The 57671-nt window shown below is 45.9% G+C and carries 42 protein-coding genes (2 of these 42 running past the window's edge); 39 read left to right on the top strand and 3 right to left on the bottom strand.

Annotated features, from left to right (window positions below; genetic code table 11):
- The 14 genes from ACM1ND_RS19020 to ACM1ND_RS18955 form a co-directional block, all read left to right on the top strand.
- A protein-coding gene (locus tag ACM1ND_RS19020; RefSeq protein ID WP_023989679.1) for an ABC transporter permease crosses the window boundary here: on the top strand, positions 1 to 661 show its 3' portion. The gene continues 248 nt to the left of window position 1, outside the view; only the last 661 of its 909 coding nucleotides appear in the window; the start codon falls outside the window, past its left edge; its stop codon occupies positions 659 to 661.
- Positions 662 to 696: 35 nt separating this feature from the next.
- Positions 697 to 2289: an ABC transporter substrate-binding protein gene (locus ACM1ND_RS19015; protein ID WP_264454721.1), complete on the top strand. Its 1593-nt coding sequence runs from the start codon at positions 697 to 699 to the stop codon at positions 2287 to 2289.
- A 134-nt stretch (positions 2290 to 2423) separates the two neighbouring features.
- The gene (locus ACM1ND_RS19010) at positions 2424 to 3695 is read left to right on the top strand and encodes a M20 family metallopeptidase (protein ID WP_023989677.1); all 1272 of its coding nucleotides are present in this window, start codon (positions 2424 to 2426) and stop codon (positions 3693 to 3695) included.
- A gap of 13 nt (positions 3696 to 3708) precedes the next feature.
- Entirely contained in the window at positions 3709 to 4644 is a 936-nt protein-coding gene (locus ACM1ND_RS19005) for a DUF1177 domain-containing protein (protein ID WP_254347570.1), read from the top strand.
- A gap of 64 nt (positions 4645 to 4708) precedes the next feature.
- On the top strand, positions 4709 to 5698 hold the full coding sequence (locus tag ACM1ND_RS19000; RefSeq protein WP_023989675.1) for an ABC transporter ATP-binding protein: 990 nt from the start codon (positions 4709 to 4711) through the stop codon (positions 5696 to 5698).
- On the top strand, positions 5682 to 6683 hold the full coding sequence (locus ACM1ND_RS18995) for an ABC transporter ATP-binding protein (protein ID WP_209943164.1): 1002 nt from the start codon (positions 5682 to 5684) through the stop codon (positions 6681 to 6683). The genes ACM1ND_RS19000 and ACM1ND_RS18995 overlap by 17 nt, the downstream gene beginning before the upstream one ends.
- Before the next feature lie 267 nt (positions 6684 to 6950).
- Positions 6951 to 9692 carry a family 78 glycoside hydrolase catalytic domain gene (locus ACM1ND_RS18990; RefSeq protein WP_418026489.1) on the top strand — a complete coding sequence of 914 codons (2742 nt, stop codon included), beginning with the start codon at positions 6951 to 6953 and terminating at the stop codon, positions 9690 to 9692.
- Positions 9693 to 9726: 34 nt separating this feature from the next.
- On the top strand, positions 9727 to 10923 hold the full coding sequence (locus ACM1ND_RS18985) for an MFS transporter (protein WP_023989672.1): 1197 nt from the start codon (positions 9727 to 9729) through the stop codon (positions 10921 to 10923).
- 84 nt (positions 10924 to 11007) lie between these two features.
- Positions 11008 to 12006: an AraC family transcriptional regulator gene (locus tag ACM1ND_RS18980; protein WP_034095071.1), complete on the top strand. Its 999-nt coding sequence runs from the start codon at positions 11008 to 11010 to the stop codon at positions 12004 to 12006.
- Between the two features lie 93 nt (positions 12007 to 12099).
- Positions 12100 to 13107 (top strand): phosphotransferase enzyme family protein, encoded by a 1008-nt coding sequence (locus ACM1ND_RS18975; RefSeq protein WP_338532698.1) that lies wholly within the window; start codon positions 12100 to 12102, stop codon positions 13105 to 13107.
- An 84-nt stretch (positions 13108 to 13191) separates the two neighbouring features.
- Complete coding sequence (locus ACM1ND_RS18970) at positions 13192 to 14343, top strand: immunity 26/phosphotriesterase HocA family protein (protein ID WP_418026488.1); 1152 nt, start codon at positions 13192 to 13194, stop codon at positions 14341 to 14343.
- Between the two features lie 35 nt (positions 14344 to 14378).
- Positions 14379 to 14897: a hypothetical protein gene (locus ACM1ND_RS18965; protein WP_028542298.1), complete on the top strand. Its 519-nt coding sequence runs from the start codon at positions 14379 to 14381 to the stop codon at positions 14895 to 14897.
- Between the two features lie 36 nt (positions 14898 to 14933).
- Positions 14934 to 15593, top strand: coding sequence for a DUF2625 domain-containing protein (locus tag ACM1ND_RS18960; protein ID WP_418026487.1), 660 nt, complete (start codon positions 14934 to 14936; stop codon positions 15591 to 15593).
- Positions 15594 to 15649: 56 nt separating this feature from the next.
- Positions 15650 to 16186 (top strand): SMI1/KNR4 family protein, encoded by a 537-nt coding sequence (locus ACM1ND_RS18955; protein ID WP_023989666.1) that lies wholly within the window; start codon positions 15650 to 15652, stop codon positions 16184 to 16186.
- 135 nt (positions 16187 to 16321) lie between these two features.
- Here ACM1ND_RS18955 and ACM1ND_RS18950 read toward each other — a convergent pair whose 3' ends face one another.
- Positions 16322 to 19069 carry an endo-beta-N-acetylglucosaminidase gene (locus ACM1ND_RS18950; RefSeq protein WP_418026486.1) on the bottom strand — a complete coding sequence of 916 codons (2748 nt, stop codon included), beginning with the start codon at positions 19067 to 19069 and terminating at the stop codon, positions 16322 to 16324.
- Positions 19070 to 19258: 189 nt separating this feature from the next.
- On the opposite strand from ACM1ND_RS18950, the gene ACM1ND_RS18945 reads away from it, so the two are divergent.
- The 11 genes from ACM1ND_RS18945 (at position 19259) to ACM1ND_RS18895 (ending at position 41165) form a co-directional block, all read left to right on the top strand.
- A complete protein-coding gene (locus tag ACM1ND_RS18945) occupies positions 19259 to 21103 on the top strand; it encodes a sensor histidine kinase (protein ID WP_418026485.1) in 1845 nt (614 codons plus the stop codon).
- Entirely contained in the window at positions 21096 to 22619 is a 1524-nt protein-coding gene (locus ACM1ND_RS18940; protein ID WP_418026484.1) for a response regulator, read from the top strand. The genes ACM1ND_RS18945 and ACM1ND_RS18940 overlap by 8 nt, the downstream gene beginning before the upstream one ends.
- A gap of 187 nt (positions 22620 to 22806) precedes the next feature.
- A complete protein-coding gene (locus ACM1ND_RS18935) occupies positions 22807 to 24285 on the top strand; it encodes an ABC transporter substrate-binding protein (RefSeq protein WP_418026483.1) in 1479 nt (492 codons plus the stop codon).
- A gap of 109 nt (positions 24286 to 24394) precedes the next feature.
- Positions 24395 to 25324 (top strand): ABC transporter permease, encoded by a 930-nt coding sequence (locus ACM1ND_RS18930; RefSeq protein WP_076157362.1) that lies wholly within the window; start codon positions 24395 to 24397, stop codon positions 25322 to 25324.
- A gap of 23 nt (positions 25325 to 25347) precedes the next feature.
- A complete protein-coding gene (locus tag ACM1ND_RS18925; RefSeq protein WP_028542304.1) occupies positions 25348 to 26268 on the top strand; it encodes a carbohydrate ABC transporter permease in 921 nt (306 codons plus the stop codon).
- 22 nt (positions 26269 to 26290) lie between these two features.
- Positions 26291 to 28594 (top strand): glycoside hydrolase family 3 N-terminal domain-containing protein, encoded by a 2304-nt coding sequence (locus ACM1ND_RS18920; protein WP_418028039.1) that lies wholly within the window; start codon positions 26291 to 26293, stop codon positions 28592 to 28594.
- The gene (locus ACM1ND_RS18915; protein ID WP_418026482.1) at positions 28594 to 31707 is read left to right on the top strand and encodes an alpha-mannosidase; all 3114 of its coding nucleotides are present in this window, start codon (positions 28594 to 28596) and stop codon (positions 31705 to 31707) included. Before ACM1ND_RS18920 ends, ACM1ND_RS18915 begins: the two co-directional genes overlap by 1 nt.
- 26 nt (positions 31708 to 31733) lie before the next feature.
- Positions 31734 to 33053 carry a glycoside hydrolase family 125 protein gene (locus ACM1ND_RS18910; RefSeq protein WP_338532689.1) on the top strand — a complete coding sequence of 440 codons (1320 nt, stop codon included), beginning with the start codon at positions 31734 to 31736 and terminating at the stop codon, positions 33051 to 33053.
- On the top strand, positions 33050 to 36205 hold the full coding sequence (locus ACM1ND_RS18905; RefSeq protein ID WP_418026481.1) for a beta-galactosidase: 3156 nt from the start codon (positions 33050 to 33052) through the stop codon (positions 36203 to 36205). Before ACM1ND_RS18910 ends, ACM1ND_RS18905 begins: the two co-directional genes overlap by 4 nt.
- 38 nt (positions 36206 to 36243) lie before the next feature.
- Complete coding sequence (locus ACM1ND_RS18900; protein WP_418026480.1) at positions 36244 to 39036, top strand: alpha-mannosidase; 2793 nt, start codon at positions 36244 to 36246, stop codon at positions 39034 to 39036.
- A gap of 383 nt (positions 39037 to 39419) precedes the next feature.
- Complete coding sequence (locus ACM1ND_RS18895; protein WP_053325855.1) at positions 39420 to 41165, top strand: methyl-accepting chemotaxis protein; 1746 nt, start codon at positions 39420 to 39422, stop codon at positions 41163 to 41165.
- Between the two features lie 112 nt (positions 41166 to 41277).
- Here ACM1ND_RS18895 and ACM1ND_RS18890 read toward each other — a convergent pair whose 3' ends face one another.
- Both ACM1ND_RS18890 and ACM1ND_RS18885 read right to left on the bottom strand, forming a co-directional pair.
- Positions 41278 to 41847 carry a DUF1697 domain-containing protein gene (locus ACM1ND_RS18890; RefSeq protein WP_418026479.1) on the bottom strand — a complete coding sequence of 190 codons (570 nt, stop codon included), beginning with the start codon at positions 41845 to 41847 and terminating at the stop codon, positions 41278 to 41280.
- A 32-nt stretch (positions 41848 to 41879) separates the two neighbouring features.
- Positions 41880 to 42530 carry a hypothetical protein gene (locus tag ACM1ND_RS18885; RefSeq protein ID WP_418026478.1) on the bottom strand — a complete coding sequence of 217 codons (651 nt, stop codon included), beginning with the start codon at positions 42528 to 42530 and terminating at the stop codon, positions 41880 to 41882.
- A 212-nt stretch (positions 42531 to 42742) separates the two neighbouring features.
- On the opposite strand from ACM1ND_RS18885, the gene ACM1ND_RS18880 reads away from it, so the two are divergent.
- The 14 genes from ACM1ND_RS18880 to ACM1ND_RS18815 all read left to right on the top strand — a co-directional run.
- Positions 42743 to 43735: a hypothetical protein gene (locus ACM1ND_RS18880; RefSeq protein WP_339200599.1), complete on the top strand. Its 993-nt coding sequence runs from the start codon at positions 42743 to 42745 to the stop codon at positions 43733 to 43735.
- A gap of 2 nt (positions 43736 to 43737) precedes the next feature.
- Positions 43738 to 44823 (top strand): hypothetical protein, encoded by a 1086-nt coding sequence (locus tag ACM1ND_RS18875; protein WP_339200597.1) that lies wholly within the window; start codon positions 43738 to 43740, stop codon positions 44821 to 44823.
- An 81-nt stretch (positions 44824 to 44904) separates the two neighbouring features.
- Entirely contained in the window at positions 44905 to 45858 is a 954-nt protein-coding gene (locus tag ACM1ND_RS18870; protein ID WP_075155074.1) for an ADP-ribosylglycohydrolase family protein, read from the top strand.
- Between the two features lie 161 nt (positions 45859 to 46019).
- Positions 46020 to 46940: a hypothetical protein gene (locus ACM1ND_RS18865; RefSeq protein ID WP_034095069.1), complete on the top strand. Its 921-nt coding sequence runs from the start codon at positions 46020 to 46022 to the stop codon at positions 46938 to 46940.
- Between the two features lie 221 nt (positions 46941 to 47161).
- A complete protein-coding gene (locus tag ACM1ND_RS18860) occupies positions 47162 to 49549 on the top strand; it encodes a polyprenyl synthetase family protein (RefSeq protein ID WP_418026477.1) in 2388 nt (795 codons plus the stop codon).
- Positions 49550 to 49695: 146 nt separating this feature from the next.
- Positions 49696 to 50235, top strand: a complete 540-nt coding sequence (locus tag ACM1ND_RS18855; RefSeq protein ID WP_076264731.1) for a CueP family metal-binding protein — start codon at positions 49696 to 49698, stop codon at positions 50233 to 50235.
- A 284-nt stretch (positions 50236 to 50519) separates the two neighbouring features.
- Complete coding sequence (locus tag ACM1ND_RS18850) at positions 50520 to 52583, top strand: methyl-accepting chemotaxis protein (RefSeq protein ID WP_418026476.1); 2064 nt, start codon at positions 50520 to 50522, stop codon at positions 52581 to 52583.
- A gap of 159 nt (positions 52584 to 52742) precedes the next feature.
- Positions 52743 to 53123, top strand: a complete 381-nt coding sequence (locus tag ACM1ND_RS18845) for an immunity 22 family protein (RefSeq protein ID WP_418026475.1) — start codon at positions 52743 to 52745, stop codon at positions 53121 to 53123.
- A gap of 192 nt (positions 53124 to 53315) precedes the next feature.
- Positions 53316 to 54455 (top strand): site-specific tyrosine recombinase/integron integrase, encoded by a 1140-nt coding sequence (gene xerA, locus ACM1ND_RS18840; RefSeq protein WP_418026474.1) that lies wholly within the window; start codon positions 53316 to 53318, stop codon positions 54453 to 54455.
- A 137-nt stretch (positions 54456 to 54592) separates the two neighbouring features.
- Positions 54593 to 54964, top strand: coding sequence for a hypothetical protein (locus tag ACM1ND_RS18835; RefSeq protein WP_023989607.1), 372 nt, complete (start codon positions 54593 to 54595; stop codon positions 54962 to 54964).
- A gap of 189 nt (positions 54965 to 55153) precedes the next feature.
- Entirely contained in the window at positions 55154 to 55714 is a 561-nt protein-coding gene (locus ACM1ND_RS18830) for an AAA family ATPase (protein ID WP_220025694.1), read from the top strand.
- A gap of 356 nt (positions 55715 to 56070) precedes the next feature.
- Complete coding sequence (locus tag ACM1ND_RS18825; RefSeq protein ID WP_418026473.1) at positions 56071 to 56694, top strand: hypothetical protein; 624 nt, start codon at positions 56071 to 56073, stop codon at positions 56692 to 56694.
- Between the two features lie 144 nt (positions 56695 to 56838).
- Positions 56839 to 57414 carry a hypothetical protein gene (locus ACM1ND_RS18820; RefSeq protein ID WP_418026472.1) on the top strand — a complete coding sequence of 192 codons (576 nt, stop codon included), beginning with the start codon at positions 56839 to 56841 and terminating at the stop codon, positions 57412 to 57414.
- Between the two features lie 186 nt (positions 57415 to 57600).
- Positions 57601 to 57671 carry the beginning of a TRADD-N-associated membrane domain-containing protein gene (locus ACM1ND_RS18815; protein ID WP_418026471.1) on the top strand. Its footprint extends 538 nt past the window's final position, so only the first 71 of its 609 coding nucleotides appear in the window; it begins with the start codon at positions 57601 to 57603; its stop codon lies off the right edge, out of view.

Raw genomic sequence — 57671 nt, 5'->3', positions numbered from 1 at the left:
TAATTACGGACGTGACATTCTCAGCCGTGTCATTTACGGAGCCAGAATCAGCATATGGACCGGGATGATTGCCGTGTCGATCTCATTTATCATCGGCGTACCGCTTGGAGCCATCGCAGGTTTCTATGGCGGTCGAATGGGCAGCATTATTATGCGCTGTATGGATATTCTGTTGGCTTTCCCGTCGCTGGTACTCGCCATGGCCATTGCTGCAGCGATGGGACCAGGACTGATGAGTGCACTCATCGCTGTGGGCATTGTAGGCATACCCGAATTCGCCAGACTGATTCACGGACAAACCATCTCTCTCCGGGAAAAGGAGTTTGTTGAGGCCAGCCGGGCGATTGGTGTAACGAACGGAACGATCCTGTTTCGCCACATCTTGCCTAATGCACTTGCCCCACTGCTTGTGAATGCAACGCTCGGAATGGGCTTCGCCATCCTCACCTCAGCCAGTCTCAGCTTCCTGGGACTCGGTGTGAAACCCCCGATTGCTGAATGGGGCGCAATGATTTCAGAAGGGCGAGCGTATATCATTTCCGGTGAGTGGTGGATTGTAACCTTCCCGGGTCTTGGAATTGCGACAGCTATTTTGGGCTTCAATTTGCTTGGAGACGGTTTGCGGGATGTTCTTGATCCTAGACTGCGCTCTAGCAAATAAAAATAAATAGATCATTAAAGGGGAGAACGTAAGCCATGTTGAAAAAAAGTCTTTCTTTAATTGTCGTCTTGTCTACGTTGCTATGGACGGCAGGCTGTGCGAGCAATGCTAACAGCCCGTCCGCTTCATCTGGAGAGAAAGGCGCAGATGCCCCATCCCCACCAAAGACGATTACACTTGCTTACTCTGAAGGAGGGTCAACCATGGACCCTGCTGAAGCAAGTGATCTTACATCGGACACCCTTGTGCTTGCGCTCTATGATCAGCTTGTGACCTACGGCAAAAAGTCTACGGATAGCGGTGAAGTGGCAGATACGGAAGCAATTAAGCCCATGCTGGCTGAAAAATGGGATGTGTCCGCTGATAACATGACTTACACGCTCCATCTGCGTAAAGACGTTAAATTCCAAAGCGGCAACCCGCTGACCGCCAATTCTGTGTTGTATTCCTTTGAGCGGCTTAAAAATTCCGATTCCGGTAGCTTCCTGTATGGTATGAGCTCCATTAAAACCGCTACAGCGCCTGATGAGCACACCGTTGTCGTTACATTGTCCCAACCCAATCATATGTTTCTGCAAATCCTGTCATTGTACAACTTCTCCATTGTGGATGATGTGCTTGTCAAAGAAAATGGCGATGGCGACTATTTGAAAACACATGCGGCAGGTTCAGGTCCGTTCAAGCTTGAAAAATGGGACCCTGCGACAGAAGCTGTCTTTAATGCTAATGCCAGCTACTGGCAAGGAGAGCCAAATCTGAGCAAAGTAACGATGAAGTTTACCAAGGAAGCTTCCAACCGTGTACTTCTGCTAGATAAAGGCGATGTGGACATGGCGATTGAAATTCCTGCAAAGGACGTTTCGAAGCTGGAAACCAACGCTGATCTGAAGGTTCAATCCAATGCAAGTAACCGGATTCTGTATTTCGCCATGAATAACAAAGTCAAACCTTTTAATGATCCAAAAGTGCGTCAAGCCATTGCTTATGCTATTCCTTACGACCAATTAATCGACGATGTCATGTACGGTCAAGCAAAGCAAATGAAGAGTTCTGTAGCGAGTAACACGCCTGGCTACACCGATGCGGGCTACAGCTACAAGCACGACTTGGACAAAGCAAAACAGCTGCTTACAGAAGCGGGTTATCCTAATGGGTTTAATTTTGATCTGACACTGGGTTCCGGCTTCCAGGACTGGGCAGATGATGCTGTATTGATTCAAGCTGAACTTGCCAAGATTGGCGTAAAGATGAATGTTGTCAATGTTGCCCGTGCACAGTTCCTTGAACAGCAACGAGAAGGCAACCTGACAGCATACATTTCCAAATGGACTTCCTTCGTCAACGACCCTGGTTACCATCTCGGGTTCCTGATGTACAGCGGCGGTTCTTCGAATTATATGCATTATGCTAATGCAGAAGTGGATAAGCTTTGGGAACAAGCAGGCAAAGAGCAAGATGAAAATAAACGTAAAGAGCTGTATGGCAAAGCACAAGAGCTTATAAATCAAGATTCGCCATGGGCGTACCTGTATGAATACAATCGGGTTGTTGGCATGAGCAAAGACGTCACTGGATATGTTTACTACCCAGATGAGGTTATCCGATTCTATTCATTGAATAAAGAGTAAGTTGTGATCTTACCTTATGCCTTCGGTTTTTACAGCCGAAGGCTATCATTTTACACCTGAAGTATGAAGCTGATCCCGATGGATCGTAAAAAATTTAGTTGGCTAAATGAAAAACGTGAAGGGACTGAATGGAAATGACAGATTGGAAAACGTTAGTTCTTGATGAAATAGATAAACGGCAGGACGAATTGCTTGAGCTATGCTCGCGGTTGATTCAGTTTCCTTCGGAAAATCCTCCAGGTGATTCACGCGAAATTAGTCAGTTCATTATGGACTATCTTAAAGAAGCAGGTATAGAAACAACGGTGCATGAATCCGGGCCGAATATGTGGAATCTCATTTCTGATTATGGCGCTGAAACGGCGGACGGAAAAAAACTGATTTTCTGTGGGCATACAGACGTTGTGCCGGCAGGGGACCGTACTCGTTGGGATTTTGATCCGTTTTGTGGTGAGATACGTGATGGCTACCTCCTGGGTCGCGGTGCTTCGGACATGAAAGCAGGACTGGGCGGATTAATATTTACCGTTGCGCTTTTCTCCAAACTAGGCGTACCACTCGAAGGTGCGTTGTCGTTGCTTGTAGTTCCAGACGAGGAAACCGGGGGACATCTTGGAGTACCTTGGGTGCTGGAAAGAAAGCTGATTGAAGGAACAGCTGCTGTGATCGCAGAGCCTTCAGGCCCGCAAAACCCGACCATCGGGCAAAAAGGAAGCTGCTGGTTTGAATTTACCGTTGAAGGCACACCGGGTCATGGCAGTTTGCAGCCGATAGCAGGTGAAAGTGCTATTTTGAAGGCAGCAAAAGGGATTGAAGCGCTGCAACAACTGTGGGACATCAAGCCGGACATCCCGGAAGAAGTCAAAGAGATCATTGAAATTTCCAAGCGTTATGCAAGTGAACGGGAGAACCCAAGCTATGGACAAGCGTTTGATCATGTAACAGTGAACATTGGTACGATCCAGGGAGGCACCAAAGTCAATGTGGTTGCGGACCGTTGCACAGTGCAAGTGGATTCCCGTGTTCCATTTGGCGTAGACCACCGGGATGTACTGGCCAAAGCCAAAGAACTGCTTGCAAGTGTTGGCATTGACGCGGAACCCAAACAATTCGGATTTTATGGTAATGCCAACTGGACCCCTCCAACCGAGCCGATTGTACAGGAGCTTGTGGAATCTATCGCTGAGGTCAGCGGTAAAGAGGCCTATGGCGTACTGCAATGGGCAACCAGCGATGCACGTGCATTCCGCAAATACAATATCCCGGTATTGCAATACGGGCCTGCCGAACTGTCGACCATTCACAATTTTAATGAAAAAGCTCCGGTATGGCAGATCATTCAATCTGCGAAAGTATACGCCTTGACGGCGCTTAAATATCTGAAAACAACACAAAAAGAAGCATAAGGGGATCTGCCGTATGATGAAACAAGTTTTTGAAGTCTATGACCTTTTGGATAGTCCGTTTGCCAGCGGGGCAGAAGTCAAAGCTTATTTGGAACAACTGGGTCAAGCGGAGATTACGGTCTCCACCGTGAAAGGTGAAAAGGGCTCTACGGATTTTATTAAAATTGTCATTGCCGGTAAAACGGGTCGCATTCAGGGGGGCGATTCTCCAACCTTGGGTGTAGTAGGGCGACTTGGTGGACTTGGAGCACGACCGGAAATGATCGGATTTGTATCCGATGGTGACGGTGCGGCAGCGGCAATTTCGGCGGCGGCTAAACTTCTGAGCATGCAGTCCAAAGGAGATGTGCTTGACGGAGATGTGATCATCTGTACACATATTTGTCCAGATGCACCCACTCAGCCCCATGATCCGGTTCCATTTATGGATTCACCCGTAGATATTTTGACGATGAACAAATATGAAGTGACACCCGAAATGGAAGCGATCCTATCCATTGATACGACCAAAGGGAATCGGGTCATTAACCATAAAGGTATTGCCATTTCCCCGACGGTACGTCAAGGCTATGTGCTACGAATTAGTGAAGACCTCGTCGATATTGTTCAGACCGTTACTGGCGAACCGTGTGTCACGTTTGCTGTAACTACGCAGGACATCACACCTTATGGTAACGACCTGTATCACATCAACAGCATTTTGCAACCAGCGGTGGCAACTTCCGCTCCAGTGGTTGGTGTAGCCATCACGGCCGCTGCTCCTGTCCCAGGCAGTGCAACGGGGGCCAGCCACGAAAGCGATATTGCGCTGGCGGCTAAATTGGCTGTAGAAACAGCCAAAGCTTATGGACGTGGGCAATGCTCTTTTCATTCGGAAAAGGAGTTTCAACATATTACTAAACTGTACGGTACCATGAAGCATCTGCAAACGATGGGCAAGTCTGAATAAGCTTTATTCCCTAAGTTAAAAAGAACATGAAGGTTCAATGATGGACAAGGAGGAGGAAGAGGGCATGGCACAACTGCTTGAAGTAACCAACCTCCGGACGGAGTTCAAGACTGCGGCTGGCACCATCCGGGCTGTGGACGGCGTCGATCTATCGGTTGGCAAAGGCGAAACACTCGGAATCGTTGGCGAATCCGGGTGCGGCAAGAGCATTACCTCCCTTTCCATTATGCAGCTCCTCCCCAAGGGACTTGGGAAAGTAGCCGCTGGTGAAGTACGGTTTAACGGTGAAAACATGCTGGATTTTTCGGAGCGGAAAATGCGCTCGATTCGTGGCAACGAGATGGCCATGATTTTTCAGGAGCCGATGACTTCGCTAAATCCTGTGTTCAAAATCGGCAAGCAAATTGCGGAGTCTGCCCGATACCACCACGGTGTAAGCAAACACAAAGCGAAAGACATGGCTGTGGACATGCTGACGAAAGTGGGAATTCCACGTCCAGAAAAAGTAGCCGCTTCTTATCCGCATGAACTCTCGGGCGGGATGCGCCAACGGGTGATGATTGCGATGGCGATGGTGTGCAATCCGAAGCTGCTGATCGCCGATGAACCGACAACGGCACTAGACGTAACCATTCAAGCACAGATTCTTGACTTGATGCGTGAGCTGCAGAAGTCCGAAGGAACTTCCATTCTGATGATTACTCATGACCTTGGTGTCGTTGCTGAAATGTGCGATCGGGTCGTGATTATGTACGCCGGACAAGTGGTAGAAGAAACCGATGTAAAAACGCTTTTTAAAGAGCCCAAGCATCCATATACACAAAGTTTGCTAGCTTCACTGCCACAATTAAACAGTGATCAGGAGCGTCTGGCTTCCATTCCGGGCCAGGTTCCCAACCCACTTGATATGCCACATGGCTGCCGCTTTGCACCACGTTGTCAGTTTGCCAAGGAAATTTGCCGTGCAGAGGCCCCGGAGCTTACAGAAGTGGAACCCGGACACAAAAGCCGTTGCTTGCTACAGCAGGAGGGATATCATGAGTACACTGCTTGAAATACGTAATTTGAAAAAACACTACCCGATCAAAAAAGGACTTTTTTCCAAACAAGTGGGAGCAGTCAAAGCGGTGGATGGTATTAACCTGACTGTACAGCAGGGTGAAACCCTGGCAATCGTGGGAGAATCCGGCTGCGGCAAATCCACAACTGGACGGGCAATTCTCAGATTGATCGAACCGACGGATGGAGAGATTCTGTTTAACGGCACGGATATACGTAAGCTAAACACAGAGCAGCTGCGCAAATTCAGAACGGATATGCAGATGGTGTTTCAAGATCCGTTTGCTTCGCTTGATCCCAGATGGACGGTACAGCAGGTGCTGGAAGAACCGCTCATCACGCATGAAAAGCTAAGCAAAACGCAGCTCAAAGAGCGGGTGGAAGAGCTGCTCGAAGTGGTCGGATTGTCTCCTTATCACGCACATCGTTATCCGCACGAGTTCTCGGGTGGTCAACGCCAGCGGATCGGGATCGCACGTGCACTGGCGCTTCATCCCAAATTTATCGTGTGTGACGAGCCAGTCTCGGCCCTCGATGTGTCGATTCAGGCGCAAGTGCTCAATCTGATGAAGGACCTGCAAAAACAATATGACCTGACGTATATGTTCATTTCTCATGATCTGTCGGTCGTAAAATTTATCAGCGACCGCGTGGGTGTGATGTACCTGGGCAAGCTGGTCGAACTCGCACCGACCCAAGAAGTGTTCAAAGAGCCGCTGCATCCGTATACAAAGGCGCTAATGTCTGCGGTACCTGTAGCTGATCCGGAAGCGGAGCGTGATCGGATTGTACTTAAAGGGGATGTGCCCAGTCCAGAAAATCCGCCAAGTGGTTGTGCGTTTCATAATCGCTGCCCGGCAGCCATGGAGATATGCAGCAAAGTACAGCCCATCTTTGCCGAAGCTGCACCAGGGCGACAGGTAGCCTGTCACTTGTATCCAGCTTCCACGCCGGAACAAGCGATAGCCGGACGAGCATAAGCCAACTGAAAAAGAATAGATAGACCTTCTAGCAAGAATCAAGCCTGAATCCTTCTCTAACGGATTCGGGCTTTTTTAAGTGTAGCTGCTCTGCAAACGCACATATTTTTCTAATAAATCCATTTTAAGATTCAATATAAGGGGTGGAATTTCAACACCTGTAAATCAAGCATATAACATGCAGGGATACAACATTGCGCACAATCAATGGAAGCGTTTTAATTTGAATATAGAAATACAAAAGAAGACCTCAGGGAGGACATAAGAATGCTAAAAGTGAAAGCGCTTAGATGCGAGCATTTAAATAATCCGATTGGATTGGGTTGTCTAAAACCGCGGTTAAGTTGGCAGATCGAATCTGAAAAAATGTATGTTTCTCAAAAACGTTTCCAATTGCAAGTATCCGTTCATCCCACTTTTGAACCGCTGATTTGGAATCATTTTACCTATTCGGATCAATCCATTTTGTTTCCCTATGAAGGCCCCCCGCTGGAATCAGGACAAAGATATTATTATCGAGTAAAAGTATGGGCTCAGGGAGCAGGTGACACAGAACCGGAAGAATCGGAATGGAGTGAGTCCGGCTTTTGGGAGATGGGGCTGCTCCATGAGCAGGACTGGAAAGCACAATGGATCACAGTGAAGGAGCGGAGCATCCATGAACAGTTTCAGACAAGAGCTCCTTTTGCCGCTTCCAAATATTTTTCGGTTGAGGGAAAAGTGAAAAAAGCAGTCATTTATGCTACAAGTCTTGGGCTGTATGAACTGGAGTTCAATGGACAAAGGGTGGGCGATGCCTACTTTACCCCGGGATGGACGGATTATAACGATCGTGTCCAGGTGCAAGCATATGACGTGACTTCTACCATTCGAGAACAACATAATCGAATCACAGCCACGGTGGGAGAAGGCTGGTACAGCGGTTATTTGGGCTGGCAAAAGCGCAAGGACACCTACGGGAACACGAATGCATTGTTATTTCAAATGAAGATTAGTTATGAAGATGGCCGTTCTGAAGTCATTTGCTCTGATTCTTCCTGGGAGGAAACAAGCTGTGCCATTTTAATGTCGGATATTTATAACGGCGAAATCTATGATGCCCGACTTGAGCAGCAGGTAGCCGAACATAGCTCCTTAACCGAACGGAAAATGATGCAGGTCGTCTCGTTCCCGTTAAGTCATCTGATTGCTCAGGAGAACGAACCTGTCCGTGTGATGAACCGATTGAAGCCTGTTGAACTCATTCGAACTCCTAAAGGTGAGCTGGTGCTTAACTTGGGTCAAAATATGGTAGGTTGGCTGGAATTTAAAGTGGAAGCCCCCGAAGGTACGGTTCTGAATCTGGTTCATGGTGAAGTGCTGGATCAGCAAGGGAACTTTTACAGAGATAATATTCGGGATGCAGCGCAGCAGATTACGTACATTTGTAGCGGGAAGGGGACGGAGATATTTAGGCCGCATTTCACTTTTCAAGGCTTTCAATATGTGAAGCTTGAGGGCTTTCCTGATGGCGTTACGATTGAAGATTTTACGGGTGTTGTTCTGCATTCGGACATGGAGACGATCGGGGTGTTTGAGACATCTGATCCAAAGCTGAATCAACTTCAACACAATATTGTGTGGGGGCAAAAGGGGAACTTCCTGGATGTGCCAACCGATTGTCCGCAGCGTGATGAGCGATTAGGCTGGACCGGCGATGCACAGATTTTTGCTAGAACTGCCAGCTTCAATATGAATGCGGCTTCCTTCTTCCGAAAGTGGCTTAGGGATTTGGCTTACAACCAGCTGGAAAATGGGGCAGTGCCTTTTGTAGTGCCGGATGTCCTCAAAGGAACCTTTGCCGATAATATGGACAAAACGACGGCAGCATGGGGAGACGCGGCGGTTATATGTCCGTGGACCCTATATCAATGCTATGGGGATAAGCAAATCTTAGTGCAGCAGTATGACAGTATGAAAGCATGGGTGGATTATATTCGCGCCCAAGGGGACGAAGAATGTCTTTGGGATACCGGTTTGCAGCTGGGAGACTGGCTTGCGCTGGATAGCGAGGAAGGAAGCTATTTTGGGGCGACGGACGGAACGCTAGTGGCCACTGCTTATTTTGCGTATTCGACTCATATTTTGGCACAGACGGCCAAACTGCTGAATCGTTATACCGATTACAACACATATAAAAACTTACATGAGGGGATTAAAATGGCTTTTGCGAACCGCTACTTCGATGACGCGGGCAAATTGACCTCCAATACCCAGACTGCACAGGTTGTGGCTTTGCACTTCGGATTGGTGCCAGAAAAGTATAAAACGCAAGTGATCCAGGAGCTCGTACGGCTCATCGAAAAAAATGATATGCATCTGGATACCGGCTTTGTGGGCACCCCCTATCTATGTCTGGTTTTATCCGACCATGGCTATACGGATGTCGCTTATAACATTTTATTTCAAAATGATTATCCTTCATGGCTCTATCAGGTTGAACGGGGAGCAACGACCATGTGGGAGCATTGGGACAGCATCAAAGTGGATGGCTCGTTCTGGAGCACCGATATGAACTCGTTCAATCACTATTCGTACGGTTCAGTAGGAGACTTTATGTACCAAAATATTGCCGGAATCGATGTGCTTGAAGCGGGCTATAAAAAATCACGTTTAGCTCCTAAACCGCCTGCCAATCTTACTTCGGCCCATGGCAAGCTGGAGACGCCATATGGCACGCTTGAAGTCCAATGGGAAATCGTGAATAAAGAAATGAAGATGACGGTTCACGTACCACATAATACGACGGCTGAGATTACACTTCCGGGCGTTATGGAGCCGGATGCACTACAGCAAATCATTGTTATGCAATATCCGTCGATTCAGTATCCGCCTGGTGATGTTCCACAGGAGCTGGCTGGGAAATTAGGTTCTACAGGGAAACAGGCGATTTTCCAAAGGAGCGGAGATCATGAAATGACGTTTACGGTCGGTTCTGGACAGTATACGTTCCAGTACAGATGCAACTAGAGGCTAAATAACATAGACTAGAGGTGAGAGCTTAATGAATATAAAGAACAAAGTTTTGTTTAAAACGGCGTTGCTATCCATTTCCTTAGTCCTGACGTCAGCGAGTGCCATTTCGGCTGTCATACCAATGATGCTGAACCAATTATCAGGCGTCTCCAGTTCGCTGATTGAAAGCGTAGTCACGATTCCATCCTTCTCGATGATGCTGTTTGTGCTATTGAGTGGCCCGATTTCTTCTCGATTGGGTAAAAAAAATACAGTCCTGCTAGGGCTTTTGCTCGTAGTCATCGGCGGAATACTTCCCATGTTCACGACGAATATTACATGGATTCTTGCGCTGCGTTTGGTACTAGGTGCAGGTCTCGGGATGTTCAATTCACTGGCCGTCAGTTTAATTAGTGATTTTTTTGAAGGGGATGAACGTGCTCAATTAGTAGGCTTTCAAAGCGCCGTTCAAGGACTCGGAAGCAGTTTGGCTACCTTTGTGGCAGGGCAGCTCGCCCTAATTGACTGGCAGTTCGCTTTTTTATGCTATGGAATCACCATTCCTATTGCGCTATTATTCTTTCTGATCATTCCCGAACCAGAGCGCGGGGAGCCTACAGTAGAGAACTCGACAGAAAAGGGTCACAAGAGCGGGGGAATATCCATACCTGTACTTGGATTAGGGGCTGCACTTTTTCTGTTTATGACTTTTATCATGATTGTATATACCAAAACAGGCATTATGATTGCTGAAAAGAGCATGCCCAATGCTGGTTTTTTAGGAACTGCGTTAACGCTGTTTTCCTTGTCCACCATGATTGCGGGCTTCCTGTTTGGTAGAATCTATAAATGGTTTAGAAATTACGCTCCCTTTATCTCCAGTCTATTAACAGCAACTGGTTTTGTACTACTATGGTTTGCTCAGAATGTTACCATGGTTACCGTTGCCATGCTGATCATTGGCTTTAGTTTTGCGCTGTTTATTCCTTATATTTTTACCATACTAACTAAAATCGTACCTAAAGGCAGTGAGACTTTATCCATTTCCATTGCGATGGTAGGGTCCAATTTGGGAGCGTTTGCTTCGCCTTATGTGATCAAGTTAGTTGGCGTGTTGTCTGGAAATGAAACGGCTTCATTTTCCTTCCTTGTTTCTGCGATTGTATTTACGATTGCGGCACTCCTTTGTCTGGGAATCGCTATTAGAGGAAAGGGAAGCAAAACTCAAGCGGCAGTCCACAGTTAATGGGATGTATCCGATATAGTAATTTTTTCAACGGGCGGAGAACCGCCCGTTTTCCATCATATAGTGAAGGAGGAGTCAGTGTTTATGAACCTTCATGAGTTGGATCAGTTGCTGAGAAACAAAACGGAAATTGAACTTTTACAACAGCAAAACAATCAGGTGATTAATGATCTCTCCAAAGAATCGGAGAATGAGCGTTTTTTTGATATAAATCAGAATATATACCGTATGCCCGCTTTATTTTTCTTTGGAGAACATGATATTTATATTAGCAAGCACAATAGATTTGCTCCGATGCTGGAGCACATGCATGAATTTATCGAATTAAACTATGTTTACTCAGGTAAGTGCAATCAAATCATAGCAGGCAAAGAAATTCAGCTTTGTGAAGGCCAAGTATGTGTCCTGGATAAGGATGTGCCGCACAGCATCGCTCCTTTGGGAGAAGACGATATACTGATTAATATCTTGCTACAAAGAGAAACAATTTCATCCCTATTTCTGCAGCGGCTATCTAAGAAAAAAAGCCTGATTGGCGAATTTCTAGCCAACTCTGTCCTCCAGCATCAGCACCATAATCACTTTATTATTTTTGAGTCGCAGCATAATGAGAACCTTCAATATATATTGCGTAGAATCTTAATCGAATATTATTCCAGGCAAGAGGATTCGATGGAATTGGTGAAGGCTTATTTGCAAATTGTATTTGGAGAATTGGTCCGTGTATTGGAAAGCGAGCATAATATTCACTTAAACCAGCAGGAAAATAATATTACCTCTATTCTGAATTACATGGAAGAGCACTATCAGCATTTAAGCCTACAGCAATTATCTAACCATTTTAATTACAATAGCACGTATTTAAGTAATAAGTTAAAAAAAGTAACCGGTCTTACTTACACTCAGCTTATTGCCAACATTAAACTCAATGCAGCCTATTCTTTGGTAGTGAATACCAATCTGCCGTTCGAAATGATATTTAAGCAGGTGGGATATAACAGCATGAGTTTTTTCTATAAAAAGTTTAAAACAGCGTATGGTGCCACCCCGCAAAATATCCGAAACAAACAGTTGAGGAAATGAAGGATTACAAGGACGTCCAATTCTAATGGGCGTCTATATTTGTTATAATATCTGCAAATTCATAAGCTGGTGTTTATAAGGGAGGATACATCCTTGGAAGCAATACTAAGACGTCACTGGCCGGAGTGGAACGGAACGCTGCAGAAACGAACCGGGGGTTGGAATAATACGACGTATTTTGTTAAGAGTGGTGGGCGAAACGGAGTGCTGCGCGTCTACGATACACACAAGGATCGGGACAAAATTGAATTTGAGCATGCAGTTTTGCAGGAGCTGAGTAAGCATTCACTATCGTTCAGGACACCCACGCCTATTCCGACGGTCACGGGAGAGACGCTTGCTCAACTGGAGACGGAAAGCGGTAAATATGTGTGTCTGTTCGAATACATAGAAGGCATATCACCCCTGGAGCAGGATTCAAGCTTTGCCTATACTTTGGGCGAGACTACGGGGGAATTATCGGCTGTGCTTGCGACATTCAATCTTGATATGACTCCAGTCTATCGACCGTATTATGCTTTGCAGCAATCCTATCCGTTGTGTAACCGGGAAACGGTTCAGGGCTTTTGTTTACATCCGCCTGAGCCTCTAAAGGATTTGCATGAAGAACTGCGATTAATAGGGGAAGCTTATGAAGAGATTACAGATTCGCTTCATGCATTGGAAGAGTTGCCGCATCAGCTTGTACATGGAGACTTGAACGCTTCCAATTTGTTAGTAAAGGATTCTGATCATAGTCTAGTAACTGCACTGCTTGATTTCGAATTTTGTACGCTAGACGTTCGGGTCATGGAGCCGGCGGTCATCTTATCAGGATTTTTGGGACAACCAGAGGAGACGACAGCAGTTCGGGATTTTTGCCGGGGCTTCAGCCGCCAGGTTCATTTAAGCCACACCGAGATTGATGCTGTGCCTATATTGATGCTGCTTAGGAAGGTAGACGTATTTCTTCATTTTTTGAGTCGCTTTCTGGAAGGAACGGATCAGTCACACGTATTGCAAGAGCAGGTCAAACAGATCTCTGCCGACTTGCGCCAGCTTTCCACCAGCAGTAGCTGGATTCAGGAAGAGTTGGTCCAAGCTGGAACAGTGTATGAATAAACGAGCTACATGCTGCGTTATGTTATAATCTTTGGGAAAATTGAGCCTGGGTGCATTGAAATGTACTCGAAACTGGAGGAACAGATGAATAGTTGGCTAACGAACGCATTACGGCCGTACTTCGGGCTGGAGGCGCTGGAAGAGCATTTGGATGTGGTAGAAATTAAAGAAGGATACTTTATTTGTGTGGATGGAGACGTTATTCGCAAGCGAATTTCTTCCACTGAGGATACTTATGGAGAAACCGATGTAGAGATTTTTACGCGTGACCGGGCATTTGTTTTGCCTAAAACGGCTCGTGGCAAAGAGAAAAAGCTGAATTACACAAGTGTTTCGAGCATCAAGGCAGAAGGCGTGACCTTTTCAGCAGGCATTCGAAGGGATCGTCCTCTTAGTTATGTTACTGCTGTGAATAGCAAAACGGGTGTGAAACTCCCTATTACGGGATGTGAGCATTTACATAGTAAAGAAGAGATCATCGATTGGCTTCAGCAATATCCGTCACTTGTGCCCAAGGATTACGATCGCAGGTTGCACCGGTTGAAGCATATGAAAAACCAGCGTTATAAAACGGTCCCAGGAGACATCTTCCGCGTGGAAATAGACCTTTTCACAGATGGATATGTGCTGGTCGTTGGAGATTTGCGCCAAATGCAAAAGGATCAGTTGTTTGCAGAGGAGAGCATTTGGAACAGTGTCATGACCATGCCTTTATTCGTACGTCCATATTTGTTTACGAGTCGTGACCGTTCAACAGCTTTGGAATCTATCACATCCGCCCCATTATCCGAAACGACCTGGATTGTTATGGATGATTCCTTTATGCGGGGTGCCTATGAGCGAGTAGGGCATAAGCTGTTAGTGGAAGAGGATATTGTGTTCCCCATCGGCTATGGCTGTAGTACGGATAGTAGAAAAGAAAAAACATATAGTCTGTCCTGGGGAACGGGCACGGTTTCCAAACCGGAAGGGGAGACCGTGTTCAAGTCCTCGCGAAAATTTTCAAATAACGGTGCTTATTCAGGTATCGTTGCCGACTGTTTTGGCTCCTGGGAAGAGCGGGAGTGGCACAAAACGCTGGATAATCCGTTACATCAGGATGAGCGTCGAAAAGCACTGGCCGAATTCGGATTCCCGGAAGACATTTCGTATGATGAGTTCAACCGTCAAACGGGAGGACTCACGCGTTCGGAATATCTCGCATATTTGGCAAGAACCTATGGCGGGAAAAAGTGATACAAACGAATTGAATTTTTTAATAGGAGGGGCCCATGAAATATCTTAAGGATTGCCCGGAACCAGGCATGGGAACCTGGTATTTTGAAATAGATTCGGATGGAATAGCTTATCGACAAATTGTTATCCAGGATGACGGCACGTATATCGCCTCTAATCGCAAGCACGAGCAGTATCATTTCTTATTAGCTGAGAAAGCGATTGAATATACAGAGCCCTATTATACGCAAATTACAAAAAAAGAGTTTGAAGAAGTCTGGTCCAATTATCTTCACACCTTGAACCAGGAATGGCATCAAATCAAAAATGCACTGCCCGTTGGAACTAAGGTAAAGGGTTATATTGAAGTATTTTTTCCACACGGTACGCTTATTCATATTTTCCAGCATCATGCGGTCGGATTGTCAGACACTCGTACATATGAGGAAAAGACACCATCCGAGTGGATGTATCCGAAGCATGAGGTCACGGCAATTGTAAAAGGATACGACGAAGTGAATCAGTGGGTGATTTTAGATCAAACGCAGGTTTTCAAAAATCAGTTCGCAGGTTGAAAGTGAATTTTGGGATATGCGGGAAGGGGAATGAACATGCATACTTTAACGGTTGATGAACTGGTGGATAAGGATAACCATGCATGGGAAGAGGTCAGAAATATTCTGAAAGAAGGCCGGAATTCACATCACATTGTATCGACCGAATCGGAATCCGCTCCAGGGGACACGCTGTACCGTTTGCAGGTGAGTACGAAATCGTATTTGGGAACAGTTGCCTATGAGACAGGAGGAATCGTGTTTGATTACGGTTGGATCACCTTGCTGGGTGCGGGTGGCTCTGGAATTTTCGGTAGCTTGACCTCATGGAACGGGCTTCAAGAGCCGAAAAGTGTTCCTGCGCTTGAGGGGATGCTAATGGTGGCCTATGATGCAGCAGGTGGATTTTTTGGATTGGATATAAGGAAATTCGGACGTAGCGGTCATATCTACTATTTTGCACCAGATGCATTGGAATGGGAATCCACTGAGCTGGCCTATTCCGGTTTCTTGAGCTGGTTGGCTGAGGGAGATTTGGGCTTGTTCTACCAGACATTCCGCTGGAACGGTTGGCAGAAGGATATGGAGCAACTTCAGCCGGGAGAGGTATTTGCATATTATCCGCCGCTATGGACCCAAGAAGGTGGAGGGGAGACCAGCAGCAAGTCGCCTATAGACATTACAAAAGCATGGCAGGCGGTAGTGGATAAGGAATAGCTTGCTCGGTAGAAACAACAACTCTTAGAGGCATCAAGGCATGGAGGTTGGCACATATGTGGAGTATTCAATTTGAACAACCGTTTGTAATAAGTCAGGAAGCAACTGATGAACAAATCGCGAATTTTTTGAAAACATGGAACATAAAGCTATCCGAGCAAGAGATTCACGAAATCAAGCAAAGACAAGTGAACCCTTTTCCAAAGTCGTCTCCTTTCTATGATCAATATAAACCTTTAGATCCTGTGGGCTGGCATCTGCCCCAAGGACAATTTCCTGACAGCTATATGGAGTTTTTGAAATATTCTAATGGTGGGGAGTTTCAAAATGGAGAACGTTATTTTCAGTTTTTCAATACCGAAGATTTGAGAGAAATGAACCTTGCCTACGAGTTGCCGGAATATATGCCGGGTGCTGTGTCGTTTGCAATGGATGGGTGCGGAAACCACTATATGTTTGATATGAGAGAGGAAAAAAGAAACAATGAGTATCCCGTTCTTTTCGCTCATTCTGGTAGTCTGGGATATGACGAATGTGAACAGGTTGCCCATTCATTTATAGAGCTGTGTACGGAAAAATGGGCATTGTATTGATACCTGCATGATTCTGCCCAATATATAGCCAATAGTGAGAAGTCTACAAACAGTCCCCTTGAAGGAACTCTTCATTGGGACTGTTTGTAGCGGATATGCGATACACAATCAGGACCATGGGATTCTTGCACAAAGCTATCTTACATATGTTGTGGCCTGATTGCCGGCATAATCTTCAAGCACGATCTTTAGCGAGCTGGTACGAGAAGTAGGGGTAAAAGTCAGTTCACTTAATTTTGTTCTTCCCCGGACAATGTAAGGAAACTTTTTCGATACATAAGTTACGCCAAATTGCTTGGGCACATCGTTTTCGTATACATATAAACGATGCCAGTCCTTCAAGGTTGGTAGAGCAAGCGTATACGTTGACCCAGTGACCGTCACATTCTCTTTTACATAAGGCTCTATCGTCGTGTCTGCGAGATACCCAGTGTATGCTACAGGTTCATGATTGCCGATAGCGATACGTAGTGTGTAGCTATCACCGTTTGTGGGCAGATCGGTAAACGTAGCCGTTTCAGCGCCATTGTCCGACGTAATGGTTTTATGGAATACGGTGTCCGTATAGTCGGTGATCAAGGTCAATTTAACCGTTCCGTCCGCTTCAGAGGGATTTTTCCACGTTACTGTAGCCTCACCGTTTTCTTGAGTCTCCACCTTAATATGACTGACGGCAGCATTCAGATCGTAGCTTAATCGAGCCGGTTCGCTTTCCGTTCCATCACCCCCAACTGCAGTAAGCATTAATTCACCGGATTTATGGTTTAGGGATTTAATATAATAGGATGAGTCATAAATTCCGCCGATATAGGAGCCGTTCTCATACAGATTGTATTGTTTAACTTTGGAGTAATCCTCAAGGTCCCAGGCTACAAGCATTTCGTTCGTATCGGTCAGTGCCTTGGTGATTTTGAATCCCGTCGGCGCGGCTGGTTTCAGGACAGAATGGTCTGTTATCTTGATTTGGCCGATATTCATCTGATAGTTTTTGATTGTTTTATTTGCGTTATCAAAAGATAAACCCAAAGCTACAATTGTTTCTCCTTTATAGGCACTCAAGTCCAGATTGTGGCTTACCCAGCCCGTGGTTTGTTTACCAGAGTTAGGGATGCTGACTTTTACGACTTGGCCGGGGTTATCTTTGAAAATAAGTCCGATACTCAGCACCGAGCTGTCATCGGAGGAAGGCTTATTGTACGTGATGGACAAGTTTGAATTCTTATTTACCGACAGATCCGTTTTATACAGGCGTAAAAAGTTATCTGAATTCAGCTCTCCGTTAACGACGAGGGAGCTGCCACCCTGATAAGCGCCCACAGGCTGATAGGTAAACCGAGTGCCTTTGGTATAATTCGGACCATAGTCATAGTCAACCGAGAGCGGTTTACCTTTGGTATCGAGCCACCATTGCCAAGTTACCGGGATATCCTGAATATTGATGTTGGACCATTCCTTGGGATTGGAGATGACTCCATTCACGACATACTGCAAGCCATGTCCGGTATTGAAGCTGGTATTAAAATGGGAGCCACGGATGACAGAACGTTCGGCGATATATGCCGCGATACCGTCCCAGTTTGCGCCCGAAGCTTTTACATCGGACAAATCTACACTTGGGTTTCTTTGTGCACGGACGGGATTCTGATTCGGACCTGACCACCAGACACGGTCGCGGATAAAGGTCATCCATTGATACGCATTGTCAGCTCTGCGATTGGTGTCCTGTCCGCCAAACTCTTCATCCAGCGCATTATGTGTGAAATCTGCTCCCAACGTCGCGATACTGTTCATTGGCTGCCCGTTATCACCGATATTCAGACGAAGATCGTATTTTTGCTTCCATCTGCCAAAGTCACCGTTCCCGCCCTCAATCCCAGCAAAAACGGTTTTAAGAGAGTCCAGACCCAATTGCTTGGCATGGTCGCGGGAGCTTTTCAGCTTCGCTTTGTCCCACCAATAATTGAGAAAAATAGAATCGGACACCTGTCCGTATTGCTTGTCTTTGACAAACGGGCTGTTCACGGCATTAAACTCATTTTGATAAGCAATTTTACCGGTTTCGTTTACGGTGGAGTCGTACCATTGCACATACATGCCCTGATCTCGCAAGTATTTCATAAACTGCTTGTAACGGGGGATGTCCTCTGTAGCTACGCCTTTAGAAGCTTCCTCCTGGTTGATGAAGTAGCCGTCATAGCCATAATATTTCGCCATTTCGATCAATTTTTTAGCTATCGGAAATCCACCCTGAGCATCCTGCACGAGCATTTGCTTATACGTTTGCGGTCCACGGTCATTATCCGAGAAAAAAATACAGGCGATGGAGAGAACGCCGTTTTTGTGCGCCGCATTTGTATAACCCGGATTTGGAATGTTCAGAATGCCGAACTCGAACCATTTTTCCGTCCAATCCTTTTGGGGATCGTATAGCTCTTCGGGTACACGGGCGGTAGGCATGCCGTGCCAATAGCCGTAATAGTCGGTATACTGCCAATAGTTAAACAAGTATTGACTGAATTTATTGGTATAGGAATAGCTATCAAAAAAAGCGTTTCCATAATCGCCGCTAAGTGTAAACATTTGCGTGTCAGGGCTTAAAGCAGGTTGGGCCTGTGTAGCGGCGAAGGAGCTGTTACGTTGTTGCAGAGGGACGCGAGCGCGAAGCATATCTCCATAGACATCTTTGGTAGGAGTCCAGTCCAAAATATGTGAGCTGGCGTATCCGTGCTGATAAGGCTGATTCGGCCCTTTGGCGCTTTCTCCTTCATATGGGAGGGTATCGCCTGCATAAACGGATGGAGAGAGGGTTTGACTTAACAGGACAGAAGTCAAAACCAGCGCAGTCCATTTTAAAGCGAACTTGTGAACCTTGTTACGTTTCATAGCTCATCCCCCTAACGAGTATTTATCCCCCTAAAGATAATCAATAAAACGGTTTTTACATAGAGGCTAAATTAAAGATATGGCGTTTAAATTAAAGAAAATCCTCATTTTCATGAATGCGCTTACTTATATCCAGCGAAGGAATGGTATACTTTATTTACGCATGAACGATCCTGGAGGGCTTATACGATGAAAAGGGGCAATAGATACACAGCTTATTTTAAAAACAACATGTTCCTGAGGATACTATTGTTGTTCTCCTGTATTGCCATTTTGTCAATTATTACGATTGCATATGTCACGTATATTTCCATTTCGCAATCCATGGTTCGACGGGAACTGGATACCCAGAAAGCAGCGATGGAGAGTGTTGACCGCTATATCCATCTCCGGCATGAATCCGTTCAGAACATGGTGCGGGATATGTACCGGAATGAGGCGCTCTCGATGAACGTTTCTTTTTTTATGGACCACGCGTATTCCGAATATGTACAGCACCGCATGGACGAAGCGTACATGGAGAGTCATGATTATTCAACAGATGTGCTCACCTATTTTAAAAATTGGCTGGATGAAAATAGCGATATTAGCAATTTGATATTGTACAGTGCCGACCAGCAATATTTGTCCACCTTCAATGAGAGCAAGCAATTCAAGCAATTCCCGGTGCATGCGGCGCGTTCCTTTGTACCGGATGTGATGGCTGCCGAAAGCAAAAGCGTCTCTGCTCCGAATTACTGGATTCGGAAGGCGGTCGATCAGTGGAGCCCCTCGTTATATTCGTTACAAGTCCCCATTAACAATAAGCAAACACTCAAAAATACCGGTCAGCTTCTAGTATTTCTAAATTCCAAAAGTATCTCCAATGCACTTGCCAGCTACGGGAACAACCTGAAGGGAGAAATTATCGTTCTGTCCACCCATGGAACCGTTCTGTTCGATTCAAGGAATAACTATTACGGAAAAACGTACCCTTATGTGGAAGTGACCCGATCATTATATGACGATGTGGATTCCGATGCCGGGATCATTCAGGCGAAGCAAAATATGTATATTAACAAGCTGATTTCTCCGGACGAAGGGTATGTCGTGATTGGCGCTGTCCCTAATGAGGAAATGGCGGAATCGTATCGGGGTATCCGTAATACGATTTTGACAATCAGTGCCGTTTGTATTCTATTTGCTGTGTTGTTCCCTGCCTTTTTCGTCATTAACTTTGCTAAACGAACGAATCGGATTATTAAATTCACTCGTCAGGTGAAAAATGGCGATCTTACAGCTCGTATCCAAGACCCCCAAGAGGATGAGTTGGGACAAATCTCTCGAAGCTTCAACGATATGCTGGACGATCTTAATCTATATATTGAACGGGTGTATAAAGCAGAGATCAAGCAAAAGCAAACGGAGCTTGTTGCCTTGCAGGCACGTATTCATCCACATTTTTTGTATAACACGCTTGAAGTGATACGTATGAGGGCGATTTCCCAGGGAGCCAAGGATGTAGGAGAAATGATCTATAGCTTATCGGTATTGTTCAAAAGCCTGGTTCAGCAGAAAAAAATATACACGCTTAAAGATGAATTGGAGGCTTGCAGATTATATCTTGAGTTGTTCAGAATACGCTACAAGGAAAGGTTCAATTACACGATTACGGTCGACCCCGAGTTGTATACTCGTTCTGTCATGAAGCTGATGCTTCAACCCATTATTGAGAATTATATTGTTCACGGTATACAAAGCGATCGGAATGATAATGTGCTGACCATTGAAGTGCGTGAAACGGGGGAGGTTCTGCTGGTTGAGATCCGTGACAATGGGAAGGGCATTGAAGGGGAGCGTTTGAAACAGATTCTGGAGGAACTGGAACGCCAGGAAGAAGACGGACAAATGTTTGGACTACGCAGTGTGCACACCCGACTTCGGTTTTTACACGGAGCCGATTCCGGGATTGAACTGGAGAGCCGCAGCGGCGAGGGAACGACGATTCGGGTACGATGCCCTAACAGGGAAGGGATGGATGCCATATATGTATAAAGTATTTATTGTAGACGATGAGCCTTTTATCATTGAGGGATTATACGATATTGTGGATTGGACCTCTTTTGGGCTAGAAATTGTCGGACATGCGGAAAATGGATCTTTAGCGCTGGAAGCGCTGGCCTCCAGACCCGTGGACGTACTGATTACGGACATTTCTATGCCGACGATGAATGGTCTCAGGCTGATTCATGAGGCGAGAAAGCTGCATGCTGACTTGAAGGCGATTGTGTTGAGCGGATTTAATGAATTTGATTACTTGAAGGAAGGCATGAAGCTGGGCATCGAAAATTACCTTTTGAAGCCGATTAATGTGGAGGAACTGGAATCCACTTTATGCAATACAACGGAGAAGTTGGACAGGTCCCGGTTGGATCAACAATATGAGACGTTTGGGGTGCAGGTTCTCAAGGAAAATACGTTGTACCGTTGGCTGACAGGACAGATTGCGCCTACAGAATTCCAGGAACGTGCTGAATTGATAGGTTTTTCGTTAAATATCCCCTTCATGGAGGTAGCTGTGTTACGGACGGAAGGGGATTCGGCAGGAATGCATCAACAGTTAAGGCAGTACATTCAACACCAGCCCGATTTAACATTGTTTCGCGATGTTGATGCGGTTAGTGTAATCATTGCCGCACTACCGAATTATGAAGAGGGCAGACAGGACTTGTTAACGCTGTTGGAGGATTTTTCTGTTCAGTGGTCGACGGACGGGGAAGAAACGGTGTATATCGGGATAGGCAGCGCCGGTTCGCTTGCTGCAGCTCCACGCAGCTATAATGAAGCTAAAAAATCTTTGGAATATTTTATGATATATAATGACCGCCGGATCATTGACTATACAATGCTGGAGGAGAGCGAGGGCAACGCTGGTGAGACTTGTTCCATCGACTGGAAGGATTATGTGAAGCTGATTATAGCAAGAGACCTAGATGCGCTTACCGCACGAATTCAGAGTGATTTTGAGCAGCTTCAGCATCTCGAAAGTGTTACCCCGGATGAACTGCGGAATATGGCGCTGGAGTTGGTGATCCGGTTCAAGATGGAGCTGGAGAACATCAAGCATTCCAATGAGTCGGAACGGTTTCAGCAGGGGCTTCACCAGATAAAATGCTGTACGACATTGGCAGAGCTGGTGAGTGCGCTTCAGCATGTGGCGACAGAGACGGTGAATTCACTGCTACAAGATATGAAAAACCCTATCGTAAGTCAGGTGCTGTCCTATATCCATGTTCATTATGCCAAGGAGCTATCATTAAAAATATTAGGATACCAGTACCACCTTCATCCCGTTTATCTCGGTCAGTTGTTTCATAAGGAAACGGGCGAAACCTTTGCTGAATATATCAATCAGTACCGGATTAAAAAAGCCAAGGAACAGCTTAAAAACACCAATCTCAAGGTACACGAAATTGCGCGGAACGTGGGGTATTGGGAGACGGGATATTTTTATAAGCAGTTCAGAAAATATGTGGGCATTTCCCCGACAGACTATAAAGGATTGGGATAAATACCAGGTGTACATGGATTTCTTTAATTTGTACCTTGTTTTATTAAGTTTATCTTCTTTATGAAAGTGCTTACATTAGTTAAGGTTAACGTAGTTGCTTCATAAATGAGGATTTTGCAAAAATCCCATAAGCGACTTCCAATGAACAAGATAGGGTCAAATTCCAATTCATAAGGGAGGATCATACATGGGTAAAAGCAAAAGAAGCTACTCGCTTGTTCTCGTGATGTGTATGGTGCTGACGCTCATTCTCAGTGCTTGTGGAGGAAGCAGCGGTGGCGGGGAAACGACGAATGGAGGAGCGGAAAAACCGGTAGAACTGATCTGGTACACCATTGGTACGCCTCAAAAAGATGTAGATCGGGTGATGGATGAGGTTAGCAAGTATACCCAAAAGAAAATAAACGCCACGATTAGAATGAAAATGGTCGATTGGGGCGACTACCCGCAAAAAATGCAGGTGAACGTGGCTTCGGGAGAGCCCATGGATATTGTATTCACGGCTTCCGGTGGCTTTGATTATGTGCAAAATGCCAGAAAGGGCGCTTTCATGGAACTGGACGACTTGCTTGACAAGTACGGCCAGGATCTTAAAAAGACGATTGACCCTGCGTTTCTGGAAGGCTCTAAGGTGGATGGACATCATTATGGCATTCCTGCCAATAAGGAGCTTCCGCAGCAAGAGGTATGGCGGTTCAATAACAAATTGCTGACGCAATACAAGCTGGACCTTTCAAATGTCCGCTCATTGGATAGCCTGGAGCCTCTGCTCAAAACGATTAAAGAAAACGAGCCTGGCGTAACTGCATTCGGCATGGACAAAAACTATGTTCCTTATGTTCCATATGACTATATCATTCAAAACCTGCCGATGGCTGTCAAACTGGATACCACGGATTATAAGATCGTAAACATCTTGGAAACGCCTGAAATGAAGCAGGCGCTGAAGACGATGCATAAGTATTACAAGGCCGGATACGTATCACCGGAAGCTGCAACCACAGGCTCGACCAATGATTTAACTACGTCCGGGAACTGGTTTCTGGATCGTGCGCAAACTCAACCGCTGGCCGATAACCTGTGGTCTGCAAGCTACGGCTATCCGGTGATATCGACACCTGCCAGCGATCCAATTGTGACCAATACGTCTGTACAGGGCTCCATTATGGCGATCTCGGCAAACTCGGCAAACCCTGAAAAGGCGATGCAGTTCCTGAACCTGCTGAATACAGATCCGGTATTACGCAATATGGTTGACTCCGGTATTGAAGGGGTGCATTACAAAAAAACAGATGGCCAGTATATCGAAAATCTGGCTAATTCCAAAAACTATGATATGCCTTCGTATTCACTCGGCAACAATATGCTGTTGTATCTGAATCCGAATGATCCGGCTGATAAATGGGAGCAATTCAAGAAGTTCAATTCGGAAGGAAAAAACTCTCCAATTCTGAGCTTCAACTTTGACAGCAGTAAAGTATCTACGGAGATGGCAGCGGTTCAGAACGTCAAAGAGCAATTTTGGGCTTCGCTGATGACAGGCACGCTGGACCCGGAAACGAATCTCCCGAAAGTGATTGAGAAATTCAAGCAGGCTGGTCTGGATAAGGTGATGGTGGAAGCGCAATCCCAGCTTGATGCCTGGAAGGAAAAAAACAGCAAATAATATTTTAGGTCGTGAAATATAGGAGAGATCGGGCGGGTGTAAGTTACGCCCGGTCTTTTTTCAATAGCTATTTTAGCTGCTTTTCTCATAACAGATTGGGGGGATACCTATGGCCGCATTTTTCAAAAATGTGATGAGAAACAAAGTTATGCTGTTCATGGTGCTACCCGGCGCTATCTGGTTCTTCTTCTTTTCATATCTGCCGCTGGTCGGGACAGTGGCTGCTTTCAAGCAATATCGTTTTAACAGGGAAGGATTCTGGGCCAGTATTTATACGAGCAAGTGGGTGGGTTGGGATAACTTCAAGTTTCTGTTCAATAACAACGATGCCTATGTCATCACGCGAAATACCCTTTTGTATAACCTGGTCTTTATTATTCTCGGACTTGTGTTTTCGGTAGCTATGGCTATTCTGCTCTCCGAACTGATTAATAAACGATTGGCGAAGCTGTACCAGACAGGCATGTTTCTCCCGTATTTCCTGTCATGGGTCATTGTGGGCTACTTTGCCTTCAGCTTTCTGAGCATGGATCGGGGGATGCTGAATCAAATTCTCGCAGGGTTTGGCATCGAGCCGGTTCAGTGGTATTCGGAGGCTGCTTATTGGCCGTATATCTTGATTCTAGTCAGTCTATGGAAGGCGATTGGATATAACAGTGTCGTTTATCTGGCTTCGATTTTGGGGATCGACAAATCCTTGTATGAAGCAGCCATGATAGATGGAGCCAGCAAATGGCAGCAAATTCGTAATGTGACGCTCCCTTTGCTCTCGCCAATCATTATCATAATGACGCTGCTTGCGGTTGGTCGGATTTTTTATGCGGATTTTGGTTTGTTCTATCAGGTTCCAAGAGATTCGGGCACCTTGTATTCGGTAACGAACGTCATCGACACCTATGTATATCGCGGGTTGAAAACGACAGGGGAAATTGGGATGAGCACAGCCGCAGGTTTGTATCAGTCGGTGGTTGGCTTCGTTCTCGTCATCCTATCCAATCATGTTGTGCGAAAAATAGATAAAGACAGCGCTTTGTTCTAAAAAAGAGGAGAGGGGTGTGGACTGTGGCTTCTGGAAAAGAAAGAAAAAAACGAGATTTCCATCATATTTCACGGGGCTGGAATGTTGTTCTGAATGTGGTAGCAGGGGTGTTCGCGTTCTTGTGTGTATTTCCCTTTTTATTCGTCGTCATTATTTCCCTAACCGATGAGAAAACGCTGGCGCGGGACGGATATCGGTTACTCCCGTCCCAATGGAGTCTGGAGGCTTATCGTTTCATATTTCGTACCAGTGATACGCTACTGCGCTCCTATGGGGTGACGATTGCTGTAACGGTCATCGGTACGGTGATCAGTCTCATTCTTATTTCATTATATGCGTATGCTATTTCACGAAAGAGCTTCCGTTATAGAAGATTTTTTTCGGTTTTTGCAATTTTAACCATGCTCTTTAATGGCGGAATGATCCCGACCTATATGGTCGTTTCCCAATTGCTCGGGCTTAAGGATACGATTTGGGCTTTGATTTTACCGCTGGCTATGAATGCCTTTTATATTATGATCCTGCGCACATTCTATAGCACCAGCGTGCCAGATGCCATCGTCGAGTCAGCCAAAATAGATGGGGCAGGCGAGTTTTATACCTTTTTAAAAATGGTGCTTCCGCTCTCTCTTCCTGGACTTGCGACCATTGGTTTATTCAGCACGCTTGGTTACTGGAACGACTGGTTTAATGCCCTGTTGTATATTGACAATCCCAATCTGGTGCCACTTCAGTCCATGCTGATGCGGATTGAATCCAGCATTCAGTTCATCCAGCAAAATTCGCAGAATAGCTCTATGAGCCTGGCTGCGCTTCAATCCATTCCGCAGGATACTTCACGAATGGCGATGGTAGTACTGGCGACGCTACCTATTATATTCGCTTATCCATTTTTCCAGCGTTATTTTGTGCAGGGGCTTACGGTTGGGGCTGTGAAGGAATAACAGGGGAGGAGAGGGCATGACCATGTTGATTTATAAAGATAAAAGCAAACCGATCGAAGAACGGGTGGAGCACTTAATCGGTTTGATGACAATAGAGGAAAAGGTGGGACAGCTTGTGCAGCCCTTTGGCTGGCAAGTGTATGAGCACACAGATGGGGAATTGTCCCTACATCATGATTTCAAGCAGCAGGTGCAAAATGGGGGAGTCGGTTCCTTATACGGGGTACTTCGCGCTGATCCGTGGACCGGGGTGACCTTGGAGAATGGTTTATCTGCCAAGCAAGGGGCGGAGGCTGTGAACTTGATCCAACGCTATGCGGTAGAGCATTCCCGGCTGGGCATCCCGATACTGATCGGTGAGGAATGCTCTCATGGGCATATGGCGATTGACGGCACTGTGTTTCCGGTTCCGCTGTCCATCGGCAGCACATGGAATGTCGATCTGTACCGCGAGATGTGCCGTGCAGTTGCGAGTGAAACCCGCGCTCAGGGTGGGGCGGTCACGTACTCGCCCGTGCTTGATGTTGTGCGTGATCCGCGCTGGGGACGCACAGAGGAATGCTTCGGCGAAGATCCTTATCTCATCGGTGAATTTGCTGTTGCCGCAGTGGAGGGGCTTCAGGGGGAAAGCTTACTCAGCGAACATAGCGTAGCTGCTACATTAAAGCATTTTGCAGGCTATGGCAGCTCGGAAGGCGGACGTAACGCCGGACCTGTGCATATGGGCTGGCGCGAGCTTTTGGAGGTGGATCTGTATCCATTTCAAAAAGCGGTGGAAGCAGGGGCGCAATCTGTTATGCCAGCCTATAACGAAATCGACGGGGTCCCGTGTACAGTGAATGCTGAGCTATTGGACGATATTCTTCGTCAGGCGTGGGGATTTGACGGTGTGATCATTACGGACTGTGGCGCGATTGAAATGTTGGCGAGCGGGCACGATGTGGCCGAGGATGGATCGGATGCCGCTGTGCAGGCGATTCGCACAGGGATTGATATGGAAATGTCCGGCGAAATGTTCGGAAGTCATCTGGCCGAGGCGGTTCGCGTTGGCAAGCTGGAGACGAGTGTGCTGGATCGGGCGGTTCGCAGGGTGCTCACGCTAAAATTCAGGCTGGGTCTGTTTGACAAACCGTATGTGGATGCGGAACGAGCAGAGCAGGTGATTGGTCAGGCGGAGCATATTCGGTTGGCTCGTCAGCTTGCGACAGAAGGGATTGTGCTGCTCAAAAACGTCGATGGAACGCTCCCCCTGCCGAAAACCTCCAAGCGTATTGCGGTCATCGGCCCGAATGCGGATCAGGTCTACAATCAGTTGGGAGATTATACATCACCGCAGCCGAGATCCCGCGTGATAACTGTACTTGATGGTATCCGTGGCAAGCTGGGCAAGGATCAGGTTAGCGTTCTATATGCACCTGGCTGCCGGATCAAGGGAGAATCCCGGGAAGGCTTTGAAAATGCACTGGCATGTGCGGCTGAGGCCGATACAGTGGTGATGGTGGTTGGAGGGTCCAGCGCCCGCGATTTCGGGGAAGGGACGATTGATCTTAAAACCGGCGCGTCGAAGGTATCGGATCACGATTGGAACGACATGGAATGCGGCGAAGGCATCGACCGGATGACGTTGGGGCTTGCGGGGGTACAGCTCCAACTCATGCAGGAAGTCTACAGGCTGGGAAAGGAACTGGTCGTCATTTATATGAACGGGCGACCGATTGCTGAGCCGTGGGTGGAGCAGCATGCGCACGCCATTGTGGAAGCATGGTATCCCGGTCAGGAGGGGGGACATGCAATCGCGGATATTTTATTTGGGGATGTAAATCCTTCGGGACGTTTGACCCTCTCCATCCCTAAGCATGTCGGCCAGTTGCCGGTATATTACAATGGCAAGCGTTCCCGGGGCAAGCGGTATCTGGAGGACGATTCCGAGCCGTGCTATCCGTTTGGCTACGGTCTCAGCTACACGACATTTAGCTATGAAAGGCTTACATTAAGCACCAACTCGATCCGAGCGGACGAATCCGTTACGGTTACAGTCGATGTAACCAACACGGGAGAACGGGAAGGGGCTGAGGTGGTACAGCTTTATATCTCGGACACGGTGAGTTTGGTGACCCGCCCAATCAGGGAGCTCAAGGGCTTCTGCAAAGTTGTATTAAAGCCGGGAGAAACACGGACGGTTGAGTTTGTTGTAGGCTCCGACAAGCTGCAATATATAGGGCGTGATCTACAGCCGGTCGTTGAGGCAGGGCGATTTTCTATTCAAGTAGGCAGGCACTCCAAAGATACCCTGTGTGCCGAGTTGATCGTACGGGAGGATGAATAATGGAGCGTATCAAACGCCTGATTCGGGAATTGTCGGAATGCCAATGGCTGGAGAAGCTGGATTTGCGAAGCTGGAACATTACACGCTCCACTTACCAAACACCAGGTCAATACGAAGACGCCGCACCTTTATCGGAAGGACTGGACCTCAAGCGATTCCCCGGCAGTCAGGGGACGACTTATTTTTTTCAAACGCAGTTGGATGTACCGACAGCGTGGTTGAGAAAACCTTTTGGATTGGTGTTTGAGTCCGGGGGAGAAGGATTGCTGCGGGTCAATGGTGCTGCCTATCACGGGCTTGATCGCAATCATACCTATGTCACGCTTAATCCGCAGGTCATCGGGCCTTCACCGGTATTGGATATAGAACTGTTTGATCCTGTACCCGAACCCGTTGATCCACTTAATCGGCAGGCTGTCATTCAACCTCCGATTTCTTCTATTACAAGCTATCTTGTACGGCTAAACAAGCCCGTGCAGAGTCTGATGTATACCGTTACCGTTATTAGCGAAGCCGCTCTACTGCTGCCTGAGGGCGATATCCGCAGAATACGCCTGCTGAAAGCTCTGTATGGGGTGATGGATTGCTTTGCGAATTTGGAGGAAGACGCCATTCGAGAAGGGGGAGCGATCTCAGCGACAGAAAAGGAGCTCATTCAGCAAGTTCAGGAGATCGGTGGGAATGCGCAAGGTTTGGAGCACATGGTAGGACAGTCGCACATTGACATTGCCTGGCTGTGGCCGATGCGCGAGACCGTACGGAAAACAAGCCGAACCTTCTCAACGGTGGATGCGCTGATGGATGAATACCCGGCATATCAATATGCACAGAGCCAGCCGCTGCTGTTCTCTTTTGTAAAAGAAAATGATCCAGAGCTGTATGAACGGGTCAAAGCGAGAGTAGCCGAAGGACGGTGGGAGCTGGTTGGGGGGATGTGGGTAGAGCCTGATTTGAACCTGCCTAGTGGCGAATCACTCATCCGCCAAATGCTGTATGGTCAGCGTTTTTACCAACAGGAATTCGGCAAAACCTCTCATATCGAATGGCTACCGGATACGTTCGGCTACTGTGCGTCCCTGCCGCAGATTTTAAAGCATGGGAAGATAGACTATTTTATGACGACCAAGCTCGGCTGGAATGATACGAATGTGTTTCCTTACGATTTGTTCCACTGGGTGGGCATCAATGGTACTTCGATGTTGTCCTACCTCAATCATGGCGTGAATGAAAATACACGGCCACAGGACATTCATGACCATTGGCAGTCCTATCGTGAAAAATCGGCTCATCCTGAGCACATGTTGCTCTATGGACATGGAGACGGCGGCGGTGGAGTTACGCGTGAAATGCTGGAATATATAGAGCGTTCTCCGCTAATGGTGGGACTGCCTGCGAGTCGGTTCAGCACGGCGGGGCAGTTTTTCGCAGGCATAGATCAGGCACATCCGAAGCTTCCCCAATGGCATGGTGACTTGTACCTTGAGTTGCACCGGGGAACCTACACGACCCATGCTCGCAACAAACGTAATAACCGGAAAGCGGAGGGAGTCTACCGCGAGGCAGAGCTATGGAGCACGCTAGCATTACCAAAGCTGGAGCCGAAGCAGGTGCAGGACATCTGTTCGGCATTGCATGAGGGCTGGAAGCTGATTTTGTTGAATCAGTTCCACGATATTATCCCCGGCTCTGCGATTACCGAGGTTTACGGGACTTCGGATAAGGAGTATCAGCAAATTTTCGAATGGGGACATGTCGGGCTTCAACAGGGGATTACGACGCTGGCGGCTCAAGTGAACACGGAAGGCTCGAGAACAGGAATGCCGTATCTTGTGTTTAACAGCCTGGGCTGGAGCCGTAGTGCCGTGATCCATATCGCTACGGAATCGGCAAAGGGATTGTATGCCTACCACTACGCTAATGATGAAGCCGAGCGGCTGGACATCGATATGGAGGAAGGCGGCATTTCGGTGCGTATTCCGGATGTTCCTGCACTGGGCTACAAAACGATTTGGTTGGAGCGAGAACAGGCTCAAACAGGTGAGAAGCCCGAGCTAGATGTGATATCTGGATCGCTGGGAGATATCTGGGAGACGGGATTTTATAAGGTGCAATTTAATGAGCGGGGCGAAATGATTCGTCTGCTGGATAAAGCGGCAAACCGTGAAATCTTGAAGCAAGGGGCACGGGCAAACCGTTTTCATTTTTTCCATGACCGTCCGACCTTGTGGGATGCATGGGACTTGGATGACCGCTATGAGGAACAGGTAGCAGGAGAAGCCGAGTTGCTGGAAAAACAAGTAGTGCTCCAGGGGAAAACGAAGGATGTGCTGCGCTTCCGATGGCGAATCCATCAATCTGAAATGACACAGGATGTGATCTTTTATCATCATGAGCGGCGAATTGATTTCAAGACGCATGTGAGCTGGAATGAAGCGCACAAGTTGCTAAAGGTAGGCTTTCCTATAGATGTGGTTACGGACAAGGCGACATATGAAATTCCTTTTGGTGCTTTGGAGCGGCCGACTCATCGGAATACGAGCTGGGAGCAGGCGCAGTATGAAGTGTGTGGACACCGATTTGCGGATATTTCCGAGCACGGGTATGGAGTGAGTCTGCTTAATGATTGCAAATATGGCTACGACATTCAAGACAGCACCATCCGTCTGTCTCTGCTGCGTGCACCCAAATGGCCGGATAAAGATGCCGATCTGGGCGAGCACGATTTTACGTATTCGCTATATCCGCATGTGGGAGACTGGCGCAGCGCCCATACCTTGCGTCATGCGGCTGAGCTGAACCAAGATATGCCTGTTGTGCAACAGCAAAAGCGCAGCACCGGAGTGCTGCCGAGCAGCGGATCGTTCATTAACTTTGATAGCCGTCACGTTATGCTGGATACGATCAAGCCGGCCGAAGATGGACTGGGGACGATTCTTCGTTTGTACGAATCTTCTGGGGGACGGGAAACGATCAAGTTGATCTGGCCTTACACGTTCAACGCAGCCTACGTGTCGAATGCGCTGGAGGAACCCCTTCAGCCGCTTGAGCTGGAAGATAGCTGTCTCACATTGTCTTTTACACCTTATGAAATTAAAACGATACGCTTGCAATAGATATTGATAAAGGAGCGAAAAAGCTATTGGAACAATTCAGACTTCCCAAAATACCGATGCCCGACCTTGACTTGCCGCAGGCTGTTCAGGACGTACTTAAGGAAGCGGAGCAAGCACTGGCTCACAGGCCGAAGCTGCTGAAGCTGTTTAAAAACTGTTTTCCGAATTCGCTGGAGACGACGACCAAACTAATGGATGATGGGACAACGTTTCTCATTACAGGTGATATTCCGGCTCTTTGGTTGCGGGATTCCGTAGAGCAGGTCATTCATTATGTGCCGTTAGCCAGGGAGGATGCTGATTTACAGCGTATCATTGGTGGTCTGATCAAGCGCCATATTCATTATGTCCTCATAGACCCGTATGCGAATGCGTTCAATGAGACGGCGAATGACTGGCACTGGAACGCGGCCGATGAGACGGAAATGTCGCCATGGGTGTGGGAACGAAAATTTGAAATCGACTCGCTTTGCTTTGTCATTCGGCTGGCTTATATGTACTGGAAGGAAACGGAGCTTACCGATATTTTTGATTCAAAATTCAAGATGGCTCTGCGTAAAATGGTGGATGTGTTCAAAACGGAGCAGCGTCACCAAGAGCAATCTGCGTATCGGTTTACGCGTAATAACGGCATTTTCACCGATTCCTTGCGCAATCAGGGACTCGGTATGCCTGTAAACTATACAGGGATGATTTGGTCGGGCTTCCGTTCCAGTGATGATGCTTGCGATTTCCACTACAATATACCCGGTAATATGTTTGCGGTAGTTGCTTTACGGCAGATGCAGGAGTTTGCGGAGTGGGTATTTCGTGATATGGACTTTCTGAACGAGCTGAAGGAGCTGGAGGCTGAGGTGGAGCACGGTATCCGCTTGTACGGCATTTACCGCCACCCGGTATTCGGGCCTATATATGCTTATGAAACGGACGGATTTGGCAACTACTGCCTGATGGATGACGCAGGTACGCCGGGATTGATGTCCATTCCGTATTTGGGCTATACGACGGCGGAGGATCCTATCTATCAAAATACGAGACTCTTCGCTTTAAGTCAGGAGAATCCGTTTTACTATGAAGGCAAGGCGGCTAAAGGCATCGGAAGTCCGCACACTCTGCCGGGTTACATCTGGCATATGTCCCTGTCTATGCAAGGGTTAACGGCCCAGACCACAGAAGAAAAGCTGGAGATGATCCGGATGCTGGAAGCGACCGATGGCGACACCGGATATATGCATGAAGGCTTTCATGCAGATGATCCCACGGTTTATACGAGAAAATGGTTCGCCTGGTCCAACAGTCTGTTTGCCCAGCTTGTGTATAAGGCCATGAAGGATGGCTTGTTATGAATGAATCCATAGTAAATCCATCCATCGTTGTTTTCAGTGAGCAAGGCTTTCCAGCTATAGGGAGCCTGTTGCCAGACGAGGCATTTCAGGGAGTTGCAGACGTGGTGGTCGTACGAGCCGATGAACTGGCTGAAAGGCTAAAACATATGGACAACGGCTGTTTTGTCAATCTGCATGCACCGTACTTCCCAAAGTCCGCCTGGACCGAAATCGTGGCATTTCTCCACAGGGGAGGGGGGCTGCTTAACGTCGGGGGAGCACCCTTTAAGAATCCGGTCCGCAATCCTGCTGATGAGCATGGAGACTGGGTAATTGAGACTGAGCAGACTGCATATCATCAGGAATTGCATATTCATGAGGTGCTGAGAGTAGACGCGTCGAAGGTGACTTCCCTGGTCGCATCAGAGGATATTCCTGTGCTGTGTGGTCAGGAGTCTCTGTTCCAGGTGGCGGATACGTGGAATCTCGTTCCACATACGACCAAAAGCAGCGATCTGCCGCACCAAATGGGCTCTGCCGGGCCGATGAATACGCGAATTTATCCTTTGCTCAAGGGAGTAAGTAAGGACGGACGGGACATTGCCGCCCCGGTGGTGCTATGGGAGCATGCCCGAGGTCTGTTTGCCGGCGCACGCTGGATGTTTGTCCAATTGCCGTTGATAGCTTCCTTTTGGGAACAGGATGGGGAGCAGTTGCTTGCCCAATGGGCACGTTTTTGCGCCAAGGGGATGACGGAGCTATCTATCAAGCCAAACTATGCTGCTTATGAGCCTGGGGAACGAGCCGTACTGACACTTCAAACCCAAAGATTGCAGCGAGGAGGAGCCACGCCCAGATATCACGAGATATGGAGCTTTGACCTGACGGTGGAGCAAATATTGGATGATCACAGTCAGCAGGTATGGAGCAAGCGCTTGCAAATTGAAGTTAGCAGAGAACAGGACTTTGTACGTATTCCCCTTTCCTTTTCCATCCTAAGCGGTTTATATCGGGTCATTTGCCGAGCCGAGTCATCGGATGGTGAAGTGCGTATATTGCGACAGGGCTTTTGGGGGCAGGATGCCGAACTGCTGGCTGAAGGACAGATCATCATGCGCAGTCGGGACTATTTTATAAAGGATGGGCGCCCGTTGCCTGTTGTCGGCATGACCTATATGACCTCAGATGTAGCACGGAAGTTTCTGTTTTTGCCCAATGCAGCAATTTGGGACCGGGATATGGCCCAGATGGCCAAAGCGGGCATCAACTGGATTCGTACAGGGGTATGGACGGCTTATCGCAACATGATGCAGATAGACGGGCACGCCTCGGAAGAGGCGCTTCGAGCAATTGATGCTTTTTTGCTGACAGCCAAAAGGCATGGATTGCAGGTGACGTTCACGTTCTTTTCTTTTACACCGGAAACATGGGAAGGGGTTAACCCTTATCTCGATCCGCAAAGCGTTGAAGCACAAAAGCGGTTCATTCGCAGTATTGTCAGCCGTCACACGACTACAACCCATGTAGACTGGGATCTGATTAACGAGCCTTCCATGTTTGATCCGTCGCGCATTTTCGCGGATGGTCCGCGTTCTGCGAGGAACTCATGGGAACAGGAGGCATTCAGCACATGGCTGGGGCAACGGCACGGCAGCATTGAGGGTTTGCAGGAAGCATGGAATATGACGCCACAGCAGCTTCCCTGTTTTGCTTCTGCCACAATTCCCGAGCCGGAGGAGATAAACTTCGACGTTCAGGATATGCATCAGGCCAAAAAGGGAGCCAAGTGGCTGGATTACTGTCTGTTTTCAATGGATATGCACAATCTGTGGGCCGAGCAATTGGCGACTACGATTCGAGAGCTTTGTCCCGGGCATTTGGTAACTGTAGGACAGGACGAGGCAATGGGCGCGCAGCGGCCGTCTCCGTTTTTTTATGAGGCTGTGGTGGATTATACGACGGTGCATTCATGGTGGCTGAATGACCATTTGGTGTGGGACGGTATTTTTACCAAAACATCAGACAAACCGAATCTCGTGCAGGAAACCGGAATAATGTATGTTGAGACGCCGGATGGTCGAGCCAAGCGTTCAGAGGCGGAGCTGCGCGACATGCTGGAGCGCAAGTATGCGTATGCCTTTTCGACTGGTGGAGCGGGTGCGATTCATTGGATATGGAATACGAACTTTTATATGGATAATGCCAATGAATCTCACATCGGTGCGTTACGTGCGGATGGGACCGAGAAGCCGGAAGCAGAGGTATCTTACGATTTTGGGCGTTTTATGAATGATATTCGCGATCTGTTTACAGACCGAAAACTGGAGGAAACGGCTGTTGTATTCCCGTACTCGAATGATTTCTCCAACCGATCGCTTGCCTTTGATGCCACGACACGGCTTACCCGGGTGATGTCCTATGATCTCAAGCAGCCATTCCGTGCCGTCTCCGAGTATCATCTGGACTCGCTCAAGCGGCAGTTACCGAAACTGATTATGATCCCTAGCGCGCACAATTTCGACAGTACATCGCTGGAACATCTTCTGGAAATGGTACGTTCCTTCGGTGTGACTTTACTAGTCACCGGACCGTTGGGCCTTGATCCTTACTGGAAAGTGAGCGACCGAGTCGATGATATTATTGGGCAGCGTACGCTGGGGAACGTCCAACGGGAGGAAGTGATGAGTCTGGAGGGTCAAACCTTCCCTGTCTCATTCGGTCAGCGGCGAATTGCTGAGGTGGCTAAGGAGGAACAACTGTCACCGGAAGCGGATGGAGCGATGGGGGATGAAGTCGTGAACCTGCCGCTTGGCAAGGGGCGCTTGATCTGGAGCCCGCTTCCACTGGAGTTGAATGGCAGGGATGAGCCGATTGGTGAGCTATATCGCTATGCCCTCACTGCCGCCGGGGTGGAGCGAGAACTGGAGTGGATAGACGGTGGCGATCAGCCGGGACTATATGGACGTAAGCTGAATTTCGAGAATGGGGGCTTGTATATTTTCGTATCGGAGTTTTCCCGGGATACGCAAGTGCGTGTTCGAGATAAGGCGACTGGATTATCCTACGCTTTTCTGTTGCCAAGGAGCCGCTCTGCCTTGTTTGCTGTGGATCGAGAAGGTCAGTTGCTAGCAGTATATCGTCCCGAGGACGTGACGATTGAAGTGATACAGTGAACAATGGCAGGTCAAGACATACGGTGAGGAGATATGCGATGAGCGAGCAAAGGGATGAATCAATCAGCAATCAAGCGATAAGCAGGGAAGTAGACACATATACGGGTAGCAAGACGACAGCACATATTATTTCGCATACCCACTGGGATCGGGAGTGGTATTTGCCTTATGAGAAGCACCATATGCGCCTGATTAGCCTGATGGATTCTCTACTGGATAAGCTGGAGCAGGACCCGGATTATAAAAGCTTTTATCTGGACGGGCAGACGATCATTCTGGAGGATTATCTACAGGTTCGCCCCGAGCATAAGGAACGGCTGGAGCAGTATATTCGCAATGGACGTATTTTTATCGGACCCTGGTACATTTTGCAGGATGCTTTTCTGACCAGCGGCGAAGCCAATGTACGTAATATGCAGATCGGGCACCGCGATGCTGAACGTTACGGCAATCCGTCCAAGATCGGATACTTCCCCGATACGTTTGGTCTGGTTGGGCAGACTCCGCAGTTAATGCTACAGTCGGGGATTACGAATGTTTTCTTCGGAAGGGGCGTAAAGCCCACAGGGTTTAACAATACAGTGTCGGATAGAGGCTACGAGTCCTCCTTTTCGGAACTGTTATGGACGGGGCCAGACGGATCGGAGGTACTCGGTATTTTATTCGCTAACTGGTATTCTAACGGCAATGAGGTTCCGGTAGATGAGGCGGAAGCCAAGGTTTATTGGAAGCGTAAACTGGATGATGCGCAAAAATATGCTTCAACTGGCGAGCTGCTGTTCATGAACGGATGCGATCACCAGCCTTTACAGCTTGATTTACCGGAAGCAATCCGTACGGCACAGAAGCTTTATCCGGATATGGAGTTTATTCATTCCAATTTCAACGATTATCTGACCTCTCTGAAACGGGCTACCCAAAGGCAACTCTCGTCAGTGAAGGGAGAGTTTCGCAGTCAGCGCACGGACGGCTGGGGAACGCTGGTGAATACGGCTTCTGCCCGGGTGTATTTGAAACAGATGAACCAGTTGGGACAAGTGATGCTGGAAAAAGTGGCTGAGCCGCTTGCAACCTTCGCGCATCTGTTGGGGCAGGCTTACCCTCACCATTTGTTCACCTATGCCTGGAAAACACTGATGCAGAACCATCCGCATGACAGTATTTGCGGCTGTAGTGTGGACGAGGTGCACCGTGAGATGGTGACCCGGTTTGATAAGAGCCGTCATGTAGCCGAGAGCATTGTGGATGAAAGCATTGAGGTCATTGCGCAAGCAGTGGATACGACGGGCTTCAGTCGCTTTGGAGAAGATGCGTTGCCACTCGTGATTTTTAATACGTCAGGCTGGGAACGCAGTGGTATAGTGTCGGCAGAACTGGAAGTGGTGCGTCTGTACTTCCGTGAAGGATACACGCTTGAGGAGGCCTCTCATCGAGCGAAGAAAGTGGATCTTTCCGGGCGCGTACTGGTGGACAGTGAAGGGTGTCCGGTGGCATGCAAGGTGGAGGACCTCGGGCTACAGTTCGGTTATGATTTGCCGGATGATCGATTCCGCCAGCCTTACATGTCTCGTCGGGTTCGCCTTACCTTTGAGGTAGAACGTGTGCCCCTTTTAGGCTTAAAAACCTATGCTTGGCTGAAAAGCAATGTCGAGACTGACTCCTCTTCACTTTTTCAAGGCAGTCGAAGTATGGAAAATGATCTGCTTCACGTCGAAATTGCGGATAACGGCTCTTTTACCCTGACGGATAAGCGTACAGGCTGCAGCTACAAAGACCTTGGCGTATATGAAAATGTTGGTGATATCGGCAACGAGTATATGTTCAGACATCCCGAGGGAGAGCAGGCGCGGACCACCGAAGATTTGATCGCTGACATCCGTGTGCTTGAAGATACACCTTTTCTCGCATCCTTGGAGATTATCCATCATTGGGAAATACCAGCCTCTGCGGATGAAACGCTGGGGCAGGAGCAGCGAGAGCTAGTTTATTATCCGTATCGTCAGGCTCAGCGCTCCCGACAGACTGTTCCGCTGACGATACGGACTGTCATTTCTTTATCTCGGAACAGCAGGGGTGTTTCCATGGAAACCACCTTCAACAACCAAGCCAAGGATCACCGACTACGCGCGCTGTTTCCGACAAATCTAGACTCTGGTCAGCATCGGGTGGACTCCATGTTTGAAATTGCAATCCGGGACAATGAACCCTCACCTGAGTGGGAAAACCCAAGCAACACACAGCATCAGCAGGCGTTTGTGGATGTAAGCGGGGGACAAACCGGTCTGACCGTGGCCAATCTCGGGTTGAATGAATATGAAGTGCTGCGTGATGGACACAACACGATTGCAGTAACGCTGCTTCGCTCAGTTGGCGAGCTGGGTGATTGGGGATGGTTCCCGACGCCAGAAGCGCAATGTCCAGGTGAGCATACCGCCCGTCTGGAAATCATTCCACATGATGGCGACGGTATTCAGTCCGGCGCGTATGCAGAAGCCTATCAATACCAAATTCCTTGGATTGTAAAACAAACGGGGATTCATGAGGGTACAGTTGCTCCAGATTATGCGCCGTTTGATTGGAAAAGCACGGAGCTTGCCTTTTCCTCTATGAAAATGAATGAGCTGTCGGGGGATGTGCTGTTACGCTGGTACAATATGAGTCATAGTATAGCCGAATTAATTATCAAGCCCAGGACGCAGCAATACGATTTTTATAAAAGTAATATCCTCGAAGAACAAGGAGAAGACATCGTAATGGATTCTTCTGATGAGTTACTTCAGTCTGTAAAGCCGCATGAAATTATCACACTAGGTTTTAAATTGAAGACTTAATAATAAAGAGAAGAAGGCCATAGCAATAGGATAATATACCCCGATGGAATAACTTATCATCGGGGCTTGTTATCATATGGCTAAAAGTAAATAGTAGATAGGTTTAGCAAATTCTTTAAGCCCATGAGCATCAAAATTTTTGAGTTACATAGCAAGTCCAACTATGAAGTTGCCTATTATAATATTCTTTATTTTTGCATCACTGTTATCTTACTTATAAATTTAAGCGCTTTCTACCGATATATATAAATATAGATATCATCACGTTCTGTGATCTGCTTCATTGTGTTGTTTGGAGGGCAATGTCAAGGAGACCGAGCGGAAACTCGTGAAAGTTGAGAGCAGCGTGAACTATTATCCATAGACGATCTGGAGGGGTTTGGATGAGTAACAAGCTATCAGACAGGACTAAAAAAGGGAAGGGTTTTAGAGATTTAAAGGTTACGACAACGATGATCTCCATGATTGTAATCAGCTTAGTGGGTTTACTCATTGTATCGTTGGTAGGGGTTATCGGTATGTATCAAGCTAAAGAGGGTCAAGGTATTTTGTATGTGGATCGCTTTCAACACCAAACGAATATTCTTGAAGTCAAAAGTGATTTCTATAATATGCGGGCTAATTATACAAAAATACTCGACAATAAGGAGTACACAGATAAACAGTATAAGCAGGTGCAGAAAGGAAAAGATAGCGTTACAACCGGACTAAATGAATTCTCACAAAGGAATTTGGATGCTAAGGAACAGAAAATGTACGAGGAACTACGGGGGAGTATAGACACATATTATCAGGATATTGAGCAAATCATGGCAGTCAAAAAAAATAGCGGAACGTATGACACGGAAGAGAGAGGCCGGATTAATAAATCCAGTACGGCAATTGTTACGATGCTGACTACGATTTCAGATTATAACAATGAGCAATCCGCCAACTTATATCAAAATACGCAAAATGAGATTAAAATGCGTACAATTGTTTTGATCACAGTTCTGGCCCTCGTGCTGGCTATTCTTATCACCATCTCCTTTGCGGCCATTCGAAATATCCGTTTTCGGATGAGTACAATTACGAAATACTGTGAGGAGATTACCCAAGGAAATTTAACGGCAGCACTTGATCCTGCCTTGCTTAAAGGAAATAATGAGATCGCTGTGATTGCGCGTGCCATTCAACAAATGACAGATTCAACCTCAATGGTCATTACGGGGGTTATCAAAGAGTCACGCCAAATTAACCAACTGAGTGATCAGACGAATCATAATATGACAGATCTCAATGAGCGGATTAGAGATGTATCTGCCACGGTCGAACAGCTGTCAGCAGCTATGGAAGAGACTTCGGCATACACCGAAAATATGAACCATTCGGCGGAAGAAATGCAGCGGGCAGCAGAGTACATTTCGGTCAAAACTCAAGAAAGAGCTCAGTCTGCCCATGATACAAGTGTAAAAGCCGAAACATTGAAGCATGCGGCAAGTGAATCCAATAAAGCGGCCAAGGAAATTTACCGGAAGGCCAATGAAAAGATGAAGGAAGCGTTAGAACGAGCCAAGGCCGTAGACCAAATTCGTTTACTTTCTCAGTCTATCTTAGAAATTACGGCACAAACCAATTTGCTGGCTCTAAATGCATCCATTGAAGCGGCTCGTGCGGGTGAGTCAGGTCGAGGGTTTGCGGTTGTGGCTAACGAGATTCGCAAGTTGGCAGACGGCTCCAAACACGCGGTAGACCAAATTCAGAGTGTTACTCAAGAAGTTGTGCAATCGGTAGAGAATTTAACTACTAATGCCGAAGAATTACTGCACTTCCTGCAAGCCCAGGTAGGCAAGGATTATCAGCTGCTTGAGGATACAGCAGGACAATATTACAATGATGCCGTGGAGCATACGAACACGGTCAATGATTTGAACGCTACCTCTAAGCAGGTGAATGCAACCATCCAAACCATGGTGAGAGCAATTCATGAGATTGCAACAGCCAGCGAACAGTCCGCTATATCCACTCAGCACATTGCAGAGAATATGGTTTCATCGACGGAGAAATCTCTTGAAGTGGCACACCAGTCTGATCAGGTGAAGGGAAGCGCTGCCCGACTGAATGAACTGGTCGAAGGCTTTAAAATTTAACGAGACAATATATAAAGACTAGGGAAAACTTTACATCGAAGAAAAACAGTTGGGGAGCCCTAAAAAGGCTCCTTTTTAAGTTTACCCTTCCAACGTTGCTTTTGGATTACAGTCAAGAACTCGTATCCTGCAACTCTTCCTGTTCAGCCATTTGCATCAGCTTATAAATCTGACGAGTTGTGTTCACATTCCGCACCGTCATTTGCTGATACAGCTTGGTGCCGACTAATTTCGTTAACCCGCTTTTTGTGACTTGTTCTTTGCTGACAGAGTACAGAACGGCCCCGGTCGTATATATTACATGGCCTATTCCCGGTTTCAAAGGAAGCTTGTCCAGAACGGAAATATCGTTAATTTCATCCCACAGAAACATTACATCACTTTTCATCTGTGTATCATTAGACCATTCATTCGGCAGTGCCTCCATAATGCTCTGAATTTCCTTCATGTTACGGACGATGACGCGGATGGGTAAGCTAAAATCCTCCAGAATCGTCTGTTCCAATATGAGTGAAAGCTCCTGGTTAGACTGGGTCTGACTAGAAAAAATAATGTTTCCAGAATTAAAGTAAGTCGTCACATGCCCCATACCTGCATTTTCAAACGTTTGCCTGAGCTTCTTCATCTCGATCTTGTTGTTGCCGCCAACATTGATGCCCCGCAGTAATGCGATATAGATCATATAAGCTTCACCTCTCTTCAAAAAAAGGATTTCTAACAAAGGGATAGGTATTCCATTAAATACGTGGTTTGATTTTCGCTCAACAGCGGATGCAGCAATGGTTTTACGTGCTCGATATATTCTGCTTTGGTTTCGTAGGTCTCCTCATCTTTCAATTCTCCCTTAAAGGTACAGGCACCTTCGATCAGGATGGAAAGAGCCGTAAAGAAGTTAGCTAAAGAGTTGGCAACCTGGTGCGCTGCCCCACCTTCAAAAGCAGCATATACAGGGGAACCGAGTGCGCTAGTATCGACAATGACTGGATCGTCATTAAAATTGGCAATCACGACATGATGGGGCGGCCACGAAGGAGATTCTTGGACAAACTCACCAGATGTAATCCAGCGATAGCCTAGTTGTTGGCGATACAGATGTTCTGGTGCGGCAAAAAAGAGAACCGCGGCATCCCCGATTTCAACTGCTGCATTTTTTAATTTGTGTGTTCCCGCTGCCTTAGCATCGATCATTTCATAATGGCTATACAGGTACTCAAGCTCAGGGGGTACGGGAATCCGTCTGTCCCAGCAATCTGTTAGGTTCTCCATCCGGGGCTGGATGTCGTGGTTTTGGAACAGCCCGTAGGCATCATTATATAAGTTTTGTTGTTGTACAAAACGGGCCAAAGCTTCGCTTAACTGTTTCATAGGTGTTCATTCCTTTCTAATTGTAGGCTATGACCTCCGACAATAACGTTTCATTTCTAGCCTAAAGATATCATAATATAGATTTGGAGAACATATGTTTCTGTAATTGTGCCGCCTTGCCAGTCTATCCAGATTAATTTTACAATATAGGAGTTCGAAAATGTTTTGTGCTTAGTTTAATATGCTCAGGCTTACTTGTAAGGAGGATAAGCATGTCTTTTTCTAAAATATACGATTACAAATTAAGAGCTTATTTTAATGAGCGAATTTCTGATTTAAGTCATGAATATCTATTTTATTCTTATCCCGATCAAGAGCAAAATTTAAGAATATTAACCCTGAATATAAACGAACAGGATTATGTTTCTCTAGTGCGATGGCATGATCTGTTTGACAGGTCGCTATTTACAAAAATGGATGATGTCATTCGAAGCGAACTGGATGCTGAACGCCTGGTTCGATTGCTTTCGTTCATTTTTAATGTTTTTGATATACATAAAGATGTTGCTTATAGGAGAAAAAACGTATTTTGTTTTTATTATCAATATCAAGTTTCACATCTAAGAGAGAGAGGGAATGAATTCTCGCTTACTCAGGACAGACTATTTTTCCTTCACCATCTCTTATTTGAACTGGGTTTAGGTGACGACATTTATGATCGTCTAACGATTGAAAATAATAGGATTATGTACAGAATGGAAGACGCACAATATTATGATCTGCACATTCTTATTAACATTTTGCATGAGCATATTCACAAAAGTAAGATGGATATGGATACACAAGCAGCGCTGGAAAAAATAAAATTTTTACAAGGCCAATGGGTCAACTTTATGCTGGGTAGTCATGATGTATATGATTTTCCATTCGATGATTTCAACAAACCATTTGTAGAAGCAACGATGTTTATGCAAGCCTACAAATCTAATAAAAATAGGGTATTAGAGGTGCTGATAGACTGTATCAATGAGCATCAATCTCCAACAGAGCAGTTCATCTCCCATTTGATCTTGATGAATTACTCCTATTTTGTTCTCAAAAGAGATCCTAGTGAAATTACATATCTTAAGTTGTTTTGCAAGAAAAAACCGGGAGTTTTTATGAAAGTATTGACTGCATTGCTTGATATCAGATTTTTTGTTGATAAATCCAGCTTCACAAATGTGGGTATAGATTATTATTTATCTAGAGTAAAAGGGGATTAATCATGCCATTCCATCACGTTTCTTTACCTGACTTACCATCGTCTATCGGACGCCTTACAGCCATTCATCCACTAAAGGGGGACTCTCAGGAAAGCATAACCCTGCTGGCACTAAACACACAAGCAGAACTGTGGAGACTAGAACTTCGCTCTGGCAGCGCAGAATTGTGCACACGTATTTGTATTCCTGATTTTAATCCCATGCAACCTGTCCAAATGGTTACCAGTTCTGACGGCAACTACGTAGCTATCTCCAATCGTTTTGGACGGCATGCGGCAGTGTATGATTTAGTCCATGCTCAAGAAAAAATGCAATTATCACGGGACGAATATCACTACGATAAAAGTATGTTTCCCCTGGCATTTGTACACCAAGATGGTGCATGCATTCTTGTTCATGGGACGGAATGGAACCGGCTTGATCTGACGGATGTAGAAACAGGCATGCTTTTGACAGCAAGACCTACCCCTGTGTATAACAGCGACAGCAAAAATGAGCATTATCTAGATTATTTTCATGGGAGGCTGCTGATTTCACCAGGGGGAAAGTGGATTGCGGATACGGGATGGGTGTGGGCTCCGATTGGAGTGGTCCGAACTTGGTCGTTATCGGATTGGCTGCTGAATCCATGGGCATCGGAGAAGGGTCCGTCGGTTCGCGATCTTTGGCAAACCATAGATTGGGATGGGCCAGTGTGCTGGACAGGACCCGATACATTGGCGGTTTGGGGACAGATGGATGCTGATTTACTGGAGGAGGAAGATTGGGGAGAGGAAGGAGTTGAACCGGCTGTTGTCCTATTCGATATGACCCAGCCCGGGTACCGACGTGTGCTTCCAGCGATTCCATCTCTAAATTGTGAGCCTGTTGAAGACGGGACTTTTCCTTTTCCCCAAGCGGATATGGCCATTTGTGGTGACCGATTATTCTTATGGGGAAAAGGAGTCTCGCTTCAGGTATGGCGGCTTTCAAGCGGTGTGCGGGAATATGTAGATACGGAGCGGTTTCCACTCGTTTACCATCAAGAGGCAGGAATTTTCATTGAATTGAAACCGGATAGCCGCTGTAAAGCCTTAAGCTACGAATAAATGGCAGTGTCGGGCTTCCTTCCTGGCGAGATGGGAAAATATGCGGTAGTTATTACATTTGAAAAGGGGCGTAAAACCAAAATGGCACTTATCAAGGATCGTTTTTTGGGATGCCTGGTTGGGCTGGCCGTGGGCGATGCTTTGGGAACCACTGTGGAATTCAGCAGTCCAGGTACATTTGAACCTGTAACGGATATCGTGGGCGGCGGTGTCTTTGGGTTAAAGCCGGGCCAGTGGACGGACGATACGTCGATGGCGCTCTGCTTGGCCGAGAGTATGGTGCGAAAAGATGGCTTTGATCCGGCAGATCAAATGCGCCGATACACCAATTGGTACCACTTGGGATATATGAGCAGCACGGGAACGTGCTTTGATATCGGTGGTGCAACGAGAGCAGCACTGCATCGCTTCGAAGCTACCGGAGATCCGTACAGTGGGTCCGTTGACCCCATGACTGCCGGCAATGGCTCTATTATGAGGCTTGCACCTGTAGCTATGGCCTATGCGAACCGTCCGGAAGAGGCGGTGATGTACGCTGAGATGAGCTCACGAACCACCCATGGAGCAGTCGAAAGTGTGGAGTCCTGTGCTGTGCTTGCTTCAATCCTTGTGGCAGGTTTGCGAGGAGCGGACAAAGAATCCATGTTATCGGCGGACGTCTGTTATAAGTGGCGGCAGGACGAGCCCGCTTATTCGGCAGCCATTGAAGAAATAATTCGGGGATCTTACCGGCATAAAGAGCCGCCTGAAATACAAGGAACCGGGTATGTCATTCGTTCCCTTGAGGCTGCGTTGTGGGCATTCCACCATTCGACTTCATTTGAAGAGGGAGCACTGTTGGCAGTGAATCTGGGGGATGATGCTGATACGACTGGGGCGGTGTACGGGCAAATTGCAGGAGCTTATTACGGAATAAGCGGTATTCCGAGTCGTTGGCGCGAGAAGCTGGCGATGAAGGAGACGATAGATGAACTGACTGAGGCTTTATGGCAGAAGGTTGAGAAGGACCAAACGCTCCAAGGGGAACATCTATAAAGATCAAGCTGGGCTGCTTTTCTTATGAAGCAGAGCCCAGCTTGTTTTTTTGTTTGCTATATCGCCATACTTCCGCCCTACTCAGCAACATGCCGTTATGACAAAATGAGTTCAATACAAATAACACTTCACTTTATTGACCCTTCAGAGGAGGAATTACCTTGTCACATCTATTTAAACGGCTTCATTCATTTGCTGATATTTCCAATGATATAAAAGGATTTGAGATCGTTTCGACCCAATTTGGCCCTGATGGGCGCGTGTATATTTTGCTGATTGATAAAGTCCCAGAACGAGTGCGGGGGATGTTCACGCCTGCCTCTCTTAAAGACAGACATACTTACAAGGTACTCATCCTAGACGATCACATCGAAGAAGTGTGTGTGGAGGGGCAGCAGTTCAACTATCATTATGTACAGCCTCTAAAAAATCATTTGTTACTCGTCGGAGCACGGTGCCATTATTATGGGCCTGGTCAATACGATCTAAATGGTAAAATCCTTGATTATGAAGGTCATACCGTCAATGAGATGTTGCTTGGAGACGGCATCCAGAGTGTTCAGGTAACAGAAGAAGGTACGATCTGGACCAGTTATTTTGACGAAGGTATATTTGGCAATTATGGTTGGGTTGAGCCTGTTGGGTCCTCCGGCCTTGTTGCCTGGAATGAAAAGGGAGATAAAATATATGAGAACCAAGCAGCAGCTATTGATGATTGCTATGCATTAAACGTAGTCAGCGAACAGGAAATCTGGTTTTATTACTATTCAGACTTTTCATTAGGACGTATTTCCGGTAGTGACCACACGAATATTACGTTTATGAATCCGAGGATTTCCGGCTGCTCCGGGGTGGCTACAGATGGATATCACTTTTTATTCGATGGCGGGTATGGAAAGAGTGGACAATATGTCCTGAAAAAGAATGTGAAGCCAGGTAGTTTGAGCAAAGGGCAAAACATCCGTTTTTTAAATGACGATCAAGAGTTTCTTCAGCCGCACGAACAGGATTTCAGAAAAAACCGCCTGCTGCTCCGTGAAGGTTCTCTGCTATATCAGGTGGCTGTTGAAGAGTTAGCATAAAAAACCACGGCAGACGTGGGTTTTTTTGTTGATTGAAAGTAATTTTGAGCCTATATTTTTGGTTTAAATTCATGGATATTGCCAAAGAGGGGGTATCGATAAGCAGCATGATAATTTCGTAACCTTACAGTTTTTTTTCCGTATAAAGATAAAAACATGATCCAAGTTCGTTCCCTCAGGGAGAAATGCAACCATGTTTAACAAAATGAGAAGTTGAGGTAATGCATTATATGAATGAAAAATTACAAGCCAATACAGGATATCAGCTGGCTGAGCGGAAGGCGATTCAGTATTTTGCATTACTGTATGATCAGGTCTTAGACAAATCTTATGTGACTACCCTGACAGAAGACATTCAAAAGTGGAAAAAAAATCATATTCATCATTCCTCATGGTTATCCTTTTTTTCACGGAGAAAGAGAAAACCTGATACTCGGGACTATAATAGATACATTCAATGGCTGAATTATACAGGCAAATTGGATGATTATCTGGACCGAAGTGTCTCCTATATTTATATGAGGGACCTAGGCAAAGCTCTGGATTCTCCTGACACACATACCCGGATTCAGCGTGTCATTGCAGACGTAAAAAAACACTTGATCCAATCCACCCGTGCAAACGGGGGAGACCAACCGGAATTTATGAATTTGGCCGGGGTGTATCGGTGGGCCCAGAGGGAAGGTATAGAAACCGCGATAATTTGGGTGATCAACAAACTTAGGTCCGTATCCTCCCATATTCCCAAGGAGATGGATGCCGAGCAAGCCCAGCGCAAACTGATTAAGATCATTATCGGGGTTATTCTGCATGTGATGGAAGAAATGGACGATACAGTGTTGCCTGTGGAACGTGCTCGCAGACTTGATGAAGCCATCAGGCTTGGGTACTCCTATGGTCTAACCTATCCTTTCATTGATGATCTTCTCGATTCTCAGGTTTTGACGGTTGAAGAAAAAGAACAATATTCCCGTATGATACGTGCCGCGCTTCTCAGTGGATCTGTGCCTGAGTTGGGCGATTGGACCGGAAATCATATGGAGTTGATTCAATACATACATTCGGAGCTCTCGGGTGCATTTGAGTATATTAAGGAACATCAGCGGCCAGACACACAGCAAACCTTTTTCGAGCAGTCCTATGTCTTTTTTCATTCTCAAGATATTGACCGTATTAAGGACCTAACGAGAGCTACTTATACCAATGAAGAGCTTTATATACCCGTTATTTTGAAGTCTTCCTCATCCCGATTGATTGTCCGTTCCGTGATTAGTGCTCCTGCGGATGAGGGGTTTGAGCAACGAACATTCTTTTATGGTATCTATAACCAGCTTGCTGATGATTTTGCGGATATGGTTGACGATATGAGAGACGGTGCGGTAACACCCTATACCTACTATTTAAAATATCATCATCAGAGATCGGATCTTATCAATCCCTTTGAATTATACTGGGCGGTTATTTCCTATTTGATCCATAACGTATATGACTCCGATGCCATGGCTCGTGAGGTGATACTGGATCGTGCAATGAATGGACTCAAACGTTATAAAGAACGTGTAGGTATTGAAAAGTATGATGAAACGATGGAGATCTTTGCATCCGGAAATCCGGAATTTAATAATCTCATTCAGAAGATGGTACAAAAAGCGGATGATGTAGATTTCTTAGATAAGCTGCTTCGGGATCAGATGATTACCCATCTGAAAAACGATGCGAGGGAAAAGGAAGACTTTTTCAATACGGTCAAAATGGTCCGTGAGCAGATTAACAACCAATTGAAAATTACCAAGCCTCAAGGGATTCCGGCCATGAAAGAACAGCTTATTGAGGCTGCAAATTACAGTCTCGAAGGGGACGGGAAGCGGATACGGCCTATATTGACTTGGGTCATGGGCGTGAACGAATATGGATTAGATGCATCGGCAATCGTGCCTCTTCTGAGATCACTGGAGTATATGCATACCGCATCCCTGATCTTTGATGATCTTCCTTCCCAGGATAATGCGTCTACCCGTAGAGGGCGTCAGACCTTGCATCAGGTGCACAATAGCGCCACCGCGGAACTAACCGGTCTGTATCTGATCCAGAAGGCGATTGGGGAACAATCGTCACTTGACCAGTTCAATGCTGAAACGGTGCTTGCTTTGATACAATACTCGGCCCAGAAAGCAGAAGATATGTGTATGGGGCAAGCGATGGATCTGGATTCCAAAGGAAAGGCACTGACCTTGGAGCAGCTGAATATGGTGTGCTTTTACAAAACAGGAGTGGCGTTTGAGGCTTGTCTGGTTATGCCAGCCATGCTTGCACAGGTCAAGGAGTCGGAAATTGCTGCTTTGAAGAAATTTGCCTATCATATGGGGATTGCTTTTCAGATTAAAGATGATTTACTTGATGTGGAAGGAGATATGCTCTTACTCGGAAAACCTGTTGGCCAAGATTCTGATAATAACAATTCGAATTTCGTGTCCATCCTCGGTCTTGAAGGTGCCAGTAAAGAGATGTGGGAACACTATTGCCTCGCTATGGAAGCATTGGAAGAGATCCCACGTAATATTGCTTTTCTGAAGCACTTAATACATTATGTCGTGAACAGGGACCGTTAAAAACGAGTGTACCCCAATGCTCCACAAGAGTAATGGGGTATTTTTACGTTGAATGTGAATATCTGGTGACTTCAGCACCCCATTTTGCCCATTATGGTGCATTCTCCCTTATAATAATACAAAATAGACGAGGAGATGAACTCCAGATGAAAAAAGGAATCTTGGTCGCTTCAGGGTTGGTTGTTGCCGCATTGGGGACGTACCTAATTGCAGGAAATATTCAGAGAGAAGGAGCGGAAAAGCTCGGGACAACAGATATCAAGCAATTGGTGCATGATATCAGTGCAGGCAAGGCAACAGCCCAGTCCGCTTCCATTAATTCCAGTCAGTTGATTGTCACAGGGGACGATACTCAGACCATGAATTATGATTTGCCTGACAACGAGTTTTTTGTTTCGATTGCACCATATGTGGAACAGACCCACCCTTGTGCAACTCATAGTCTAACTGGCTGCCAAGGCGAAATAAAAAACGAAACGTTCAATGTGACCGTTCACGACTCCGAAGGGAATGTCATCATGGAGAATGCCGCCATGAAATCACAATCCAATGGTTTTATTGATCTATGGCTACCGAGGGATAAAACATACCGTATTAGCGTGAATCATGAAGGTAAAACGGCTGAAACTGAATTCTCTACATATGAGAAAAACGATACGTGTATCACAACGATGCAGTTGGGTTAACGACGGAGGATGAGGGTTGAGCTTACGGATCGCTGAAACGCTCTAAATCCGCAAAACCCTGCGTTCTCATATATAGCTTTTAGTAAAGAGCCTACGTCTGACGGAGGCTCTTTGTGCTGTCCTAATCTTTTGCTGGAGTTACCGAACAGGTTGGGAGGGAATCTATGAGGAATCAGATAGCGAAACTTTAAATTGTGTATACTAAAAACCTATTAAAATAGCTGCAAACTTCCGACATATTATCTAAGAGCTTTTCGCTCAATATTCCTCGGGGAGATGGCAGCATGTCACAAAATATTAAGAAGCGCGTATTCAGATCATCCAGCATCGCCAACACATTGGCCATGGTCTTGTTAGTCATTATCGTTGTCGTCTTTGCAACCTTGGGGACGTTCATGTTTGCAAGCACGCAAAGCATACTTGTCAAGCAGCAAGAGGCCATGCTCCAGACCAAGACGCAGGCCGTTGTCACTCAATTCGATGCGTTGTTTAAGGAAAAGGGATCACTTGTCAAACAAATGTCAACGAACAATCTTTTTAAGCAATATTTAGAAAGCACCCCATCGGCAGAAATGGTGAAAACTTCTCCTTATGCTGCGGAAACAGTAGCGACTCTGGCAGCCATTGTAAAGGCAGAGCCATCTTTTGCCGACGCCTGGATTGCAGGAATATCTGGTAAAGGCTTCTTTCTTCAGAATGATGGTGTTGCTTCTAAACCGGATTTTGATATCCATACACGCCCATACTTCAAGCCAGCTGTTGAAGCAGACGGTTTATACTACTCAGAACCCTATAAGGACGTCAATTCGGGTAATGTGCTCATGGGCATTTTCTATCCGATTAAAGATAGCAGTAATCAATTAATCGGATTTGCTGCAGTTGATATTGCTTTCAAAGACATCCCTGCCGTTATGCAAAGCTATTCGCTTGGAAGCACAGGTTATTCGATTCTTGTATCCAAAACAGGTGATATTTTGTATCACCCCGATCAAAATAAAGTGCTGAAAGAAAAGATTAACGAAAGCACAGGTGATCTTGGGGAGATTGGAAAGAAAATGATTGCTGGTGAGTCCGGAGTACAGCTAATTAATGATAATGGGGAACCTCGTTATATTGGGTATGCAACCAGTAAAGATACGGGGTGGTCTGTAGGCTTAACCATTTCTGAAGATGAGGTGCTCACAGAATTAAAAACCTTTACCTGGCTTACCATTGGCGGCTTTGCGGCAGCCACCATCCTGCTTGTTGTGATTTGTTATATAACGCTCCGTTATCTGTTGAGATCAATCCCGAAATTGCTTGCACAAATCAAGCTGATTGAAAATGGAGATTTGACCGTTCAATTTGATACGGAATCCAACAATGAAATCGGGCAAATTTCTCAAGGAATTTACAATATGGTTCAAAAAATTCAAGGCATGCTCCAAATGGTGGGCGGCTCAGCTCAAGTCTTGAACCAGTCTTCTCATGATTTGCAATCCATTTCTTCCAGAACCGCGATCACGATGAACGATACTGCGACAGCAATTAATGAGATTGCCAATGCAACGAACTACCAATCTATCGAAACGGATAACATTTTACAAAAAACCGGAGCATTATCCGGCCAAATTGACGAAATTGCCAATGATGCCAAAGCCATCGAAACAATGGTGCAAATCTCTGCTGAACAAAGCGGACAGGGGCTTGCTGTAGTAGATCAGTTATCCAGATGGGCGGAAGAAAATCACAATTCCACACAAGCGATGTCGTCTATTATTCAGGATATTGATCTGAGCCGTCATGAGATTTCCAGCATCGTCGATACGGTCAACCAAATTGCAACGCAGACCAACCTGCTGGCGCTCAATGCTTCCATTGAAGCTGCACGTGCAGGAGAACAGGGCAAAGGGTTTGCTGTGGTTGCCGGGGAGGTTCGCAAGCTGGCTGAGCAGACGGCACTGGCGACACAGGAAATCTACAAGAAGGTACGTGTGATTGAAGAAAAAACCAGCGTATCGGTTGAGCATACAGTTCATGGTCTGAAAATTGCAGAAGAAAATGCCAGATCGGTGGAGGACACGAAGCAAGTATTCTTTAGCATTAACAAGGATTTGGAAGATTTGAAATTGCGAATGATCCAGATCAGCACCAACACATCCAAAGTCCACAAGCACAAAGATGAGATTTTGCAGGCGTTGGAGATCATCTCTTCCACCACAGAAGAGAATTCCGCTTCAACCGAAGAGGTTAGCGCCAGCACGCAGGAACAATTGGAGAGCTTCGAACAGGTTGCTGAACTATCCAAACAATTAAACCAATTGTCCAATAAGCTTCAAGACGAATTAAAACAGTTCAAGGTGGAGTAACAAGCCTTCTAGGCATGATATTAACTAGATATACAGCAAAGCCCGCGATCAGCGCGGGCTTTTTAGCTTCAACAGCTGTTGAGGGGTAGAGGGCATGGTAGTTAGTGCGGGATAGAGATAGACCATACGTATAAAATGAAATATTAGCGGGGTGAAGACATGAATTGCTTTGAAAAAAATATGGTGTCCGTCTGGTACGGTCACTTTGCCTCTGAAGATGAGTTGTTTGAATATGTTGAGATCAAATACCCGGAAGATGAGAATGAGGATGTTTTTAGCGGTTTTTTGAATGATCATGAAATAGATGATTTTGACGAAGATTTTGCTGAAGGAGTCTTTCTGATGGATGGGGCAGATGATGGTATAAAAGATGTTTCCTATGTTGATTCTTTTTTATCTCCACTATTACATGATTTGAGTAAAATAGATGGTAAATATAATTCGTTGTTCTTTATATATGATTGTAATACAAGCGGTTTATCTGAAAAAAATGGCGATAAAATGCGCTTTTTAGCCGCGTATCCTTATGCAAGAGATTAACGTTACACTATTCCACTGTTTTCGTAGTCTCATTTTAAGTAATTATGATAATGAAAATTGAACTTAAAGGACCAATAATTTGATCCGAAAGAATCAGGGAATTAAGGTGAATTTACATCTTAAGTCCCTTTTTTTGTGCAAAAATAGATTTCCAATTTTTTGAACGGCTGATATACTAAGGAGGCAAGTGAGATGAAGATAAACCTACTTTATCGGGATGAAAAAACGATCGGCGTACGGTTGGAGCGATACGGAGTCAAGGAGCGAGAAGGGATTCGATCCATACCGAGCAGGAAATGGGTTCCAGACGAAAAAATATGGACCATTCCTTACAGTATCTCAGCTGTAGAAAGCATGTTGGAAGCGTATCGGAGCTGCAAGTTCGAGTGCGACGAGCGCTTGAATAACGAGCTGCCGTTCATCCGGGAATGGCTGGATCGGCGGGACACGCAGGCTAATGCGGTTCCCTCTTCTTCAGAACGAGGTGAATGGAACCCGGATCAGCGGCAAGAAATGCGCGATGCATTGGTGGCAAGGGGCTACAGCAGCAAGACGATTAAAGCATACATATCGCAAACGGAACGCTTTTTTGCAAGATTGCAAGGGACCGAAGCAAGCATAAATGATGCGACGGTGCAAAAATATGCGTTGGCGCTGCTCGAAAAAGGCCTTTCGCACGCTTATGTTAACCAAGCGATCAGCGCGCTGAAATTTTACTTTCGCCATGTGCTAAAGCAGCCCAAATCCGCCGCCTATGTTCGTCCGAAAAAGGAGAGTAAACTGCCAGATGTGCTGTCCCTGAATGAGGTTATGCGTCTGTTGAAAGCAGTGAAAAATCTAAAGCATAAGGCTATTCTGTACCTGACGTATACATCCGGGCTGCGGGTAAGCGAAGTGGTGAGGTTGCGTCTTGAAGACTGCGACCGTGAACGGAAAGTACTGAAAGTTCGTCAGGGAAAGGGCAGGAAGGATCGGCAAACGCTGCTATCCGAAGCGGCTTTTGCGGTGGTCGAGCAGTATATAGGGGTGGGGCAGCCAGCAGACTGGCTGTTTCCTGGGCAGAGGGAAGGCCGCCACCTGACGGAACGTTCAGCGCAGAAAGTGTTTGAAAAAGCGCTGGCTGAAGCGGGCATTCGCAAACAGGTGAGTATCCATTCGCTAAGGCATTCCTTTGCGACCCACTTGCTGGAGAATGGGATTGATCTTCGCTATATTCAGGAACTGCTAGGGCATCAGAGTGTGCGAACGACGGAGCGGTATACACATGTGAGCAGACGGGACATTGGGCGGATTCAAAGTCCGTTGGATCGGATGAGCGGGCTGGAGGATTGAAACGCAGAAAGTGCCGGAATAAGGAACAAAGTGCAGGATTCACGAAGTTCGTGAATATGACGAAGAGAGCATTCTTTCGGAAGTTCGTAAATAATACGTTATGTGTAATTATTGAAAAGATCATGGAGGGGAAATCTATGAAAAAGAAAGAATATAAAGATAGATTAATTGAATTACTTAATGAAGGAATTGAAGAACTAACAACAGACCAAGTAATCCACAAAACGAAATTACTGATCTTTGAATATGAGAAAAAACAAGCGTATAGTACAGAAAATAAGGGGAGACCTTGGACAGATGAAGAGTTAAGAGTAGTATTATCATTTGCACCAACTAAAGAAAACATACTGAAGTTGGCCAAAGGATTTAAACGTAGCTACGGGAGCATTGAACAAATTTTTAGATGGGCTGTAACCACAGATGAAGAGATTATAAATAAGGGAAGAGAAGATGATAGTTTTATAAAACAGATTAGAAGATTGTATAAAGAGATGGGTTGGAAGGCGTAAATTAGAATGTCAATCAATGGAGTGATAACTACACATAACATAATATTCAAGCTGCGGCTCCGTTGGAGCCTAGGTCTGTGAGAAGGATTTCGGAGAGGCATTTCAGCAGACAACCCCTTTGGGGTTCATGAATACAGGAACGTTATACGAAAGATCATTAGAGTGAAATTTATGATGGAGGTTATTTAAATGAAGATGGTTATAATCTTTGGCCCCCAAGCAGTGGGGAAGATGACAGTAGGGCAATGTTTAGAAGCAACAACAGATTTAAAACTATTTCATAATCACATGTCTATTGATTTTGTGTCTCTATTTTTTGATTACGGCACACCTGCCGGAAAGCGTCTGGTTAGTCTAATCAGGCAAGAGATTTTTGAAGAAGTGTCCAAAAGTGAACTGGAAGGACTCATATTTACGTTTGTATGGGCATTTGATCTTCAAAGTGATTGGAACTACATTGAGCAGGTTTCAAACCTATTTGAATCGAGAGGAGGAACCGTGTACTTGGTTGAACTAGAGGCCGACTTGGAAGAACGAAAAAAACGAAATACGACTGAGAATAGATTGATACATAAACCAACTAAACGAAATGTGGAGTGGTCGGAGGCTGAGTTGATTGAAACTCATGAAAAACATAGGTTGAATTCATTACCCGGAGAGATTACTAAACAAAATTATATAAGGATTAACAACAGTGGGTTGGAAGCAAATCAGGTAGCTGAAATGATAAAAGAAAGATTTAAGTTTTAAGGTAGAGAGTCTATCAAAGAAAAATGATCCTTCGTATAACATAATATTCATGCTACGGCTCCCAAGGGAGCCTTGGTCTGCGGATGGATTTCAGGGAGGAATTCCAGCAGACACACCCAGCATATGCTGGGCGTCACGAATACAGGAACGTTAGTTGAAATTACTGCAAAGAGGAGAAGTCCTATGGAGTCGGAAAATTCATCAAAAAGATTCAAGAAGAAATCAATAAGACAGGATTTCCTCTTGAACTAAGAGTTTCGAAGCTTTTAAAAAATAGAGGGTACTTCGTAAATCATAGTGCCTATTACATTGATGAAGACGAAGGAAAGTCTAGAGAAATTGATATACTTTCGCACTTGAATAGAATCTTTAGGGACAAAAAAACCAATCAAGATATATACGTTAGAAACGTTTTAGTTATTGAGTGCAAGAAAAGCGATAATAAACCTTGGGTATTTTTGGAGTCAGAAGTTGACGAATATGATGATCAGGATTTAGAGGAATTGTTTGTATGGAATTTCGAAAATACCAAGCCTTTTGGATTGATTTCAACAAACTATATTAAAGAAGTACATCCTTTTAAAAGTTATGATTATAGAGCTCGAAGTTTTTTTGAAGCCTTCAAAGGATCAGAGACAGGAGAGACGATATTCAAAGCTCTAACAGCGGCAGTAAAAGCAAGCTTATATTATGGCAAAGATAAAACAAAGGATGACATATGTATTTACTATCCGATGGTCATATTTGATGGACGAATGTTTCAGGCAATATTAGATGATGCAGATAAAATTAACGTAAGTGAAATCAACTCTGTTTTGTTCACTTTTAAATACAAATCTTTGAATTATGAAAGAACCTTTACAATACCGATTTTAAGAGAAAATTATGTTGAAGAGTTCTTAGAGAAGCTAGAACAAAGCTTAGAGGTTGCCACTAAGCAAGCAGAAATGATTAGAAATAGATTTAGTGATTTCGAGTAGAACAGTAACATCAACTAACATAATATTCACGCATTGGACATTCGTCCTCGGTCCAGCATTCGCCGACACCCAGCATACGCTGGGTCGTGAATACAGGAACGTTAGCTGAAATCAACCAACTACAAACATTAAGGAGATTAGGTAATGGAAGATAACAGCTTGGACTGTGGTTTAACAATAAGTAATATGTCTCATGAATTATTCAATGATGCGTTATATTATAAAGAACAATCTGAAAGTTTCACGGATTTCTTTATTCAATGGAGATATAAGAGATCAGCTATTATAAGTTTCTGTGCCTCAGCAGAAGCATGGATGAGTTCTTTAATCAAATGTAATTTAAAGGATAAAAATATAAGTTCAAGAGAGCAAGAAGTATTAGACTTTATTAATGATCATAATGCAATTATGCCTATTAGGTATAACAATGTAAGACGAAAACTTTATAATTTTATTCCAGCAGCAATAACTGGTACTACAATAAATTGGACTACTAACCCTAATGAGATTTTCGAAAGATATATAGATCTGAGTAACATGCGAAATAATATAGTTCACTATGCTACAAGAAATGGCAGTGTAATAAGAAGTAATGAATTTTCAGATTTGCTAGATCAAGCAGCACAGATTATTGAAGATCTCTTTAATGAGTATGATATTTTGGGTAGCAAGGTCCAAACTCCATCTTGGTTCAAAGAACGTAATTCTAAAGAAATTTAAGAACAGGTTGCAATATTTCAAGGAAGGGCTGACATCATCTAACATAATATTCAAGCATCGGCTCCGTTGGAGCCTTGGTCTGCTGGAAGGATTTCAATGAGGCATTTCGGCAGACAACCCCTTTGGGGTTCATGAATACAGGAACGTTATACGAAAGACTCTAAATACAATCATGGAGGTAGCATAATGTCGTTAGATCCGTTAATTCAAATGATTCAATCTGTGACAATTACTATTATTGCTTCATCAGTTCTATT

Source organism: Paenibacillus sp. JJ1722 (assembly GCF_048282685.1).
Lineage (GTDB): Bacteria > Bacillota > Bacilli > Paenibacillales > Paenibacillaceae > Paenibacillus > Paenibacillus polymyxa_B.
Note: the sequence above shows the minus strand (reverse complement) of the source record. Positions and strands in the feature narration are given on the sequence as shown.

Coding starts and splice junctions, on each gene's coding strand:
- ACM1ND_RS19015 (WP_264454721.1), top strand. CDS start 697: ATGTTGAAAAAAAGTCTTTCTTTAATTGTCGTCTTGTCTACGTTGCTA.
- ACM1ND_RS19010 (WP_023989677.1), top strand. CDS start 2,424: ATGACAGATTGGAAAACGTTAGTTCTTGATGAAATAGATAAACGGCAG.
- ACM1ND_RS19005 (WP_254347570.1), top strand. CDS start 3,709: ATGATGAAACAAGTTTTTGAAGTCTATGACCTTTTGGATAGTCCGTTT.
- ACM1ND_RS19000 (WP_023989675.1), top strand. CDS start 4,709: ATGGCACAACTGCTTGAAGTAACCAACCTCCGGACGGAGTTCAAGACT.
- ACM1ND_RS18995 (WP_209943164.1), top strand. CDS start 5,682: ATGAGTACACTGCTTGAAATACGTAATTTGAAAAAACACTACCCGATC.
- ACM1ND_RS18990 (WP_418026489.1), top strand. CDS start 6,951: ATGCTAAAAGTGAAAGCGCTTAGATGCGAGCATTTAAATAATCCGATT.
- ACM1ND_RS18985 (WP_023989672.1), top strand. CDS start 9,727: ATGAATATAAAGAACAAAGTTTTGTTTAAAACGGCGTTGCTATCCATT.
- ACM1ND_RS18980 (WP_034095071.1), top strand. CDS start 11,008: ATGAACCTTCATGAGTTGGATCAGTTGCTGAGAAACAAAACGGAAATT.
- ACM1ND_RS18970 (WP_418026488.1), top strand. CDS start 13,192: ATGAATAGTTGGCTAACGAACGCATTACGGCCGTACTTCGGGCTGGAG.
- ACM1ND_RS18965 (WP_028542298.1), top strand. CDS start 14,379: ATGAAATATCTTAAGGATTGCCCGGAACCAGGCATGGGAACCTGGTAT.
- ACM1ND_RS18960 (WP_418026487.1), top strand. CDS start 14,934: ATGCATACTTTAACGGTTGATGAACTGGTGGATAAGGATAACCATGCA.
- ACM1ND_RS18955 (WP_023989666.1), top strand. CDS start 15,650: ATGTGGAGTATTCAATTTGAACAACCGTTTGTAATAAGTCAGGAAGCA.
- ACM1ND_RS18950 (WP_418026486.1), bottom strand. CDS start 19,069: ATGAAACGTAACAAGGTTCACAAGTTCGCTTTAAAATGGACTGCGCTG.
- ACM1ND_RS18945 (WP_418026485.1), top strand. CDS start 19,259: ATGAAAAGGGGCAATAGATACACAGCTTATTTTAAAAACAACATGTTC.
- ACM1ND_RS18940 (WP_418026484.1), top strand. CDS start 21,096: ATGTATAAAGTATTTATTGTAGACGATGAGCCTTTTATCATTGAGGGA.
- ACM1ND_RS18935 (WP_418026483.1), top strand. CDS start 22,807: ATGGGTAAAAGCAAAAGAAGCTACTCGCTTGTTCTCGTGATGTGTATG.
- ACM1ND_RS18930 (WP_076157362.1), top strand. CDS start 24,395: ATGGCCGCATTTTTCAAAAATGTGATGAGAAACAAAGTTATGCTGTTC.
- ACM1ND_RS18920 (WP_418028039.1), top strand. CDS start 26,291: ATGTTGATTTATAAAGATAAAAGCAAACCGATCGAAGAACGGGTGGAG.
- ACM1ND_RS18915 (WP_418026482.1), top strand. CDS start 28,594: ATGGAGCGTATCAAACGCCTGATTCGGGAATTGTCGGAATGCCAATGG.
- ACM1ND_RS18905 (WP_418026481.1), top strand. CDS start 33,050: ATGAATGAATCCATAGTAAATCCATCCATCGTTGTTTTCAGTGAGCAA.
- ACM1ND_RS18900 (WP_418026480.1), top strand. CDS start 36,244: ATGAGCGAGCAAAGGGATGAATCAATCAGCAATCAAGCGATAAGCAGG.
- ACM1ND_RS18895 (WP_053325855.1), top strand. CDS start 39,420: ATGAGTAACAAGCTATCAGACAGGACTAAAAAAGGGAAGGGTTTTAGA.
- ACM1ND_RS18890 (WP_418026479.1), bottom strand. CDS start 41,847: ATGATCTATATCGCATTACTGCGGGGCATCAATGTTGGCGGCAACAAC.
- ACM1ND_RS18885 (WP_418026478.1), bottom strand. CDS start 42,530: ATGAAACAGTTAAGCGAAGCTTTGGCCCGTTTTGTACAACAACAAAAC.
- ACM1ND_RS18880 (WP_339200599.1), top strand. CDS start 42,743: ATGTCTTTTTCTAAAATATACGATTACAAATTAAGAGCTTATTTTAAT.
- ACM1ND_RS18875 (WP_339200597.1), top strand. CDS start 43,738: ATGCCATTCCATCACGTTTCTTTACCTGACTTACCATCGTCTATCGGA.
- ACM1ND_RS18870 (WP_075155074.1), top strand. CDS start 44,905: ATGGCACTTATCAAGGATCGTTTTTTGGGATGCCTGGTTGGGCTGGCC.
- ACM1ND_RS18860 (WP_418026477.1), top strand. CDS start 47,162: ATGCATTATATGAATGAAAAATTACAAGCCAATACAGGATATCAGCTG.
- ACM1ND_RS18855 (WP_076264731.1), top strand. CDS start 49,696: ATGAAAAAAGGAATCTTGGTCGCTTCAGGGTTGGTTGTTGCCGCATTG.
- ACM1ND_RS18850 (WP_418026476.1), top strand. CDS start 50,520: ATGTCACAAAATATTAAGAAGCGCGTATTCAGATCATCCAGCATCGCC.
- ACM1ND_RS18845 (WP_418026475.1), top strand. CDS start 52,743: ATGAATTGCTTTGAAAAAAATATGGTGTCCGTCTGGTACGGTCACTTT.
- xerA (WP_418026474.1), top strand. CDS start 53,316: ATGAAGATAAACCTACTTTATCGGGATGAAAAAACGATCGGCGTACGG.
- ACM1ND_RS18835 (WP_023989607.1), top strand. CDS start 54,593: ATGAAAAAGAAAGAATATAAAGATAGATTAATTGAATTACTTAATGAA.
- ACM1ND_RS18830 (WP_220025694.1), top strand. CDS start 55,154: ATGAAGATGGTTATAATCTTTGGCCCCCAAGCAGTGGGGAAGATGACA.
- ACM1ND_RS18820 (WP_418026472.1), top strand. CDS start 56,839: ATGGAAGATAACAGCTTGGACTGTGGTTTAACAATAAGTAATATGTCT.